This is a genomic window from Streptomyces crystallinus (genome assembly GCF_039521265.1).
Classification (GTDB): domain Bacteria; phylum Actinomycetota; class Actinomycetes; order Streptomycetales; family Streptomycetaceae; genus Streptomyces; species Streptomyces crystallinus.
This window is the reverse complement of sequence record NZ_BAAACA010000009.1, coordinates 1-56,320: the sequence shown is the minus strand read 5'-3', so window position 1 is coordinate 56,320 and position 56,320 is coordinate 1. Positions and strand designations below refer to the sequence as shown.

At 71.3% G+C, this 56,320-nt stretch carries 49 protein-coding genes; 23 read left to right on the top strand and 26 right to left on the bottom strand.

Translation table 11 applies throughout. From position 1 onward, the window contains the following. Positions 1–301 precede the first annotated feature (301 nt). Entirely contained in the window at positions 302–1,882 is a 1,581-nt protein-coding gene (locus ABD236_RS07460) for an alpha/beta hydrolase (RefSeq protein WP_344071534.1), read from the top strand. A gap of 18 nt (positions 1,883–1,900) precedes the next feature. Here ABD236_RS07460 and ABD236_RS07455 read toward each other — a convergent pair whose 3' ends face one another. Both ABD236_RS07455 and ABD236_RS07450 read right to left on the bottom strand, forming a co-directional pair. Continuing rightward, a complete protein-coding gene (locus ABD236_RS07455; protein ID WP_344071533.1) occupies positions 1,901–2,890 on the bottom strand; it encodes a PI-PLC domain-containing protein in 990 nt (329 codons plus the stop codon). Positions 2,891–3,122: 232 nt separating this feature from the next. After that, positions 3,123–7,340: a S8 family serine peptidase gene (locus ABD236_RS07450; RefSeq protein WP_344071532.1), complete on the bottom strand. Its 4,218-nt coding sequence runs from the start codon at positions 7,338–7,340 to the stop codon at positions 3,123–3,125. A gap of 91 nt (positions 7,341–7,431) precedes the next feature. On the opposite strand from ABD236_RS07450, the gene ABD236_RS07445 reads away from it, so the two are divergent. Beyond that, on the top strand, positions 7,432–8,379 hold the full coding sequence (locus tag ABD236_RS07445; RefSeq protein WP_344071531.1) for a helix-turn-helix transcriptional regulator: 948 nt from the start codon (positions 7,432–7,434) through the stop codon (positions 8,377–8,379). Between the two features lie 110 nt (positions 8,380–8,489). Further along, positions 8,490–10,088, top strand: a complete 1,599-nt coding sequence (locus tag ABD236_RS07440; RefSeq protein WP_425543833.1) for an amidase — start codon at positions 8,490–8,492, stop codon at positions 10,086–10,088. A 265-nt stretch (positions 10,089–10,353) separates the two neighbouring features. On the opposite strand, the gene ppk2 is transcribed toward ABD236_RS07440, so the two are convergent. Next, positions 10,354–11,157 (bottom strand): polyphosphate kinase 2, encoded by an 804-nt coding sequence (ppk2, locus tag ABD236_RS07435; protein WP_344071529.1) that lies wholly within the window; start codon positions 11,155–11,157, stop codon positions 10,354–10,356. Between the two features lie 55 nt (positions 11,158–11,212). On the opposite strand from ppk2, the gene ABD236_RS07430 reads away from it, so the two are divergent. From ABD236_RS07430 to ABD236_RS07420, 3 genes are all read left to right on the top strand, one after another. Further along, positions 11,213–13,594 (top strand): phosphoketolase family protein, encoded by a 2,382-nt coding sequence (locus tag ABD236_RS07430; RefSeq protein WP_344071528.1) that lies wholly within the window; start codon positions 11,213–11,215, stop codon positions 13,592–13,594. A gap of 517 nt (positions 13,595–14,111) precedes the next feature. After that, positions 14,112–14,519 carry an aggregation-promoting factor C-terminal-like domain-containing protein gene (locus ABD236_RS07425; protein WP_344071526.1) on the top strand — a complete coding sequence of 136 codons (408 nt, stop codon included), beginning with the start codon at positions 14,112–14,114 and terminating at the stop codon, positions 14,517–14,519. A gap of 229 nt (positions 14,520–14,748) precedes the next feature. Next, positions 14,749–15,228, top strand: a complete 480-nt coding sequence (locus tag ABD236_RS07420) for a hemerythrin domain-containing protein (RefSeq protein ID WP_344071524.1) — start codon at positions 14,749–14,751, stop codon at positions 15,226–15,228. A gap of 22 nt (positions 15,229–15,250) precedes the next feature. Here the strand turns inward: ABD236_RS07420 and ABD236_RS07415 are convergent, their stop codons facing one another. Then, the gene (locus ABD236_RS07415) at positions 15,251–15,706 is read right to left on the bottom strand and encodes an ASCH domain-containing protein (RefSeq protein WP_344071522.1); all 456 of its coding nucleotides are present in this window, start codon (positions 15,704–15,706) and stop codon (positions 15,251–15,253) included. An 87-nt stretch (positions 15,707–15,793) separates the two neighbouring features. Next, positions 15,794–17,026: a phospholipase D-like domain-containing protein gene (locus ABD236_RS07410; protein ID WP_344071519.1), complete on the bottom strand. Its 1,233-nt coding sequence runs from the start codon at positions 17,024–17,026 to the stop codon at positions 15,794–15,796. Positions 17,027–17,186: 160 nt separating this feature from the next. On the opposite strand from ABD236_RS07410, the gene ABD236_RS07405 reads away from it, so the two are divergent. Genes ABD236_RS07405 through ABD236_RS07395 form a run of 3 tightly spaced genes read left to right on the top strand, consistent with a single transcriptional unit; the run spans position 17,187 to position 18,299 of the window. Next, positions 17,187–17,420 carry a hypothetical protein gene (locus tag ABD236_RS07405; RefSeq protein WP_344071517.1) on the top strand — a complete coding sequence of 78 codons (234 nt, stop codon included), beginning with the start codon at positions 17,187–17,189 and terminating at the stop codon, positions 17,418–17,420. 37 nt (positions 17,421–17,457) lie between these two features. Beyond that, positions 17,458–17,988: a hypothetical protein gene (locus ABD236_RS07400; RefSeq protein ID WP_344071515.1), complete on the top strand. Its 531-nt coding sequence runs from the start codon at positions 17,458–17,460 to the stop codon at positions 17,986–17,988. Positions 17,989–18,020: 32 nt separating this feature from the next. Beyond that, positions 18,021–18,299, top strand: coding sequence for a YkvA family protein (locus tag ABD236_RS07395; RefSeq protein WP_344072238.1), 279 nt, complete (start codon positions 18,021–18,023; stop codon positions 18,297–18,299). A 22-nt stretch (positions 18,300–18,321) separates the two neighbouring features. Here ABD236_RS07395 and ABD236_RS07390 read toward each other — a convergent pair whose 3' ends face one another. After that, positions 18,322–19,056, bottom strand: coding sequence for a class I SAM-dependent DNA methyltransferase (locus tag ABD236_RS07390; RefSeq protein ID WP_344071513.1), 735 nt, complete (start codon positions 19,054–19,056; stop codon positions 18,322–18,324). Positions 19,057–19,209: 153 nt separating this feature from the next. Between ABD236_RS07390 and ABD236_RS07385 the strand changes: the two genes are divergently transcribed. The 4 genes from ABD236_RS07385 to ABD236_RS07370 all read left to right on the top strand — a co-directional run bounded on the left by ABD236_RS07385 (position 19,210) and on the right by ABD236_RS07370 (position 23,264). Beyond that, positions 19,210–20,130 (top strand): NADP-dependent oxidoreductase, encoded by a 921-nt coding sequence (locus ABD236_RS07385; protein WP_344072236.1) that lies wholly within the window; start codon positions 19,210–19,212, stop codon positions 20,128–20,130. A 171-nt stretch (positions 20,131–20,301) separates the two neighbouring features. Next, the gene (locus ABD236_RS07380) at positions 20,302–21,723 is read left to right on the top strand and encodes a right-handed parallel beta-helix repeat-containing protein (protein ID WP_344071511.1); all 1,422 of its coding nucleotides are present in this window, start codon (positions 20,302–20,304) and stop codon (positions 21,721–21,723) included. Between the two features lie 161 nt (positions 21,724–21,884). Continuing rightward, positions 21,885–22,667: an SDR family NAD(P)-dependent oxidoreductase gene (locus ABD236_RS07375; protein WP_344071508.1), complete on the top strand. Its 783-nt coding sequence runs from the start codon at positions 21,885–21,887 to the stop codon at positions 22,665–22,667. Between the two features lie 27 nt (positions 22,668–22,694). Further along, complete coding sequence (locus ABD236_RS07370; protein ID WP_344071506.1) at positions 22,695–23,264, top strand: HutD/Ves family protein; 570 nt, start codon at positions 22,695–22,697, stop codon at positions 23,262–23,264. Positions 23,265–23,271: 7 nt separating this feature from the next. On the opposite strand, the gene ABD236_RS07365 is transcribed toward ABD236_RS07370, so the two are convergent. Both ABD236_RS07365 and ABD236_RS07360 read right to left on the bottom strand, forming a co-directional pair. Then, complete coding sequence (locus ABD236_RS07365) at positions 23,272–24,711, bottom strand: purine-cytosine permease family protein (RefSeq protein ID WP_344071504.1); 1,440 nt, start codon at positions 24,709–24,711, stop codon at positions 23,272–23,274. 153 nt (positions 24,712–24,864) lie between these two features. Then, entirely contained in the window at positions 24,865–25,404 is a 540-nt protein-coding gene (locus ABD236_RS07360; protein WP_344071502.1) for a DM13 domain-containing protein, read from the bottom strand. A gap of 125 nt (positions 25,405–25,529) precedes the next feature. Between ABD236_RS07360 and ABD236_RS07355 the strand changes: the two genes are divergently transcribed. Next, positions 25,530–25,820 carry a hypothetical protein gene (locus tag ABD236_RS07355; RefSeq protein ID WP_344071500.1) on the top strand — a complete coding sequence of 97 codons (291 nt, stop codon included), beginning with the start codon at positions 25,530–25,532 and terminating at the stop codon, positions 25,818–25,820. Between the two features lie 50 nt (positions 25,821–25,870). Here ABD236_RS07355 and ABD236_RS07350 read toward each other — a convergent pair whose 3' ends face one another. Beyond that, positions 25,871–26,101 carry a helix-turn-helix domain-containing protein gene (locus ABD236_RS07350; protein WP_344072275.1) on the bottom strand — a complete coding sequence of 77 codons (231 nt, stop codon included), beginning with the start codon at positions 26,099–26,101 and terminating at the stop codon, positions 25,871–25,873. 609 nt (positions 26,102–26,710) lie between these two features. Next, positions 26,711–27,973: a nucleotide sugar dehydrogenase gene (locus tag ABD236_RS07345; protein ID WP_344071496.1), complete on the bottom strand. Its 1,263-nt coding sequence runs from the start codon at positions 27,971–27,973 to the stop codon at positions 26,711–26,713. 61 nt (positions 27,974–28,034) lie between these two features. Between ABD236_RS07345 and ABD236_RS07340 the strand changes: the two genes are divergently transcribed. Continuing rightward, positions 28,035–28,808, top strand: a complete 774-nt coding sequence (locus ABD236_RS07340) for a glycosyltransferase family 2 protein (protein WP_344071493.1) — start codon at positions 28,035–28,037, stop codon at positions 28,806–28,808. 14 nt (positions 28,809–28,822) lie between these two features. Here ABD236_RS07340 and ABD236_RS07335 read toward each other — a convergent pair whose 3' ends face one another. From ABD236_RS07335 to ABD236_RS07325, 4 genes are all read right to left on the bottom strand, one after another. Beyond that, the gene (locus ABD236_RS07335) at positions 28,823–29,872 is read right to left on the bottom strand and encodes a TauD/TfdA family dioxygenase (protein WP_344071491.1); all 1,050 of its coding nucleotides are present in this window, start codon (positions 29,870–29,872) and stop codon (positions 28,823–28,825) included. Between the two features lie 195 nt (positions 29,873–30,067). After that, entirely contained in the window at positions 30,068–30,454 is a 387-nt protein-coding gene (locus tag ABD236_RS34990; protein WP_425543847.1) for a DUF6302 family protein, read from the bottom strand. A gap of 44 nt (positions 30,455–30,498) precedes the next feature. Next, a complete protein-coding gene (locus tag ABD236_RS07330; RefSeq protein ID WP_344071489.1) occupies positions 30,499–31,005 on the bottom strand; it encodes an ATP-binding protein in 507 nt (168 codons plus the stop codon). A 514-nt stretch (positions 31,006–31,519) separates the two neighbouring features. Beyond that, complete coding sequence (locus ABD236_RS07325; protein ID WP_344071487.1) at positions 31,520–32,740, bottom strand: helix-turn-helix domain-containing protein; 1,221 nt, start codon at positions 32,738–32,740, stop codon at positions 31,520–31,522. Between the two features lie 168 nt (positions 32,741–32,908). Here ABD236_RS07325 and ABD236_RS07320 point away from each other — a divergent pair, with 168 nt between their 5' ends. Together ABD236_RS07320 and ABD236_RS07315 are read left to right on the top strand one after the other, a co-directional pair. Then, positions 32,909–33,559 (top strand): HAD-IA family hydrolase, encoded by a 651-nt coding sequence (locus ABD236_RS07320; protein ID WP_344071484.1) that lies wholly within the window; start codon positions 32,909–32,911, stop codon positions 33,557–33,559. A gap of 423 nt (positions 33,560–33,982) precedes the next feature. Continuing rightward, the gene (locus tag ABD236_RS07315) at positions 33,983–34,666 is read left to right on the top strand and encodes an aggregation-promoting factor C-terminal-like domain-containing protein (RefSeq protein WP_344071481.1); all 684 of its coding nucleotides are present in this window, start codon (positions 33,983–33,985) and stop codon (positions 34,664–34,666) included. 45 nt (positions 34,667–34,711) lie between these two features. Here ABD236_RS07315 and ABD236_RS07310 read toward each other — a convergent pair whose 3' ends face one another. Both ABD236_RS07310 and ABD236_RS07305 read right to left on the bottom strand, forming a co-directional pair. Further along, positions 34,712–35,164 (bottom strand): RpiB/LacA/LacB family sugar-phosphate isomerase, encoded by a 453-nt coding sequence (locus ABD236_RS07310; protein ID WP_344071480.1) that lies wholly within the window; start codon positions 35,162–35,164, stop codon positions 34,712–34,714. Positions 35,165–35,266: 102 nt separating this feature from the next. After that, a complete protein-coding gene (locus ABD236_RS07305; protein ID WP_344071478.1) occupies positions 35,267–36,706 on the bottom strand; it encodes a tetratricopeptide repeat protein in 1,440 nt (479 codons plus the stop codon). 352 nt (positions 36,707–37,058) lie between these two features. Here ABD236_RS07305 and ABD236_RS07300 point away from each other — a divergent pair, with 352 nt between their 5' ends. Continuing rightward, entirely contained in the window at positions 37,059–37,382 is a 324-nt protein-coding gene (locus tag ABD236_RS07300) for a 4a-hydroxytetrahydrobiopterin dehydratase (RefSeq protein WP_344071477.1), read from the top strand. 71 nt (positions 37,383–37,453) lie between these two features. On the opposite strand, the gene ABD236_RS07295 is transcribed toward ABD236_RS07300, so the two are convergent. The 4 genes from ABD236_RS07295 to ABD236_RS07275 all read right to left on the bottom strand — a co-directional run bounded on the left by ABD236_RS07295 (position 37,454) and on the right by ABD236_RS07275 (position 43,826). After that, positions 37,454–38,314, bottom strand: coding sequence for an isocitrate lyase/PEP mutase family protein (locus ABD236_RS07295; RefSeq protein WP_344071476.1), 861 nt, complete (start codon positions 38,312–38,314; stop codon positions 37,454–37,456). A 129-nt stretch (positions 38,315–38,443) separates the two neighbouring features. Beyond that, positions 38,444–39,724, bottom strand: a complete 1,281-nt coding sequence (locus ABD236_RS07290) for an MFS transporter (protein WP_344071475.1) — start codon at positions 39,722–39,724, stop codon at positions 38,444–38,446. Beyond that, positions 39,721–42,756, bottom strand: a complete 3,036-nt coding sequence (locus ABD236_RS34985) for a DUF6271 family protein (protein WP_425543831.1) — start codon at positions 42,754–42,756, stop codon at positions 39,721–39,723. The genes ABD236_RS07290 and ABD236_RS34985 overlap by 4 nt, the downstream gene beginning before the upstream one ends. Then, positions 42,738–43,826, bottom strand: a complete 1,089-nt coding sequence (locus ABD236_RS07275) for a phytanoyl-CoA dioxygenase family protein (RefSeq protein WP_344071474.1) — start codon at positions 43,824–43,826, stop codon at positions 42,738–42,740. Before ABD236_RS07275 ends, ABD236_RS34985 begins: the two co-directional genes overlap by 19 nt. A 418-nt stretch (positions 43,827–44,244) precedes the next feature. Here ABD236_RS07275 and ABD236_RS07270 point away from each other — a divergent pair, with 418 nt between their 5' ends. From ABD236_RS07270 to ABD236_RS07255, 4 genes are all read left to right on the top strand, one after another. Further along, on the top strand, positions 44,245–45,105 hold the full coding sequence (locus tag ABD236_RS07270; RefSeq protein WP_344071473.1) for a class-II aminoacyl-tRNA synthetase family protein: 861 nt from the start codon (positions 44,245–44,247) through the stop codon (positions 45,103–45,105). 116 nt (positions 45,106–45,221) lie between these two features. Then, positions 45,222–45,452 (top strand): acyl carrier protein, encoded by a 231-nt coding sequence (locus tag ABD236_RS07265; protein WP_344071472.1) that lies wholly within the window; start codon positions 45,222–45,224, stop codon positions 45,450–45,452. Then, positions 45,449–46,108, top strand: a complete 660-nt coding sequence (locus ABD236_RS07260) for a 4'-phosphopantetheinyl transferase family protein (protein WP_344071470.1) — start codon at positions 45,449–45,451, stop codon at positions 46,106–46,108. Before ABD236_RS07265 ends, ABD236_RS07260 begins: the two co-directional genes overlap by 4 nt. An 81-nt stretch (positions 46,109–46,189) precedes the next feature. Then, complete coding sequence (locus ABD236_RS07255) at positions 46,190–47,926, top strand: MFS transporter (RefSeq protein WP_344071468.1); 1,737 nt, start codon at positions 46,190–46,192, stop codon at positions 47,924–47,926. Between the two features lie 117 nt (positions 47,927–48,043). On the opposite strand, the gene eno is transcribed toward ABD236_RS07255, so the two are convergent. Beyond that, positions 48,044–49,360: a phosphopyruvate hydratase gene (gene eno / locus ABD236_RS07250; RefSeq protein WP_344071466.1), complete on the bottom strand. Its 1,317-nt coding sequence runs from the start codon at positions 49,358–49,360 to the stop codon at positions 48,044–48,046. Positions 49,361–49,538: 178 nt separating this feature from the next. Here eno and ABD236_RS07245 point away from each other — a divergent pair, with 178 nt between their 5' ends. Further along, on the top strand, positions 49,539–49,964 hold the full coding sequence (locus ABD236_RS07245) for a MarR family winged helix-turn-helix transcriptional regulator (protein WP_344071464.1): 426 nt from the start codon (positions 49,539–49,541) through the stop codon (positions 49,962–49,964). Here ABD236_RS07245 and ABD236_RS07240 read toward each other — a convergent pair. From ABD236_RS07240 to ABD236_RS07220, 5 genes are all read right to left on the bottom strand, one after another. Then, positions 49,961–51,751 (bottom strand): hypothetical protein, encoded by a 1,791-nt coding sequence (locus tag ABD236_RS07240; protein WP_344071461.1) that lies wholly within the window; start codon positions 51,749–51,751, stop codon positions 49,961–49,963. The genes ABD236_RS07245 and ABD236_RS07240 overlap by 4 nt on opposite strands. A 271-nt stretch (positions 51,752–52,022) precedes the next feature. Next, positions 52,023–53,903: an ABC transporter ATP-binding protein gene (locus tag ABD236_RS07235; protein ID WP_344071459.1), complete on the bottom strand. Its 1,881-nt coding sequence runs from the start codon at positions 53,901–53,903 to the stop codon at positions 52,023–52,025. Continuing rightward, complete coding sequence (locus ABD236_RS07230; protein ID WP_344071457.1) at positions 53,900–54,334, bottom strand: lasso peptide biosynthesis B2 protein; 435 nt, start codon at positions 54,332–54,334, stop codon at positions 53,900–53,902. The genes ABD236_RS07235 and ABD236_RS07230 overlap by 4 nt, the downstream gene beginning before the upstream one ends. Further along, complete coding sequence (locus tag ABD236_RS07225) at positions 54,331–54,585, bottom strand: lasso peptide biosynthesis PqqD family chaperone (protein ID WP_344071455.1); 255 nt, start codon at positions 54,583–54,585, stop codon at positions 54,331–54,333. The genes ABD236_RS07230 and ABD236_RS07225 overlap by 4 nt, the downstream gene beginning before the upstream one ends. A gap of 25 nt (positions 54,586–54,610) precedes the next feature. Beyond that, the coding region (locus ABD236_RS07220) for a lasso peptide isopeptide bond-forming cyclase (RefSeq protein ID WP_344071453.1) at positions 54,611–56,320 on the bottom strand (1,710 nt) is incomplete at its 5' end.

Genomic DNA, 56,320 nt, shown 5'->3' with positions numbered 1-56,320 from the left:
GGCGAGAATCGGGAGAGAAGTGCGGGTGGGCTGGTTGTCATGCTCAAGGAGCGGCTTCGTCCGCGTGGGTCCGCCTTGGGGATGACGCGGATTGGCTCTCCGGGGGGATGGGCGCGCGGCGGCGGGCTGCCACAGTAAGAGGGACTTCCCGGTGGGGTGGCATCAGGCGTTGCGATCCCTGTGATCGGCGCGCGGGACGAGCCGACGGTCCGAGCGGACGGTTCGGCCGGTCGCTTCCGCGCGTATGCCCTCGGCCACGGCGGCCGGGGCACCCGGCCAGCACGACGATCGGTAACCCTCCATGTCCTCAGCAGTGTCCTCCGCGATCCGGTACGGCGTTCTGGTCGTCGCGGCCACGGGTGTCGCGCTCTCCCTCACCGGGTGCCATATGGCCGACACGGCGAAGTCCGCCGTGGAGTCCGGCCGCCCGCCCGGTGCCACGTCCGGCCAGCCGCTGCCCGCCGCGCTGAGCGGTCAGCCGGTGGCGTGGCGGCCGTGCGCGGCGCCGACCGCGGCGCAGGGCGGGGGCGGGGCGCCCGGCAGGCAGTGGGAGTGCGCCACGGTCAGGGCGCCGCTCGACTACGCGAAGCCGGAGGGCGAGACGCTCGGCCTGGCCCTGATCCGTGGCAAGGCCGTGGAGCGCGGTGGGAGCGGGGCGCTGCTGCTCAACGTCGGCGGGCCGGGGAAGTCCGGTGTGGCCGCGCTGCCTCGGCTCGCCGCCGAGTACAGCCGGCTGCACGCCCACTACGACCTGGTCGGCTTCGACGCGCGCGGTGTGGGGGAGAGCGCGGGGGTGCGCTGTCTGAGCGACGCGGACCTCGACGACCAGGCGGCGATCGACGCCCTGGACGGGCCCGGGCCCGACGCCGGTGACAACAAGCGGTTCGCGGCGGCCTGCCGGGCGCGCTCGGGCAAGCTCCTGCCGCATATGGACACCGAGAGCGCCGCCCGCGACCTGGACCTGATCCGCCAGGTGCTGCGGGAGAAGAAGCTGACCTACTTCGGTGCGTCCCACGGCAGCAAGGTCGGCGCCGTCTACGCCCACCTCTTCCCCAAGAACGTGGGCCGCATGGTGCTGGACGCGGCGCCCGACCCGGGGCAGGACGCCCTGCGGGCCTCCGTGAGCCGGGCCGAGGGACTCCAACTGGCCCTCGAGCACTTCCTGCGGGACTGCGCCGCGTCGCGGGGTGCGCGGTGCCCGACGGGTACGGACCCGGCGGAGGGCAACCGCAAGGTCATGGCGCTGCTGGGCAAGCTCGACCAGCGGCCGCTGCCCGCCCAGCACGGCCGCACCCTCACCCGCTACCGGGCGACCCAGGGGATGGCCGCCGCCCTCAACGACCAGGCGGGCTGGAAGCAGTTGGCGGCGGGGCTCGACGAGGCGATGCACCACGGGCGGGGCGCGGTGCTGAGCTCACTGGCCGACAGCGGGGCCGAACGCGACGAGCGGGGCCGCTACAGCAACGCCGGCGCCGCCCGCCGCGCCATCACCTGCGCCGACGACAAGCACCGCTACAGCACCGCCGAGGTGCAGCGGGTGCTGCCGCGGTTCCGCCAGGCGTCCCCCGCCTTCGGTGAACCGCTGGCCTGGACGCTGGCCCAGTGCAGCCAGTGGCCGGTGCCGGGCAAGGCCGACACCACCGATGTCCGCGCCAGGGGCGCGGCGCCCATCGTCGTGATCGGCAACACCGGCGACCCGGTCACCCCGGCGGCCGGGGCGGCGGCGATGGCGCGGCAGTTGGGCGACAAGGTGGGCGTCCACCTCACCCTGCGCGGCGAGGGCCACGGCGCCTACCACACGGGCAACGCCTGCATCACGGGCGCGGTCGACTCGTACCTCATCAAGGGCACCCGCCCGCGCAACGGCCTGATCTGCGGCTGAGTTGCCCACGGGCGGCCGTCACCTGAAGAGGCGGTCACCGCTGTTGGCCATGCGGTGGGTGGAGCTGTGGCGGTTCACCCAGTCGCGGACGAGGTTGACGGCGTTGGCGCACTGCCAGCTGTCGTCGTACTCCCGCACCCCGGTGAAGGCACCATAGCCCGCGATGATGCCGTCCACGCGGGCATCGCCGAGGAGTTTGTCGACATACCACGGGTCGTTGTACGTGGTCGTCCAGGACAGCGTGGCCGCGAGCCGCCCGGCGGCACGGTCCTGGGCGCCCTTCTTCAGTTCCGCGCAGGTGTTGTAGGTGGGTTCCGTGCAGTTGCCGAAGCCCTTGGTGATGTCGCTGTCGCCGTAGTCCATGGCCCGGCGCCCGGTAGGAAAACCCGAACCGGACCGGTTGAAGGCGCCGTTGACCTGGTCGCGGGTGCCGGTCGTGGTGATGCCCTCCAGGCTGCCGAGCCTGCCTTCCAGGCTCTTCCAGCCCCGGCCGCCGACGTCGGGGGTGCTGCCGCCGTGGTACTCGTAGAAGCCGTAGAGCACCTGGATCCCGGCGCCGGTCAGCCGCTGCGCCTTGTCGCGCAGCCCGGCGACGCTGCACGCGCGGTTGGGTGCCTCGCCGCAGTAGTTCGGGTCCTTGATGTCCAGCCAGACCAGCGACAGCCGCCGCCCCGCGCCGGCGTTCGCGAGAATACGGTCGATCATGCTGTCGAAGCTGGGGCCCCGCCGGTCGTCACCGGCCGAGGAACAGTCGTGGTAGGCACGCCATTCGTTCGGGTTCCACCAGGCGCAGACGTCGACCTCGATGGCGTTGGCGCCGTGCTTGAGCGCGGCGTCCACCCCGTCCAGGGTGTCGACCCGGTGCGCGATGGCGTAGATCGCCTGCCGCTGGTCGGCCGCTGCCGCCGGGGTCGTACTGAGCGTGGTGGCACCGATGAGCCCGCACAGCGCGGCCACCAGCGCCAGTACCGTCCGCAGGCCGGAGCCGTGTCGAAGGTGAGTGGTCAAAGTGAGGATTCCCCCTTGGGTGTCCGCCGGCGTGGTCGGTGCCGGCGGGTGCGGTGCCTGGACCCTCCGAGCGTGCGGGACGCTTCGCCCAGGTCGCCAGGGAATCCCGGCACTTGGGGACGTGCGAACCCGCGGGACGGCGTGTTCGGGCAGCGGATTGTGCCCGGATGGCCTGCCTGTCCGCCGGGGCGGCGCGCCTGCTGGCGGCGCGCCGCCCCGCCCCTCACCCGGGTCAGAGCTTCAGCCGGTGCACCCCTCCCTGCACCGTGCCCGCGTACAGCCAGCCGTCGGCCGCCGCCAGGGTGGTGGCGTTGAGGTTCTGCAGGCCGGTGGAGATGTTGTGCCAGGTGCGGCCGCCGTCCGTGGAGCGCAGGACGCCTCGGCCGCCGCGCGGCAGGGCCGTCTCCCAGTAGCGGGTGGTGGCCGCGTAGAGGGTGTTGCCGACCTGCAACAGGTCGCTCACCCGCAGCGGCAGCCTGCCGGTGTCGGCGGTGCGGAAGGTCTTCCCGCCGTCCGTCGACACCCTGATCGCGTCACCGCCGGTCAGCATCTTCGGCCCGGCGAACTCGATGGTGTCCACGCGCCCGTCGGCGACCTTGGTGATGTCGTCGCCACCGTTGTCGGACCGGTAGAGCCCGTCGGGGGCGCCGAGCCAGAGCCGGTCCGGGTTCTTCGGGTCGCCCGCGACGGCGGTGAAGTACGTCCGGTCGTCGAGGAGGTTCTTCCAGGTGGCGCCGCCGTCCTCGGTGGAGAACAGGCCCCTGCCCAGCAGGTTCGTGTACGAGACGTACACGCGGTCGGGGTCGGCGGGGTGCACCGCCATGGCGAACACCGTGCCGTTGCTCTCGCCCTTCTGCTGCCAGGTGGCACCCGCGTCACCGCTGCGCTCCAGGTGGAAGTCGCCCCAGGCACCGCTGCGCACCCGCCACACGATCCGCGAGTCCTTGGCGGAGGTCTGGAGCAGCCGGGTCTCCTTGCCGATCATGCCCTCGCCGCCGGTGGTGCCCCACTCGGCTCCGGAGACCGGCAGGCGCGAGCGGTGTGTGCCCTGCGGGCCCGCCGCGAGCAGCTGGTTCCCGCTGAGGGCGAGGGAGTTGACGGTGCCGCCCTGGACGCCCAGGCGCCGGTAGTCCCTGCCGTCCGGGGTGCCCCGGTAGAGGCCGGCCCCGTCCGCCGAGACGGTCAGCGAGCCGTCGGGCCAGCGGTCGAAGTCGGAGGTGGTGGAGGCGCGGTTGGCCGCCGGGACGGTGCTCCAGTGGCGGCCGTGGTCGCGGCCGACGCGGATGTCCCTGCCGTAGCCGACGTACATGTCGCCGCCGCTGAGGGTCATGCCCGTGCCGCCGTACCCGTGGTTGTCCAGCGTGGCCCAGGTCCTGCCGCCGTCGAAGGAGCCGACGATGCCGGACCCGACCTCGTACACGGCCACGACCTCGCGGTCCGCGACGACGGTGACCGAGACCTTGCCGCCGCCGGGCTCGTACACCTTGGTGGCCTTGCCGAGGCTGCCCGACGACAGGCCGTCGCGCTTCCACACCGACGTGCCCGCCGAGAAGTAGAGGCTGTCACCGCCGATCGCCACGTCGTAGACGGCGTCGACGGGGATACCCAGCGGCTCGGTGCTCCAGGTGTCGCCGCCGTCCCGGCTGATCAGCAGGTCGGTGGCGGTGACGGCGAGGAGCGTTCGGCCCGTCTCGTCGGTGAGGAAGTCGACGAGGCGGGTGTCGGGGGTGTTGAGCGTCTGCCAGGTGCGGCCGCCGTCCTGCGTGCGCAGGATGGATCCCCTGCGGGGGATGCCGGACGCGCTGTTGGCCGCGTACCACCAGCGTTTCGCGTTGTGCGGGTCGATCACGGTGAAGGCCCGGGACGCCACGTCGGTGAGCGGCAGCCGGGTGTGCTGCTCCCAGGTCGCCCCGTTGTCCACGGTGGACCAGGGGCCGGCCTTGTCGTACTGGGTGAGGACGGCGGCGCCGGGCGCGCTCGGCGCGAGGGTGAGGTCGCCGCTCTCGGAGTTGGGGCCGACGGGCTGCCAGCGGGAGGTGCGGCTGTCCGCGGGGGTGACCTCGAAGCCGTCACGGTTGCTGGTCAGCGTCTTGCCGTCGGCGGTCCGGCCTTCGGCGGACACCAGGTGCGCGCCCTCGCCGCGGCCGGTGAGCTCGGCCTGGTAGACGTTGGCGCCGCGCAGTCTGGTGGTGACGGTGTAGGGCCTGCCGTGCGGCGGGGTGACGGTCAGGACCGGCGGCTCGGCCAGCGGCGCCGGGGTGAGGACGACGGCGGTGGAGGTGCCGTCGCTCGGGTCGGGACCGGCCTGGAGGAACAGCTTCCGGACGACCAGGAGGTACGGGACGCGCAGTGCGGACCCGTGCTCGGGAGTGACCGCCACGGTGCCGCTGATCTCGGCCTCACCGTCCGGGCGTTCGGCCCGGAGGCTCACCGTGGCCGTCGCGGCGGCCCCCGCCGGGATGCGCAGGGTGCTCGGGCTCACCCTCGCCGGGCCGCTCGCTTTCAGGCGTACGGTACGGGCGCGGGTGCCGGAGTTGGTCACGGTGAGCTTGCGGCTGCCGCCGACCGTGTGCCGGGCGAGGTCGGCGAGCCCGTAGGAGAGGGTGGCCGGGCTGGTGGTGATCCCGGTGTCCGCCGAGTCGGCGGCCGCGGCGACGTCGAGGCGGCCGGAGCCGGCGGTGCTCGTCCCGTACCCCTTGAGCTGCTTGGTGGAGCCCACCAGCTCGGAGGTGACCTTCGCCGGGGTCTCACCGGGGTGCAGCTGGCGCAGCAGGGCGGCGGCGCCCGCCGCGTGCGGCGCCGCCATCGACGTTCCCGACATGCGGTAATAGCCGGGCGCGTAAAGGGAGGTGGGGATGGTGGAGCGGATGTCGTAGCCCGGTGCGACCAGATCCGGCTTCAGGCCCCACCGCAGGTCCGGACCGCGCGAGGAGAACGAGGCGATCCGGTCGGTGACGTCCGTGCCGCTGACCGTCACCTGGACCCGGCCGCTCGCCAGCCGGCGGCCGAGCTCGGCGTACTGGGTGGAGTCGATGCCCAGCATGACCAGGGTGTCCATACGCAGTGAGTCGCCGGAGTCCTTGAGCGAGGTCTGCGCGGCGAGCGGGACCGAGCCGTCGGCGGAGGAGGCCTGGGGCAGGTCCGGCGTCGGCGCGCCCGCCGCGGCGAACACCGGTCCGCCGCCGCCGGACGGCCCGCCGATCAGGGCGACCGCACCGCGGCGCTCGGCCTCCCGGGCCATCTCGATCTCGTTCAGGTACAGGTCCCGCGGGGACTGGGCGACCAGCATGTCCACACGCACGGCCTTGCCCTTGACGTCGCCCGCCCGCTGCCAGTCCTCCTCGGTGCCCCGTCCCGCATCGACGAGATCGACCGTGAAGGGCCTGCCGGGCGGGTTCGCGGAGACCAGCCCACGGTACGCCTGGATCTTCCCGCCGCCCTTGTAGGCGGCGCTGGGTATGCGCAGCCCGCTGATGGAGGCGCCGACCGCGATGACGCCGTCGGCGGCGGCCGGGGTGCTGATGGTGCCCCTGCCCGGCCCCTCGTTGCCGGCCGAGGCGACGACGACAACGCCCGCCCTGGTCGCGGCGGTCGCGGCCGCGCCGAGCGGGTCGGTGCCGTCGCCGTAGCCGCCGAGGCTCATGTTGATGACGTCGGCGCGGTGCGGGTTGGCCGGGTCGATCGCGGCCTCGATACCGGCCACGATGTCGGAGGTGTAGCCCGCGCCCGCGTCGTCCATGACCTTGTACGCCAGGATGTCCGCGCCCGGCGCCACACCGGTCACACCGCCCCGCGTCGCGGCCTTGCCCGCGATGATGCCGGCGACGTGGGTGCCGTGGCCGTTGTCGTCCATCGGGTCGGCGTCGCGGTTGACGAAGTCGTAACCGCCGACGACTTTGTGCCCCCGGCCGAAGCCGCCGCCCAGGTCGGGATGGGTGTAGTCGACCCCGCTGTCCAGGACGGCGACGGTCACGCCCTTGCCGTCGGCGCCGCTGCCCGCCGGGTCCTTGCGGCGCCACACCTGCGGCGCGTTGATCAGCGGCACGCTCGCGTCGGTGAGCAGGCGCATCTTGGCGTCGGGAACGACGGAGACCACTCCGGGCAACCGCTTAAGCGCGGCGACCTCGGAGGCCTTCACGGTCACCGCGACCGCGTTGAGCAGCAGATTCAGGGTGCGTGGCGAACCGGCGTGCAGCCCGGCGCCGTTGGCCCGGGCGAGGAACGACTTCTGCCGATCGGCGAGCGCGGCCCGGTCCGAGCCGACCGCCCGGGCGTCGCCGGCGCGCAGCACGCCCTTTCCGGCCGCGGCGGCTTCCCCGGACAGCGTGACGATGACACGTTGCTCCGGATCCTGACGGGGGTCCGCGGTGGCGGACTGGGGCACCGCCGACAGCAGGCCACCGAGGACGGCGGCCGCGACCGCGGCGGTGAGGGATCTACGAGGGGTCATGCCGGACCAAGTAATCGGAATCCAGTGGTCCAGACAACGATTTGGCCTGGCCCATTGCTGCCCCTGGCACATACGGGCCAAGATCCTGGTCATGTCCCAGCTGACCGCCGCGGGCGTCGACCCGTTCGACGAGAGCGTCTACCGAGCGATCCTGGTTCGCCACACCGCCGCCCCGGCGGAGCTGGCCGACGACCTGTCCTGCTCTCCTGAGCGGGTGGCCCGCGCCCTGGACCGGCTGCGTGAGAACGGCCTGGTGGGGCGGCTCGCCGGAACGCGCCGCCGCTACGCGGCCATTGAGCCGGGCGCGGCCCTGGAGTCCCTGGTCCGCTCCCGCACCGCCGACCTCGACGCTGTACGGGCCGCGGCAGGCGAGCTCTCCCGCCTCTTCACCACGGCCCAGCAGGGCGGCTCCGAACAGGTCGAAGTCATCACCGGCGGCGAGGCGTTGGGCCGCTGGTTCGTCCGGCTGCAACAGGAGGCGCGCGAGGAGGTCATCACGCTGGACCGGCCGCCGTACGCGCTCACCACCTCCAACCCGGTCGAGGCGACGGCCCTCACCCGGGGCGTCCGCTACCGTGCCGTGTACGCGCCCGAGGCCCTGGAATGGCCCGGTGTGCTGGGTGACATCCGGGAGTTGGTGGCGCACGGCGAGCAGGCCCGGGTGCTGCCCGGTCTGCGCATCAAGCTGGCCATCGCGGACCGCCGCCTCGCCCTGATGCCGCTCTCCCTCGACTTCACGGCCGAGGTGCGCGCGGCCGTCATCCGCCCCTCCGCCCTCCTGGACGGGCTGATCGACTACTGGGAGCTGTGCTGGCGTACGGCAACCCCACTGGACGCGCCCGCCGAGGACCCCCTGAGCGAGGAGGACCGCCAGATGCTCACCCTGCTGGTCAGCGGGCTCAAGGACGAGGCCATCGCCCGCCAGTTGGGCTGGTCGGTACGGACGATGCGGCGCCGGATCAGCCGGCTGCACGAGGAACTGGGCGCGGCCAACCGCTTCCAGGCGGGGGTGATCGCGGCACGACGGGGGTGGATCTGAGCCCTTGGCGGGGCTCGGCGAAGTCTGCCGGAGGGCCCGGCGGAGGTCTCGACCGGGGACGGGGCCCTTGCGCCGGGCGGTGGGCGTGTAGTGCCCTGACTCCCATGAGAATGAGCAGAGTTGGCGTGTTGATGGCCGCCGTGGTCGCCGGGTCGCTGCTGGCGAGCGCTCCGGGGGTGAGTGCGCGGGGCGTCGGCGCCGGTGGCACGCCGTCGCCCGGAGCGGCCTCCCTCGAGGGAATCGACCTGGACACCGTGACGATCCCGGAATTACAGGCACGCAGAGGCCAGGGGAGCCTCACGTCACTGGCGCTGACCCGTGCCTATCTGCGGCGTATCGAGGCCGTCGACCCGAAGATCAACGCGGTGCTCTACACCGATCCGTCGGCCCTGCGGCAGGCCGCGGCCAGCGACGCGCGGCAGCGCGGCGGCCGACTGCGCGGACCGCTCGACGGCATTCCCGTCCTGCTGAAGGACAACGTGGACACCCGTGACCTGCCGACCACGGCCGGGTCGCTCGCGCTGGCCGGCGAGCCGCCAGGTCGCGACGCCGTGCTGGTCGCCCGGCTGCGGCAGGCGGGGGCGGTGATCCTCGGCAAGACCAATCTGTCGGAGTGGGCGAACTTCCGGGCGGCGAAGCCGACATCGGGGTGGTCGGCCGTGGGCGGACAGACCCACAACCCGTACGTCCTCGACCGCAATCCGTGCGGGTCCTCCGCGGGCTCGGCCGCCGCGCTCGCCGCGTCCTTGTCCCAGGTGGCGATCGGCACCGAGACCGACGGCTCCATCGTCTGCCCGGCCGGGATGAACGGCGTGGTCGGCCTCAAGCCGAGCCTGGGCCTGGTGAGCCAGCGGGGAGTGGTGCCCATCTCCGCCCAGCAGGACACCGCCGGACCCATGGCACGCAATGTCATCGACACCGCGCTGACGCTGGCGGTACTCACCGGCGACCGCGCGGCGGACCTCACCGGCCTGTCGCCCCGCGACGCCACCGGCGCACGGGCGGGCCGCCCGGACGGGCTGCGGGGCAAGCGCATCGGGCTGTGGCGGCTTCCCTCGCTCGGCTCCGACGTGGACGCCCTGATGAGCGCCACCGCGGCGAAACTGCGCGCCGCCGGTGCCGAGGTCGTCGAGGTGACGCCCCCGTACCAGGCCCGACTGGCGGAGCTCGAGTTCCCGGCGCTGCTCAGCGAGTTCCACCGGGACATCGACGCCTACCTCGCCACGCGTCGGGGGCCGCGCGACCTGGCGGCGCTGATCGCGTTCAACCGCACGCACCCGCAGGAGCGGACGTGCTTCGCGGGGCAGGAGCTCTTCGAGCAGGCCCTCGCCGCCCCGCCCACCACCGACCCGGCCTACCGGGCCATGCGCGCGGAGCTGACGGATCTGGCCCGCCGCTCGATCGACGAGACGCTGGCCGCCCACCGCCTGGACGCCATCGCCGCGCCGACGAACCCGCCGGCCTGGACGACCGACTGCGCGCGCGGGGACAACGACGTGATCCCGTCCTCCACCCCGGCGGCCGTCTCCGGCTACCCCTCCCTGTCGGTTCCCGCCGGATCCGTGGGCGAGCTGCCGGTCGGTCTGCTGCTGATGGCCGGTGACCGCCAGGACACGGGCCTGCTGTCGCTGGGCGCCGCTGTGGAGCGACGGCTGGAGGCCTGGCGCGCACCGCGCTATCTGCCGTCGGTGGGCCCCAGCGCCCACTGAGTCGGTCGGCCGCGGGCCCAACTCGGCCCGCGTGAGGTGTCCTGTCTCCCCCTGTACACGCGGAGACGGCCGGGGGGTTACTGGTGCCACGGCGCCGGCGCGGTCTGTACGGCGGCCCCCTCGGCCATCCGGTGCACGCCGTGCGTCACCACCGCGCGTCCCCGGCAGCCGTCCTTGACTGCTGACACACTCCGGGAGGAGGCGCCTCGTGCGGACAGCGGCCGTCCGGGCCCACCAGCGGCGAATGGGCGAGGCGGCCGGCTGTTCACAGGCTCGCCGCGTGGTCCGGGACGTACGTCTGAAGGCTGCGCGGCGGGCGTTCGTAGCCGGTCGAGGGCGGCCGGCGCGGCAGCCGCAGCACCTGCGGCGCCGTCTCCTCGTACGGGACGGAGGCCAGCAGGTGGGCGATCGTGTTCAGCCGGGCCCGCCGCTTGTCGTCGCTCTCCACGACGTACCAGGGCGCCTCGCCGATGTCGGTGTGGACGAGCATGTCGTCCTTGGCGCGGGAGTAGGCCTCCCACCGGGTGATCGACTCCAGGTCCATGGGGGAGAGCTTCCAGCGCCGCAGCGGGTCCTCCAGCCGGCGGCGGAAGCGGTCCTGCTGCTCGGTGTCGCTCACCGAGAACCAGTACTTGCGCAGCAGCATGCCGTCCTCGACGAGCATCCGCTCGAAGACGGGGCACTGGCGAAGGAAGCGCTGGTACTCCTCCTGCGTGCAGAAGCCCATGACGTGTTCGACTCCGGCCCGGTTGTACCAGGACCGGTCGAACAGCACGATCTCCCCGGCGGCCGGCAGGTGCTCGACATACCGCTGGAAGTACCACTGGCCGCGCTCACGGTCGGTCGGCTTGGGCAGCGCCACGATTCGTGCCACCCGGGGGTTGAGGTGCTCGGCCACCCTCTTGATCGTGCCGCCCTTGCCGGCGGCGTCCCTTCCCTCGAAGACCACCACCAGACGGGCACCCGTCGCACGCACCCACTCCTGCAGCTTCACCAACTCCGTCTGCAGACGCAGCAGTTCCCGCTCGTACACCTTGCGCGGCAGCACCGCCGCCCGACTGTCGGCCATGCCGCCTCCACCGCCCGATGAATGACCCGCCCCGACGACTTCTGGAGTCCCACCCATGTCCAAGGTCGAACACCCGGACGCCACCGTACTTTCCGACGAGGAGCTGCGCACCCTGGACGCGCACTGGCGCGCCGCCAACTACCTCGCGGCGGGCCAGATCTATCTGATGTCCAACCCGCTGCTCACCGAGCCGCTGCGGCCCGAGCACATCAAGCCCCGGCTGCTGGGCCACTGGGGCACCTCGCCCGGTCTGAACCTCGTGTACACCCACCTCAACCGGGTGATCGGGGCGCGCGGGCTCGACGCACTGTGCGTGTGGGGACCGGGGCACGGCGGGCCGTCCGTCCTCGCCAATTCCTGGCTGGAAGGCAGCTACAGCGAGACCTACCCGGACGTGCCGCGCGACGGAGAGGGGATGGCCCGCCTCTTCCGGCAGTTCTCCTTTCCCGGCGGCGTGCCCAGCCACGTCGCGCCCGAGACGCCCGGCTCCATCCACGAGGGCGGTGAACTGGGCTACTCGCTCTCCCACGCCTACGGCGCCGCCTTCGACAACCCGGACCTGCTCGTCGCCTGTGTGATCGGCGACGGCGAGGCGGAGACCGGGCCGCTGGCCACGGCCTGGCACTCCACCAAGTTCCTCGACCCCGTGCACGACGGCGCGGTGCTCCCGATCCTGCACCTCAACGGCTACAAGATCGCCAACCCGACCGTGCTCGCCCGGCTCCCCGAGGAGGAACTCGACGCGTTGCTGCGGGGATACGGGCACGAGCCGGTCCATGTGAGCGGCGACGACCCGGCCCAGGTGCACCGCGCCATGGCCCGCGCCCTCGACGGCTGCCTGGACCGGATCGCGTCGGCGCAGCGGGCCGCCCGCGAGGAAGGTGTCACCGAGCGGGTGCGCTGGCCGGTGATCGTCCTGCGTACCCCCAAGGGCTGGACCGGCCCAGCCGACGTCGACGGCGTCCCGGTCGAGGGGACCTGGCGCGCCCACCAGGTTCCGCTGGCCGGGGTGCGCGAGAACCCCGAACACCTGCGCCAGCTGGAGGGCTGGCTGCGCTCGTACCGGCCGGACGAGCTCTTCGGCCCGGACGGGCGCCCCACCGCCGACGTGCTCGCCTGTGTCCCCGAAGGCGCCAGGCGGCTGGGGGCCACCCCGCACGCCAACGGCGGACTCCTGGTCCGCGACCTGCCCATCGCCGCGCTCGACGACTTCGCCGTGCCCGTGGACAAGCCCGGCGGGACGCTGCACGAGCCCACCCGGGTGCTCGGAGACCTCCTGGCGCGGGTGATGAGGGACACCGAGGGGCGCCGCGACTTCCGTCTGGTCGGGCCCGACGAGACGGCCTCCAACCGGCTCCAGGCGGTCTTCGACGTCAGCGGCAAGGCCTGGCAGGCCCAGCGCCTCCCGGTCGACGAGCACCTCGACCACCACGGCCGGGTGCTGGAGATCCTGTCGGAACACACCTGCCAGGGCTGGCTCGAGGGCTATCTGCTCACCGGCAGGCACGGGCTGTTCTCCTGCTACGAGGCGTTCGTGCACATCGTCGACTCGATGGTCAACCAGCACATCAAGTGGCTCAAGACGTCCCGCGGGCTGCCGTGGCGCGCCCCGATCGCCTCCCTGAACTACCTGCTGACCTCGCATGTGTGGCGCCAGGACCACAACGGCTTCTCCCACCAGGATCCCGGCTTCGTCGACCACGTCCTGAACAAGAGTCCCGAGGTCGTACGGGTGTATCTGCCACCGGACGCCAACACCCTCCTCTCGGTGGCCGACCACGTCCTGCGCAGCCGCGACTACGTCAACGTCGTGGTGGCGGGCAAGCAGCCCTGCTTCGACTGGCTGCCCATGGACGCCGCCCGCGCGCACTGCGCCCGGGGGGCGGGGATCTGGGAGTGGGCGGGCACCGAGAACGGCGGCGAGCCGGACGTCGTGCTGGCCTGCGCCGGAGACGTGCCCACCCAGGAGGTGCTGGCGGCGGCCCAGCTGCTGCGCCGCCATCTGCCGGAGCTCGCCGTCCGGGTGGTCAACGTGGTCGACATGACCCGGCTGCTGCCGCACGAGGAGCACCCGCACGGGATGAGCGACTTCGAGTACGACGGTCTGTTCACCCAGGACAAGCCGGTGATCTTCGCCTATCACGGCTATCCGTGGCTGATCCACCGCCTCGCCTACCGCCGCTCGGGCCACCGGAACCTGCATGTGCGCGGCTACAAGGAGTCCGGCACCACGACCACGCCGTTCGACATGGTCGTCCGCAATGACCTGGACCGCTACCGCCTGGTCATGGACGTCGTCGACCGCGTTCCCGGCCTCGGGGTGCGCGCCGCCGCCGTACGCCAGCAGATGGCCGACGCCCGCACCCGCCACCACGCCTGGATCCGCGAGTACGGCACCGACCTGCCGGAGATCGCGGAGTGGACCTGGAACGCCTGAGCGCCTGTTCGCCGTCCCGCCGCACGCGGTCGCGCCCGGGTGCGGCGGGGCCAGCCGGTGCGCGCGCGTTGGGCGGACCGCCCGAAGAAGCACGCCCCAGCCCGCCGTTTTCCTCTGATTCCGAGGGGATAGCGACGTCCCACTAGCCTGTTAAAAGGGTACAAACCGTCACCTTTAGTGACATTCAGGGGGCTCGAAGGTGACTCGCCCCATAGGACCCACGTCACGTCCGAGCGAGGTTCGTAGGCCTCCAGACCGCCGCCACGATGGGCGCACAGGGGGCCCTACCTGCATAAAGCGCCTCCCCGTGAACCGGGGGTCGTGGGTCCCCCGCTGCGAGGCTCCCTAGTAGGAGGGGTCGTTGCCAGGCCCGGGGGACGCCGGTAGAACTGGATGAGTCGCCGAGCGGTACGGGTGTTTCTCCCCGCCGCTGACGAACCCCTCTCCCTCGCGTGAGTGGCTCACGCATGCCTCCGGCATGCCGCGACCGCCCTTGTCCCCTTTGGAAGGTTCCTCTGTGTCCAACTCCGTCATCCGCCGCATCGCCGCTTCGAAGAAGACCCTCGCGGGTGCCGTCGTCGCCCTCGGTGCCGCCGGTTCCATGCTCGCCACGGTTCCCGCCCAGGCGGCGGCCCCGACGAGCGCCAAGGCGATCGCCCAGCAGATGATCAAGGACCCGGCGCAGTTCGCGGCCTTCAACAACATCGTCTCCCGTGAGAGCGGCTGGGATCACACCGCCACGAACTCCTCCTCGGGCGCGTACGGCCTGGTCCAGGCCCTGCCGGCCTCGAAGATGGCCTCGGCCGGCGCCGACTGGAAGACCAACCCGGCCACCCAGATCAAGTGGGGTCTGGACTACATGAACTCCCGCTACGGCAGCCCCGTCGGTGCGTGGAACTTCTGGCAGGCCCACCACTGGTACTAAGCCGTCACAGACACCAGACGTACGAAGACGCTCGACCGGACTTTCCGGTCGGGCGTCTTCGCGTTGCGGCCTCCCGCCTGGGTTCAGCGACTGAGCCGGTCAGCTGTTCCTACAACCATCCGTGACCGCGTGACGACAGACGGAAGCCCCGGCATCGCGGCGCGTGATCATCCGGTTTGCCGGGTATGGACTGCGACGGAAGTGAGTGCTGTGCCACAAGGAGCTGCCCATGTCGACCGACGCGATCGTGATGCTGAGGGAAGGCCACAAGGAGCTCAGGCGGCTGATGCGCTCCTACCGGGTCGAGGGCAGTACCGAGGCCGTGGGGCCCTTTCTGCGCGCGCTGACCGTGTACGGGTACCTGGAGCGCGAGGGCATGTACCCCCGCGTGGTCGTGCTCCTGCCGGAGACCGAGCCGGACGTGCTGGGCTTCGTGGAGGAGCACCACATCGCCGATGTGCTGGCCGCGGAGCTGTACGACATGCGCCCCGACGCGGTCGCCTTCGACGCCAAGACCCGCCTGCTGATGGACATCGTCGAGCGGCACATGGACGCGGAGGAGCACCGGTGGTTCCCGCGGGTACGGGCCGCCGTCGGCCGCCGGGACCTCCAGGAGATCGGCGCCTGGCTGACCAGGCTCGCCGACCGGGCCCCGCAGCGTCCGCACCGCCCGTCCTCGCAGGTGATGTGGGACACCGTGGCCGCGTGACGGACCACGGCTGAGCGTCAGGTCAGTCAGCCGGGCGCAGGTCGGTCACGAGGCGGAAGCGCTCCAGGACCACCGGGGTCTCGTCGTCCACGGTGAACCCCGGGTCCTCCAGGGCCGCCCGCATCTCGGCGCTGTGCCAGAAGCTCTCATGGTTGGCCCGCCATCCGGCGACGCTGGTGTCGCCTTCCCCCTCGTCCACCACATGGGCGAGGTCCACCTCGGCGAGCGGCACCACACGTACACCGGTGACCTCGATGACCGCGACCGGACGGCCGTCCGAGTCGACGACCACCGCTCGGCTCCCGACGGAGGGCAGCGGGTCCCCTGCGTGCTCGTAGTCGATCACGAGTCCGGTCGTGGAGGTCTTGGAGCCATCGAGGATGGCCGCGACGAGCTGGTCCCGCAGCGGGCCGGGGAAGGCGAACTCGGCCCGGGGCAGCGAGGCGATGTCGTCGGAAGGAACGGCGCCGGTGGTCATGCCGCCACAGTAGCGAGCGCCGCCCGATCCGTCCCGCCCATTACGGGGGGCGGCTCCCGCCTCGTACGACGGGAGCCGCGGCCCGCGCTACTCGCTCTTGCAGGCGCTGACGTTGTCGCTGGTGCCGGGCACGGCCGCGGCCCGGGCCGCCTGGAAGTTGGCCTCGAACGCGCTGTAGACGGAAGGCGTGGTGATACGCAGCATCGCCTCGTCGTTGTCGCGCAGCGCCGGACCGCTCCAGTTGTGGCTGCCGGTCCACATCAGCTTCTGAACGGTACCCGCGTACATGCCGTCCACCATCACGTTCTTGGAGTGCACGATGCGGTTCGGGGTGGCGCTGTCGGCGTCGTCGTCGTGCTGGTAGCAGCGGTTGGTGATGCCGGAGACCCCGTGCAGGGCGTTCCACGTCCCGGTGTCGGTCTCACTGTAGACGAGGTCCACCAGACACCCGGCCCCGGCGAGCGCGCGCAGCTTGTCGGCCACGGCCTGACGGCTGATCTTCAGCATGGCGGCGTGGACGGTCGTGCGGTGGGCGCCCGCGGTGTCGGTCCAGCGGCAGGTGATGTTGTCCAGCGCGTTCACCACGGTGTCAGTGGTGTCATCGGTGCCCGCGCGCGGGAAGAAGTAGTACTTGTAGTCACCCGCGTTGCCGTACGTGTACGACCAGGCGCCGCGGTTCTGCGCGGGCAGCTTGTCGAAGTAGGAGAGATAGCCGCCGTACAGCTCGGTGTTCCCCACGACGGTGACCGAACTGTTCCAGTAGCGCGCGTAGTTGGACGGCGTCAGGTTCGAGGTGAGCTGCACCACGACGTTCTTCTGGGCCCCGCCGCCGACGCTGCCGGCCAGCAGGAACTTGTTGTGGTTGATGCCGGTGCCCGCCGGGCCCAGACAGGAGCTGCCGGTGGCGCACAGCTTCACGTACGAGCTCTTCGTGGTGTCCGATCCGAGAGCGTTCAGCAGAATGTCGTACGCCGCCGGGAAGTCGCGGGTGCTCGCGTCCAGGACCACCTTGACGCTGATGCCGCGATCCGTCTTGGCAGCGACCAGTTCGTTCGCGACGGTCTCGTCCCACAGGTGGTACATGGCCAGCCGCAGCGAGGTTCCGCTGTCGGCGTTGGCGACGACGGACCGGACCTGGCCGCGGATGGCCTGCTGGGCCGCGCTGTCCCCGGTCGGATCGTTGAACACCGGCCCCGTGGTGACGGTGGCGGCGCTCGCGGTGTCCACGGGCCCCACGAGCATCCCAGTGAGCACCCCCGTGGCGACGGCGAACGCGCCGACGGCGGTACGCAGTCGGCCGGGTATACGGATGAGCTGCATGTCCCTCCCCTGTGAGATCCAGAAATCCCGCGCATCCTAAGCCCTCGTCAGAGACCACCCGCCACTCGACCGCTCCGGTTCGTTTGGCGCGCGTGGCCGGGGTACCCGGGCCCGGAAAGCCGCACAGGCGGACGCCGAACCACCGACAGCGGAGGCTCATATGGCCGGCACGAAAGACACCAGCGGTCCCACCGGCACTCCGGACAAGGACTACAACCTCGTCTGGTACGTCGAAGCGTGTCTGAGCAACGCCCTGCGCCTGGAGACGTACATTCAGGACGCGGAGCGCGAGAAGGACACCGAAGTCGCGGATCTGTTCCGCCGCGCGCAGGCCGACAGCCGCAAGGGCGCGGACCTGGGCAAACAGCTTCTTCGCAACCGTCTGAAGGGCTGAGCCAGGCGCAGCCGCCGATCCCGAAGGGAGCGAGCCGATGGGCGCGCGCACGAACCGCAGCGGCACGGATCTGCTCGGTATCTATCTCAACGACCACCTCGCCGGTGCCACGCTGGGCGTACGCCGGGCGCGGTCCCTGGTCGAGGCCGACTCCGAGCGGGCTCCCGCACTCGCCGACGAGGTACGGCCCGTCGCCGACGAGATCTCCGAGGACCGGGCGGCCCTGCTGGACATCATGCGGCGACTCGACGTTCCCGTCCGCCGTTACAAGGTCGCCGCGGGGGCGCTGGCCGAAACGGTGGGCCGCTTGAAACCCAACGGGCGGCTCGTACGCCGCTCGCCGCTCACGTCCCTGGTGGAGCTGGAACTGCTGCGCCTGGGCGTCGAGGGGAAGGCGGCGCTCTGGCGCAGCCTGCGCCAAGTGGCCGACGGCGACAGACGCCTGGACGGCGCGCAGCTCGACGACCTGCTCGAACGCGCCGAGCGGCAGCTGGACACACTGGAGCAGCTGCGTCTGCGGCAGGCGGCCGAGACCTTCGAGCGCGGCGACGTCCGGCTCCCGGGGTAGGAGTGCGGACCGCCGCCCCGTGGGGCACGGGACTGACGGTCGGCCTGGTTCTCGCCGTACTCGCGCTGCTCGCCGCCGCGCTGGTGGCGGTCGTCCTGACGGTACGGCTGGTCCGGGCCCGCAAGATCCTGCGGGACGCCGGTGTCCCGCTGACGCACAAGGCCGCCTACTGGGGCGCCTTGGTGTATGTGATCAGCCCGGTGGACCTGCTGCCCGACCCCGTGTACCTGGACGACATAGGCGTACTGCTCCTGGCGCTGCGCAGCTTGCAGGCCGCGGCGGCGTCGCGGGGGAGCGCCCGGCCGGACTAGGGCCTGTCCGATGGGTCCGGCTTCAGACGGGCTTGCGCCATACCGAGATGTGCTTGGCGGAGTCCTGGGTGAAGGGCGCCCCGTCCCAGTCCGCCACCCGGCGCTCCAGCTCCAGCCCGGCGAGCCGGGCCATCAGGTCGAGCTCGGCCGGCCAGGCGTACCGGTGCCGGGAGTTGGCGCGGCGGTAGCCGTCGCCGTCGCGCGTGAAGTGGTGCGAGACGAGGATCTGCTCGACCAGGTCGAAGGTGTCGAAGCCGAGATGCTCTTCGGAGACGTCGAACGGCACCGCGACCTGGCCGGGAGGCAAAAACCGCAGCGGCGGCACGCCCAGCTCGATGACGAACCGGCCACCGGGCGCCAGATGGCGTGCCGCGTTGCGGAAACACGCGACCTGCTCGTCCTGGGTGAGCAGGTTCGTGATGGTGTTGTAGACGAGATAGACCAGGCTGAACTCGCCGGGGACGACGGTGGTGGCCATGTCCCCGATGGTCACCGGCAGGCTGTCCGCGTCGGCCTTGCGGCGCAGGACCGCCGCCATGTGCTCGGACAGTTCGATACCCGCCACCTGTACGCCGCGCTCCCGCAGCGGCACGCCCACCCGCCCGGTCCCGATGGCGAACTCCAGTGCCCGGCCGTCCCCGGCGAGCTCGGCCAGGAAGGCGAGCGTCGGTCCGAGCACGGCGGGCGAGGAGAGCTCGCTCTCCTCGGCGTCGTAGCGCTCGGCGGTCGCACGGGTCCACAGCTCACTGCTCGTCACGGTCGGCCACTGTGCCGGGTGCCGAGCGCGGCTGTCGACGCATTTGTCGCGCCCGGTGATCACATCCCCTCGTGACCCCCCGGGACCGCCGCCGTTCGGGTGTATTCGCACTTCCCGGGAATGAGGTGGGCCGATCCGCTGTTCGTGCTGGTCATGAAGGCAATTGTGCTGGAGAAGTACGGCTCTGCTGATGATCTACGCCTGACGGACGTGCCCGATCCGAAGGTGGCGCCCGGCGAGGTCCTGATCCGGGTGAAGGCGGCCGGGGTCAACCCGGTCGACTGGAAGGTGGCCGCGGGCTATCTCGACCCGATCATGGAAGTCGGGTTCCCGCTGATCCCGGGGTGGGACGTCGCGGGCGTGGTGGAAGCGGTCGGCCTGGACGTGCCCGAGTACCAGGTGGGCGACGAGGTCTTCGGCTATGTGCGCAAGGACTGGGTGCAGCAGGGCGCGTACGCGGAGCTCGTCGCCGCGCCCGTACGGTCCGTGGCGCGCAAGCCCGCCGCGCTGAGCTGGGAAGAGGCGGCCGGGGTGCCGCTGGCGGGGCTGACCGCCTACCAGTCCGTCCAGCGGGCCGGGGTGCGCGCGGGCGAGACGGTGCTGGTGCACGCGGCCTCCGGCGGTGTCGGGGCGTTCGCCGTGCAGATCCTGGTGGACCTCGGCGCCCGGGTGATCGGTACCGCGAGCGAGCGGAACCACGAGTTCCTGCGGGGGCTCGGCGCTGAGCCCGTGACGTACGGGGACGGCCTGGAGGACCGCGTACGCGAGCTCGCGCCGCAGGGCGTGGACGCGGCGCTCGACTTCGTCGGGGGCGGCGTCGTCGATCTGTCGCAGGCGCTGCTCAAGCAGCGGGAGCGGATGGTGTCCATCGCCGACCAGGCCGCTGTCGAGCAGGGCGGGCACTCGCTCTGGGTGCGCCCGGACCCCGAGGACCTCGCGGAGCTCGCCCGGCTCGCGGACGCCGGGAAGCTGAAGGTGAACGTCGAGCGCACCTTCCCGCTGGCCGAGGCGGCGGACGCCTGGCGTCTGAACCAGGAGGGCCGGACCCGAGGCAAGATCGTCCTGACCGTCTGACATCGCGTCACGCGCCTAAGCGTCGTCCCGTCGGGGTCACGTCGGCGTACCACCTCGCCCGCCGGGCCGGGGTCGGTACGCCGCCGCGACCGGGCGCGGCAAGGCGCGGACCGGTCTGCTGATAGAACTCCTGTGTCGTCCCCACCCCAGGCACCACAGGAGGTCCCACCCATGCCCAGCATGGACCCCGGCACGGCGTCGCCCCGTCTGAGCCGCCGAAGCCTGCTCGACCGCGCGGCGTTCGGCACCGCCGGACTCGCGGCCACCGGTCTGGCGTCCGCCACCGTGCTGGGTGCGCAGCCCGCCAGCGCCGCCACGCCGTCCGGCACCTGGAAGGTGTACTACGTCGACAGTTCGGCGGGGACCACGGAGGCGCCGGTCCAGGCCGCGCTGAACGCCGCCAAGAGCGCGGGCGGCGGGCACGTCGTCGTGGGCCCGGGCACCTGGACCATCGGCGCGTACCTGCGGATCGGCGCCGACACCCGGCTGACGCTCACCCCGGGCACCACGTTCCGGCGCACCGGGACCACGCAGTTCATGCTGATGAACGGCACATGGGGGGACACGGCCGGCGGCTCCGGCTACAGCGGCCCGGGGAACATCGTCGTCGAGGGCGGGGTGTGGGACGTGGCCGGCCCGCAGCCCGCCGACGACGACCAGGGCTGGATGGGGATATCCATCTGGCACGCCACCGATGTGACCATCCGCGATCTGCGCGTGGTGAACGTCTCCAACTGGCACGCCGTGGAGTTCGGCGCCGTACGCAACGGCCGCGTTGAGAACTGCCGCTTCAGCGGCTGGACCGGCACCGCCAACCGGATCTCCTGGGGAACCGAGGCCGTCCAGCTGGACAGCGCCCGGGTCGGCGGAACTGTCATCGGCGCCGAGGACGGCACCGCCTGCTCCGACATCGTCGTCCGCGACAACTACTGCGGCTCGGGCAGCACGGTCGGCGGCGTCACCTACGGCGCCTTCCCCACCCTGGTCGGCTCCCACGGCTTCGACGCCCGCAACTCCCATGAGCGCGTCCAGATCGTCAGCAACACCGTCCACGGCAGCCGCTCGTTCGCCATCCACCCCTACGCGACCAACCAGACCGTCGTCGCCGACAACACGATGGACGACTGCTTCGGCGGCATCCGCGCGACCTACGCCAACTCCGGCGGCGCGGTCGCGGGTTTCCAGGACCTGGTCGTCACCGGCAACATCATCCAGGGCGCGGGCGCCAAGGACCGTGGCATCGACGTCATGGGCGGCAGCGCGAGCAGCGGCACATCGGCCTCGCGTGTCGTCATCTCCGGCAACGTCGTGGCTGGCGCCGTCGCGGCCGGGATCCGGGCGTACTACGCCCCCGACGCGCTGATCAGCGGGAACACCGTCTCCGGCAGCAACGACAAGGGCATCCACGTGGACTCCTCGCCGGGCTGCGCGGTGACCGGCAACGTGGTGCGCAACGGCCCCAACGGCGTCACCGTGGCCTCCTCGGCCAACACCCTGGTCAACGGGAACAGCCTGCTGGGCACCACCACGCCGATCGCCGTGAGCGCGGCCGACAGCCCGGGTTGCCTGATCACGGCCAACCTGCCGGTCTGAGGCGCCGGCACACGCTTTCCGCCATCCGGTGTCGCCATCCGGTTTTGCTGTCCGGTTTCGCTGTCCGCAGGCCGGGCTTCACGGATCGTGATCTTGCTCTGTACGCTCGCGGCGAGGGCACGACGGCAGGGCCGTCGTCGACATCGAGGAGAGGGGCCGCGATGGACCGGACCGTGACGAAGCTGCCCAGCACCGGCCGGGGCGTCCTGGTCACCGGAGCCTCCCGGGGCATCGGGCGGGCCGTGGCCGCCGCCTTCGCCCGAGCCGGTGACCGGGTGGCCGTCCACTGCTCCACGGTCGGGCCGGACGCCGAGGCGACCCTGGCCGCGCTGGAGGGCGAGGGGCACGTACTGATCCCGGCGGACCTCGCGGACCCGGACAGCGTCGAGGAACTGGCGGCCCGCGCCGAGGAGGCGCTCGGCGGGGTGGACGTCCTGGTCAACAACGCCGCCGTGATGGTGGCCCACCCGCTGGCGCAGACCTCGTACGAGCAGTGGCAGCAGGCCTGGCGGCAGACCGTCGACGTCAACCTTCTCGGCCCCGCCCACCTCAGCCACCGTGTGGCGAGCCGCATGGTCGAGGCGGGCCGCGAGGGGCGGATCGTCAACATCGGTTCGCGCGGCGCCTTCCGGGGCGAGCCCGACCACCCCGCCTACGGCGCCACCAAGGCCGCCCTGCACGCCTTGGGCCAGTCCCTCGCGGTCTCGCTCGCCCCGCACGGTATCGCCGTGGCGTCCGTCGCCCCCGGCTTCGTCGCCACCGAGCGGGTCGCGGGCCGTCTGGAGGGGCCCGAGGGGGAGGGCATCCGGGCCCAGAGCCCCTTCGGGCGCGTCGCCGAGGCGGACGAGATCGCGGCCGCCGTGCTCTATCTGGCCTCCCCGCAGGCCATGTGGAGCTCGGGTACGGTCCTCGACGTCAACGGGGCCTCGTACTTGAGGACCTGACCTGCTGTCGTACGTAGGAGCCCACCCATGCACCACTTCGATGTCGAGTCACTGCCCGCGGGCCAGTGGCGCAACGGCGGCGGCACGACCAGGGAGATCGCCTCCCGGCCCTCGGGCACCGATGTCTTCGGGTGGCGTGCGAGCGTCGCCGACATCACCCGGGGCGGGCCGTTCTCGGCGTTCCCCGGGGTGGACCGGACGCTCACCCTCCTGACGGGAGACGGTGTGCGGCTGACGTGCCCCGGGGTGTTCGACCGGGTGCTGGCGCGCGCGGGGGAGCCGTTCGGCTTCTCCGGCGACCTCGACCTGGTCGCGGAATTGCCGGGAGGACCCTGCCGGGTGCTCAACCTCATGGCCCGGCGCGGGAGTTGGACGGCCCGGGTGGAGCGGGTCACAGATCCCGTCGTGCCGCGCCCGGGGCACTCCGGGGTGTTCTATGTGCTGCGCGGCACCTGGCAGGACGAGTCAGCCAGCCCTGCCCTGAGGCCGGGTCAGGGCGGGTGGTGGGACGGAGACGACGCGGCGCCGGGGGGAGCGCTCGTACCGCTCTCGCCCGACGCCGCCGCCCTGTGGGCGGATGTCGCTCCGGTGGAGTGACCCCCGGTCAGCCGGCCGCCGCCTGGACGCTGCTCTCGGTCGGGGCCGGGTGGATGGTCTCGGCCGGCGGGTTGGCGGTGCGCCGCGCCCAGACCCCGTACAGCACCGCGGTGACCGCCAGGCCGACGATCCACGAGATGTCGGCGCCGTCGAGCTTCTTGGTGAGCGCACCGGTGTACAGCTTGGTGGCCAGGAACGGGATCTGTACGGCGACGCCGACGACATAGCAGGTCAGCGCGGTGACGTTCCAGCGCCCGTAGCGGCCGTCCGGGTCGTACAGGGCCGGGATGTCGACGCGTTCGCGGGAGAGCAGGTAGTAGTCGACCAGGTTGATCGCGCTCCACGGGGTGAACACCGTCAGGAGCAGCAGCACGAAGTTCTTGAAGTTGGTGAGGAAGTCGTCGCTGGCGGCGAGCGCGATGACCATGGACACCGCGATGAAGCCGACGATGTAGGCGGCGCGTGCCGCGGCCGAGATACGTGAGCGGCGGTCGAACGCGGTGACGGTGGTCAGGATCGACATGAAGCCGCCGTAGGCGTTCAGGCAGTTGACGGTCAGCTTGCCCACCACGATCACCAGGTAGATCAGGAACGCGAGGAACGCCGGGCCGGCCAGGTCGCCGAGGAAGCCCACCTGGTCGGGCAGGAAGGCCTTGCCCGCGACGGCGGCGGTGAGCGCGCCCAGCGTCATCGCCCACTGGGATCCGATCACGGAGCCGAGGAAGGTGGACCAGAACGTCGCGCGGGCGCTGGTGTCGCGCGGCAGATAGCGCGAGTAGTCGGCGACATAGGGGCCGAAGGTGAGCTGCCAGCCCGCCCCGAGTCCCACGGCCAGCAGGAAGGTCGCCGCCTCGAACCCCTTGTCGCCGACGTGCGCGCCGACGTCGTACTGCGTGAACAGCCGCACCACCAGGTAGCCGAGGCCGAGCGCCCCGACGACGGTCGCGATGCGGCCGGCGAGGTGGATGAGGCGGTAGCCGGTGACGGCGACGACGGTGGTCAGGGCCCCGAAGACGAGGATCCCGGCGTCGGTGTCGATGTGCAGCAGTTTCGACATCGCCTGCCCGGCCAGCACGCTGCCGGTCGCGGCGAAGCCCAGGTACATGAGGATCACCAGCAGCAGCGGCAGCACGGCGCCGTACACACCGAACTGCGCGCGACTGGAGATCATCTGCGGTACGCCGAGCCGGGGTCCCTGCGCGGAGTGCAGCGCCATCACGACGCCGCCGAGGATGTTGCCGATCAGCAGCGCGGGTATCGCCCAGAGCGCGTCGGCGCCGAAGACGACCGACAGCGCGCCGTCGACGATCGCGGTGATCTGCATATTGGCGCCGAACCAGAGGGTGAACTGGCTGCGCGGCGTGCCGTGCCGCTCGCTGTCCGGGACGGGTTCGATGGTCCGCCGCTCCACCGCGAGACGGTCCCCAGGAGTGTGTGGTTCGGGCATCTCGACGACCTCTCCCCGCAGCTGATCCGGCGGAGCAGGACGGACTCCGCCGTTGACCCTGGTTGGGCTGCGCCGAATCTGGCATGGGGATCAACAAACATCAAGATCTTGAATGGCAAATTTCACAACCGGGGCTGACGGGTGGGCCGCAGCTCAGACCGTGCGCGTCAGCTGCGCGGCGCCGAAGGAGACGTCGAAGCGGTCGCACCAGATGCTGACACTGGTGTAGACGGCCAGGTCGAGGTCGGCCGGCAGGTCGTAGTTCTGGTCGCCCTTGTTGCCCTTCAGCTTGCCGAGGCTGACGTGCTTGCCGTCGTCGAAGACCCGCCAGCCCGCCGTGCCCTTCTTCACCGGGGCGTCGGTGATCAGCACCCGCAGGTCGGGGCCGTTGCTGGTGTCGAGTCCCTCCAGGCGCAACGTGCGCTTGCCACCGGGGAGCTGGAGGATGCGCACGGTCCCCTTCGTCGTGTGCTCGTGGCTGATCAGCTCGCCGGTCGCGAGGACGGACGGCCCGGGCCGCGCGCCGGCCGTGGGTGCGGCGGCGGGCAGTGCGTCGTGGACCGTCTCGTCCACCCAGAGCTTCCACGGCTGGAACCAGTACAGGCCGACGGCGAGCAGCAGTACCGCGACCCCCGACAGGGCGATCCCCAGGGGCTTTCGCAGGAAGGCAGCGAGGGCAGTGACCGCGCGCATGAATCCACCTCTCCATCCTCGTTCGAAGAGGTCGTCCCTCTCTCTTGCGTCCAGCTAAGCGGAAGCGGGGGGTGTTCGGGCCCTCGCGCTGATGACGAAAGCCTTACGGCAAGGCGGGTGCATCCGTGGACGGGCGCGTGTCCATCGTCCCCAAGGCTCGTTCACAGGTCATGAGGAAGATCACCACTGTCTCGGTCCTGACCCTGTCCGTTCTGGGGCTGGCCGGTTCGGCTCAGGCCCACGCCGTCCCCACGGCTGCCCCCGCGACGCCTTCGCAGGTGAACTCGGGGCCGCCGTTCGCGTACGCGGACTGCATCGACGCCGCCGTGAAGCAGAAGCACGAGACCCCGAGCCACGCCAAGTGGCACTGCGACCTGCTGGTGCAGAAGGGCTGGGTCAGGCCGCGCACGCACTGACCACCCGTCTTTGACGGTTCGTGCCTCTCCCGGCGTCACCGCCCCCGCACTCACCGGCCGACGTCCTCCTGGGGCAGACGGTCGGTGCGGCCGTCGGGGGCGGTGCGGGCCAGGCCCGTCCGGTAGGCGATGACGACGAGTTGCGCCCGGTCGCGGGCCTCCAGCTTCGTCATGGCGCGCTGCCCATGGGCGCGGACGGCGAAGGGGCTGAAAAACATCCGCTCGTCCGGCGACGCGTGGACGAGGAGGCACGTCAGTTCGTGGAACGGCAGCTTCCTCATCTCTATGAGGAGGGCGGGCGGACGGCGGCCGAGGCTCTGGGCGTGTGACCTTCGCCTGGACCACGTTTCACCGTGACGCTCTTCAGTCGCTCGCGGCGGACTCCTACGCAGACTTCCTGCGCCGATCCGAAGAGGCCCAACGGATGGCTGGCCAGTTCTACTGTGCCGCACGGCAGGCAGCACGTCGGGAGGTGCCGTTGCTGGCCGCAGGCAAGATGACCGCGAAGCAGGCTGCCAGGAACTTCGCGAACCGACTCGCCGCCGATCACGGACTTACGTACGTGATCTACCGCAGCGGGCGCGCGTCCCAGTGCGCGCCTGGGCGGAGGCCGCCACCCTCGCGAAGTCAGCCGTCGCCTACAACGCCGGCACCTTGAATAGGACCCGCACCGCCGGAGTTCGCGTGGTCGAAGTCTTCGACGCGTCTGATTGCGGATGGACCTCCCACCAGGACCCGGACAAGGCCAACCGGACCTTGCGCAGCATCGACGAAGCTGCGGACTGGCCGATCAGCCACCCGCGGTGCCGTCGCGGATTCGGGCCTCGCCCAGACGTGTACGAGACCGCGCTGGTCGGCACGGAGCGGGACTGAGGAATACGCACACCCTTTCACAGCGCATCGACGTTCCCGCCGGAGCTGGGTAACCGGTTCCGACAGTCCAGTACGTATGACGCGTGCGTACGGACCATTTCATAGTCGATGGTGGAGTGGTCGGTCAGCAGTACCACCGCGTCGGATGCGGCGATCTCGTCGGCAGTAGCCGTCACTCGGAGGAGGCGTGGATCGGTGAGGAGGTGGTCCGTGACGTGGGGGTCCGCACCCCATACCTCGGCGCCCAGGTCGATTAGCAGCTCGGCGACACGCGCCGAGGGCGACTCGCGGAAGTCGGAGGTGTCGGCCTTGTAGGCCAGGCCGAGGAGCAGGATTCGTGATCCCTTGATGGCCATCCGGCGGTGGTTGAGTGCCTGCGTGAGGCGGCGGACTACGTATTCGGGCATGTGACGATTCACGTCGTTGGCCAGTTCGACGAACCGGAAGGATCGGCCGAGTGCTCGTTCCACCCGCCAGGAGAGGAACGACGGGTCGATGGGCAGGCAGTGTCCGCCCACCCCGGGCCCCGGGGTGAACCGCAGGAAGCCGAACGGCTTCGTGGCGGCTGCGTCGATCACCTCCCATATGTTGATCTCCATCTCGTGGGCGATCATCGCCAGCTCGTTGATCAGCCCGATGTTGACGTGCCGGAAGGTGTTCTCCAGCAGCTTGGTCAGCTCAGCCTCCTTGCACGAAGAGACCGGGACGGTGCGCTCGACCAGCTCCCGGTAGAAGCTGTCCACTGCGCGCAACGATCGCTCGTCGATCCCGGAGATGATCTTTGGTGTGTTTTCCAGCCGCCAGACGGGGTTGCCCGGGTCGATCCGTTCAGGGCTGTACCCGAGGTGGAAGTCGACTCCGGCGAGCAGACCGGAGCCTTTTTCCAGGAGCGCGGCGAGCAGTTCCTCGGTGGTGCCCGGGTAGGTGGTGGACTCCAACACCACGGTGGCACCCGGTCGCAGGTGTGCGGCCAGCGTCTCGCCGGCCGCCTCGATGTGGGAGAGGTCCGGTACGCCGTCGCGCAGAGGAGTCGGCACGGTGATCACCGCCAGGTCGAAGGCAGCCACCGCGTCGGGGGAGGCCGAGGGGCGGTAGGCGCCGCTTACCAGGAGGGGCCGCAGCCGCTCGTTGGGGATGTCCTCGACGTGGGACTCGCCGTTGGTCAGTCTGGCGACTCTGTGCGGATCGATCTCGTACCCGACCACATGATGACCGACCTCGGCGGCCCGTACAGCCAGCGGCAGACCGACATAACCCTGGCCTATGACGACAACATGCATGGACGCTCCTCAGCTCCTGCTTCAATGGACCGTCGTTCCTGGTCTGGCGAGGAGAAGTGCTGTGCCTCTGGTGTCTGTCGTGATGCCCGTGTACAACTCGGCGTCGACCCTGGGCGCAGCCGTGCGGTCAGTGCTCACGCAGACCCACAGCGACCTGGAGCTGCTGATCACTGACGATCAGTCCTCAGACGGCTCCATGGACCTGCTACTCGAGTTCGCCAAGCAGGACGAGCGCGTTCTGCCGCAGACGGCACCTGAGCGGGGCGGAGCGGGCCGGGCCCGCAATCTGGCGATCGAGCGGGCCCGGGGGGATTACGTCGCCTTCCTCGACAGCGATGACATGTGGCTTCCGGAGAAGACCGAGAAGCAGCTCGCCTTCGCGGCCGAGGGCAGTGCACCGCTGACTTTCACCTCGTACTTCAAGATGGACGCCGACTACGCCGGCGAGAGCACCGACTGGGTGCCGAACAGCCGGGTGATCCGCGCACGGGACCACGTGGACTACCGCGCGATGCTCGTACGGGACCACATTGGCGCGCTCACCGCCATGTACGACCGCAATGCGCTCGGGACGCGGCTGATGCCGGAGATGCGGAAGCGACAGGACTACGCTCTGTGGCTGTCGATCATGCGTGACGGGGCGGACGCCCGCGGCCTAGCCGAACCGCTGGCCATCTACCGGGCCCACCAGGCCGGCTCCCTGTCCTCCAACAAGCTGTCGCTGGTCTCCTACAACTGGGAGCTGTACCGCGAACACGAGCATCTGTCGGTTCCTCGGTCGACTCGGGCGCTGGCGGGGGCGGTGTGGCAGTCGCTCCGCAACTCGCGGATCTGAGCCCCCAGAGACCTTCAGCCAGCGACCCGCGCCCGGGGGCCTAGGAAGTCCCCGGGTTCCACGCTGCGGAGGAACAGCTGCAGCAGCAGGCGACGATTCTCTGGCGCGACGCGCTCCTGCCCGTCGCCAAGCGCCCGGCGGCCGTGAACCCAGCGGTGTTGGTCCACGATCAGAAGGTCGCCGCGCTGGAGCGTGTAGGAGACTTGGCCCGCGACCATCTGGTCCGCGAGCTCCCTGGCCGCCTGGGCGTGTTCCTCGTCGAGGCCGAGATTGGGCTCAGAGAGCATCTTGGCGGTGAAGCGCACGAAACCGCTGTCCTCGGGTTTCCCGTCCAGGACCGGGAACGGTGTGAACTCCTCGCCGACTTCGCACAGGTCGAAGAATCCTCCGTAGCGGTAGGACACGTCGGCCAGCAGCGCGCGGCGCGATGACGTCAGTCGCCTCACGGCCGCGCGGGCGTCGGAGAGGATACTCGCGCCCGCTCCCAGCGGGTCGGGGCGGACGCACAGGAGCACGGTGTAGTCCGGCGGCCTGGTCGCGTTGACCAGGTCCATGTGGAATGCGTTGTAGCCCGTCCCAGTGGAGAGGCCGGGGTTGGCGTTGAGGTTCGTGCCGATTTCCTTCCACAGGGGCCACCGCTGGAAGGGCTGGAACGGGATCGCCACTTGAGTGAGAACCGCTGTGGCCAAGCGAAGGAACCGTTCCGAGAGCCCGAGCTCCTGGGCTATCCGGTCCAGCCGCACCACCGCGTAGCCGCCTGCCATCCCGTAGAGCTCGGCCAAGAGGCGTCCCATGAACTCGTTGAACAGAGGAGTCGAGTCCAACGCGGCTTGATACTGCTCAAGCGTGGAGTAGGCGAGGAAGGCCCCCTCGACGTCCCAGGCTGGCAGCGCCCGTCCGATCTTGATCAGATCGTTCGCCAGGTCCACCGGCAGATCCATGATGGTGACCTTGCCTTGGTGCTGCTCGCCAGCAGCCCTGTAGCGAGGGGTTAACGGGTCGGCAGGTGGCCCGTTTTCTACGCTGCTGGGTGCAGGCGAATCGGGGAGTCCGAGATCGGTCATATCCGCTTCTCTCCTGTTCGTTGCGGCTGCGGGAGTAGTGCAGGAAACTGGAGCGAGCCTTGGAGGGCAAGGGCCCGCGCCATCGAACGGACGGGGAACTGCCCTTAGGACAGCGCGGTCAACGTCACGGGGTCGTCGCGATTCGGACGCGTCTGCCGCAGGTGCCGGGCCCTGGGCGGAGGGGGCCGGTCAGGGCTACGGCCGTGACCTCTCCTGCGGGGTCGAGGTCCCAGCGCGTTGTTGTACGCCAGTCCATGCGCAGGGCCTCCACGATGGAGTCGGGGTAGCCTCGCCCCACTCGCCCTGGTGGCATACCGTACGGTCCTCGGCTTCCCGGACTCGTGCGTCCGGGAAGCCGGGGCACTGTGCGAGCTGCTCGCGGATCGCGAATGCCAGCCGTAGATCGGTGCAGGCCAGGTAGCCGCCCCGACGAGTGCCGCCCTCCGGGACGGCGAGCAATGACACACCGAACGCCACACCCGCGGCGACAGCCTGGCTGAGCAGCGCGGGGTCGGCGAGACGGGCCCGGTAGTTCGTGTGGTCGCATGCCGTCTCTGCCGCGCAAAGGGCTGGGCTCGGCATGCTCTGCACGTGCCGCCGGGTGCCGGCCGCGGCCCGGCCCCGCATCACCTTCGCTCCCGGGTCACCACAGGGGGAAGATCGAAGTCGCACCACACCGTCTTCGACGCGCTCGTGCCCGCCGCCGTGACACCGCAGTGGTCGCCGTACGCGCGTACCACGAGCATGCCCCGCCCGTTGCACTCCTCCGGGCCCGCCGTCAGGTCCCAGCGCGGTTGGGCCCGGGAGGCGTCGGCGACCTCCACGCGCACCGCACCAGCGCGGCGTACGATCCGTACCCCCATCGTGCCGCCTGCGTGCACCAGCGCGTTGGTGACTAGCTCACTGACCACGAGGCGAACGCGGTCGGTCAGCGCAGGAAGGCCCCAGCTGGTCAATGCGGCCGTGCAGATTTCTCGGCAGCACGCCAGCCACTGGCCGTCTTCCGGCGCCAGACCTTCCGCGCCCGTCCGCCTGAACCAGACCTCGGCTGCCGACAGGTCTGCCTCGCGCTCATGTCCGACCACGGAAAGCGGTGCCGTCGTCGTCGAACACGATAGCGACGGGGCCTTCATTGCTCCGTTCCGCTCGTCGCGGCCCCCTCCAGCGGGGTGGCTGGGGCGGCGAGGGATGCCGGGGGTTGCATCCAAAGTCGTGGGTCCGGGACACGCCGGAACAGTCCGTCGAGGATGGGCAAGGGGGTGACGGAGGCGTCGGTGAGGTTGCGCCGCCGCTCGCGTTCTTGAGCGGTCCTGGTGGTCATTGGGCTCCCCCTTCCGTGACCGGGAGGAGAGCACCGAGCCGTCCGCACAGAGTGACCGCGTCGTCAGCTGTCCGGACCAACGGAACGTCCGTTGGCTCTGCGGTCCCCTCCTGCAGGGTGAGGGGGACTGCGAAGCGGTCAGCCTTCGTCGGTGCGACCTCGGCCTTGTGAGCAAGGCGGAGGTGGCGCTTGGCGGGCGGTAATGCCGGCGTAGTGGGACTCGTCGGTCCGTGACTTGTCGTCATGACCCGTCAAACTAGGGCCACTTTGACCGACCGCCCCTGAGGAAAAATCAGGGCTGAGTAACACTCAGGGTTGTCATATGCCTACGCAGCGAGCCCGATGTGTATGGCGACGGGGCGCAGCTCGTCGCGCCACATGGGCTTCTCACGCTTCAATAGGTCGGCCACAGCTTCCCTGACCAGCGGAGAGAACACAATCTCTTCAGGAGACTGCTTCAGCAGCTTGCCGAGAATGTGGACCGTCGCGTAGTCGTCGTGCTGGATACGGTTGAGGTTCATCACTTCGATCAGGTACCGAGTCCGACGTTCGAGTGGGACTTCCGAGTTGATCTGTACGTGGTCGGCGGCGCGGAGTGCTTCATTCGTGTCGCCTTCTTCCGCCTTGAGATGGACCTCGTGCATGGCAAAGTTCGTCGGACCAAAGCAGGTGTGCCAGTGGTTGAGGTCGGTGCCGATGCGCTCAACGGCCCGCTGTGCGCCGTGGTACAGGTCCCAGGCCCTCGGTCCCTTTGCCGCGCGTACGGCGGCGACCGCGCCTTGCAGGTGCAGCGCCCCATACGCGGACCAGTGCTCAGGGCTGGAGTCGTCGTGAGGCTGGCACTGGGCGATGGTCTGCCGAGCCAGCTCGTAGCTGTCGTCCACGTCCCCGGCGGAGGTGAGGACGCAGGCCAGGTTCCAGGCGGCTGCCGCGAGGAGGGCGGGGTCGCCGGCGGTATCTGCGAGGGCCAGGCCACGGTCGGCCGCGACGCGCGCGAGAGTTGTTTCGCCGACGCGGCGCAGCCAGATCTGGTGGAGGCCGTAGAGGCTGATGAGCTGTCGCAGGATGGCACCCTCCTGGTCTGCCCCGGCGTCCCGAAGCGCGGCGTGTCCCTGACGCAACAGGGCGGGGAGTCGCTCGCCCACGTCGCGGTACCGGCCTTCGGCCTGTGTCTCGTAGACCTGCCAGGCGTCCGTTACGGACGAATCGAAGTCGTCGGCGCTGACTGAGCCGACGCGCTTTGGGAGTAGGGACGTGGGCAGGGAGAGCGTCTGCCGGATGAGCGGTACGTGCTCATGCTCGGTGCCCGCGGTGGAGATTCCGGACACGTAACCGCCCGTAAGGTCCCCCAGGCTGCACCGCAATGCCTTACTGAGCGCGATCAGGAGGGGAAGCCGGTCCAACGGCATCCGGTCATTCTCGATCTTGTAGACCCAGTTCTCTGACCTGCCAATAAGGTCCCCGAGCATCTTCTGGGAGAGGCCTCGGCGCTCACGCCACCACTTCATCCTCTGCCCGATGCTGAACAACTCTCCGTCATACGCCATGGGTTGACCATTCGCCGTAGGGACAGGGCGCTCGTGTCAAGCGTATGTCCCCACAGGTTCGCAAAGGGTGATACTGGTGGCCTCTCCCTCGGGGGGGACTCATCGGTCCCCCGGTCGCCGCGCGGCCGGGGGATCGCGTACGCGGAAGAGCAGAAAGGCAGGGAGACCGTGCCAGCCCCATATCGTGGCCTGATCCTCGACTTCGGCGGTGTACTCACTACCCGCATGAGATTGAACGGGCAGGCGTTCGAGAGGGCGGAGGGGCTGACACCCGGTGCCTACTTCGCGGCCCTGGAGGAGCATCCTGAGGGCGTCGCCATCTATGCGGCGTTGGAGGTCGGACAAGCCACTCAGGAGGACTGGAACCGCGTCATCGGCGGCCTCCTGGGCATCGACCCCACCGACCTGATGCGGCGCGCCCTGGCAAACCTGCACCCGGAGCCCCTGATCGTGGCTGCGGCGCAGCGGGCACGCGCCGCCGGCATCAAGGTGGCCATGCTCAGTAACTCGTTCGGGATCGAGCCGTACAACCCGTACGCAGACAAGGGCATGTGGACGGACTTCTTCGATGCGGTGATCTTGTCGGAACTCGAGGGGGTGCGGAAGCCGTCCTCACTCATCTACCAGCGAGCACTCGACGCCCTGGGGCTGACCGGCCCCGAGTGCGTGTTCGTGGACGACCACGCCGAGAACCTGCCGCCCGCCGAAGCTCTCGGGATACGCACCGTGCACCACACCACGGATCCCGCGGGCACCGCGAGCATCCTGGATTCGCTCCTCCTCGACAGACCCGGCACCCTTCCCTTGGAGCGCAGCTAATTGAACGGGTGAGCGTCGAGCCGGTCAGACGGGCGGTTTGCGGAGCCGAGAGTGCGCGGATTCACGCGCCTTCCACGCTTGCCTGCGGCGCCCGGCCGGACATCGCTCCCGGCCCCGTCCTTCCCTGGTGCACCTGGACCAGCCGCTCGGGTCTCCCGGTGTGGACGCACTCCCGGGCGGTCGACAAGGCGCGGCACTATAGACGGAAGACGGACATCCGTAAACCGAGTCGAAGGAACTGGAGGGTCACCAAGGTGTGAGGTTTAACACGCGGTGACGAATTGCCTTGCGGTGTCGCCTTCCAGCAGAGTCTGGGATCAGTTGGGCCGTGTTTTCCTCGGGAGCTCATGGGGGGAAAGCGGGGCCAAGGGCACGAATACGTCCGTGAGTTCGCGCGTGCGGACACTGCTGGAAGGAAAGCGTGTGAGCCGCAGCTCGGTCCGGGGTTTCGCGGTGGCGTCCGCCACCGCGGTCACCACCGTGGGTGCCATCGTTGGTATCGCCGCAGGCGGCCCGGCGGCCGCCTCGAACGACAACCTCGAAGCGACCGCGGCCGATTCGACGCTCCTCGCGGACATACCCGCCGGCCAGCAGGCCCAGGTGCAGACCGCCTCCCTGACGCAGCAGGCCGACGCGCAGTCCGCGCAGGCGAGCGCCTCGGCGAAGAAGTCCGCCGAGGAAGCCGCTCGTAGACAGGCGGCCCGGGACGCGAAGTCGAAGAAGAACGCCGCCGAGAAGGCCGCGAAGGACCACGACCTGGAGACCCAGGCCGCGAGCCGCTCGACCAGCCGAAGCCCGCTCCAGAACCAGAGCTCCTACTCGATCGCCGAGGTCCAGGCGATCGCCCGGCAGATCGTCCCGGCGGGCCAGTTCCAGTGCTTCAGCAACATCGTGAACAACGAGTCGAGCTGGAACTACCGGGCCGACAACGGCGCCGGCGCATACGGCCTGGTCCAGGCGATGCCGGGCTCGAAGATGAGCTCTGCGGGCGCCGACTGGCAGAGCAACCCGGCCACCCAGGTCAAGTGGGGCCTCAACTACATGAACCAGCGCTACGGCAGCCCGTGCGGCGCCTGGTCGTTCTGGCAGACCCACCACTCGTACTAGCTACTTGACCCGGTGGGTCAGCGGCAGCGGACGGGAGCGAGAGGCTCAGCCCTGCTCCCGCTCCTCGATGCGGCCGATGTGGGCGATGTTCCTGGTGTCCTCCGGTACGTCGCTGGCCTCGGCCCCGAACCAGGCGTCGAGGATTTCCGTGAGCAGCGGGCCCGAGACGAGCCGAAGGCTCAGGGCGAGTACGTTGGCGTCGTTCCACCGCCGGGCCCCCGCCGCAGTATAGGCGTCACCGCACAGTGCGGCGCGCACTCCCCGCACCTTGTTCGCGGCGAGGGCGGCACCGGTGCCGGTCCAGCAGCACACGACGGCCTGCTCCGCCCGCCCCGAGGCCACGTCCTGGGCCGCCGCCTGCGAGGCGAAGGCCCAGTCCGTCCGGTCGCCCGCCTTGAGCGTGCCGTGGGGCAGGACGTGATGGCCGCGCCGCTCCAGCTCCCGCACCAGCAGGTGCGTGACCGGTTCGTCGGTGTCGGAAGAGACGGAGATGTTCACGGTCTCGGCCTTTCAGCGGGTACGGGGGGAGGAGGGCAACGGCGGAGCTGCGTGCCTGGCCCACGTTACGTGGAGCGCGCCCGGCAAGGGCGCGGGTGCGGCTCAGTAGGCGGATGGGTTCTCTTTGTGGAGCACCGCCTCCCGTGCCTGGCGGGCCAGTTCCGCCACGGCCTCTCGTCCCTGGCCCGAGTCCGGTGCCATGACGGTGCCGATGCTGCCCTTGTCCCCCCAGGTGCAGGCGGAGACCTGTCCGCCGGTGAGTGCCCGGTAGAGCACGCACCGCATGGCGCCGCCGAGGGGGCCGGGATCGGCTTTCCAGGCCCGGATCGTGGTCATCCCGGCCGCGTCGAGGCCGCTCTGGATCGACTCGATGTCCTTGGGCGCCATCTCGTGGAAGTCGCCGACCGCGCCGAACAGTGCGGCGCCCAGCTCCGGCCGCTTCCCGTGTCCTCTCGTTCCGTACACGAAGGTGTACGTCGTGGCGCTGCCGTCCCCCAGGGACTGGCGCAGGTTGTCCTCCAGGATCCGCTGGATCGGTGTGCCCTCCAGCCGGTCGTAGCCCCGCAGACGGTCCGGTGCCGCGACGGTGTAGTGCGGGTAGGAGACGTACTGCCGGTAGCTCCAGACGCTCGACCCCACCACGGCGGCCAGGACCGCCGCGAGAGCCAGGCCCGCTGCCACCGTCTCTCGGCGCGAGCGCGGCGGGACCGGCGGCAGGATGGGGAAGTCGGGTACACCTTCCGTTTCTGCGGCAGTTGCGGGCGGCCGGGTGTCGCTGCGGCGTCGGGCTCGGCGCAGCAGACCCTGGAGCAGCCCGGCCGGGACGACGCCCACGAGCGCCAGGACCCGCAGCCGGCCGTCCCAGTGGAACGCGGGGACGGCCATGAGCAGCCCGACACACCAGACCGCGTGGATCAGCAGCGTGGACAGCGGGAACCGCACCATCCAGCGCAGCGGCGCCCGGCCAGGGCGGGCGAGCGCTTCCAGCGTCTCGGCGAGTGTGGCCGGACGGGCGTCGTCGGGCCGGGCCTGTGCGTGCGCGCGAGCCCGCGCGGCGGCCGCGCGGGGATCGCCCATCGCGCCGAGCACCAGCCGTACGTCGTGTGCCTGCGTCCGGCCCGGCGAAGGCAGCTGGACGTTTGACGCGCCTTTGCCCGCGGCGATCTGCTCGATGTGCAGGGCCTGCCGGGAACCCGGGGCCAGCTCCCGTAGCCGTGCGGCGAGCTCGGGGCCGCGTCGGTGGCGGGCCGGACGCTCCAGATAGTCGCTGCGCAGACAGAGCTCCGCGTAGGCCGCGAGCAGGTCCAGGTCGTCCGGGAAGGCCTGGAGACCCTTCTGATAGACGGCCTCAGCCCGGTCGTCGTGATCGTCGTCGTCCTCGGCGACATGCGCCTGACCCAGCACCAGAAACAGCGGGGCATCGGGGCCGTCCGCCTCCAGCGCCTCCTCGGCCGTCCGCCGTGCCCCGGCGAGTCGCCCGGCCCGCACAAGGACCTGTGCCGACGCGTGCGCCGACACTGCTTCTTCGTTCTCGACCTGCATGTTTTCCCACCCCTGGTACACATGCCGAACCAGGGTTCGGTCCGGCACGCAACTATCACCTCCGCTCCTGGACCCGTCAAACCGTATGTGTGGGCACCTACTTCCCCGTGGGGCTTTTCCGTGGAGGACCTTGACGTACGGGGCGGGCTCTGCGTCTCTGCCAGTGGCCAGACACCAGCAGCAGTGCCGTGCGCCGCACCAAGCACATCGATCAGCCGCTCTGCTTCGTCTGACCCGCCGGGTGCGCGGCCGGTCTTCCGTCGGTCGGGCACCGCTGCGCGGCATATGGCACGATGCCCCGGTCGGCCGGGCCCCGGCAGGGTCCCGGCACCCGTGAGCGAGGGGAGCGCAGATGGCCGGGAGTAGGCCCGAGCCCTTGTCGGAAGCGGCGATTCAGGCCGCCCTGGAGCATGTGCCCGGCTGGCGCCGGACGGGTGACCAGATCGCCCGGACCTTCGCGATCCGCTATCACGGGGCGGTCGCGCTGATCGTCCATGTCGCGGACGTGGAGCGGCTGATCGGCCACCACGCGGACGTCGATCTGCGCTGGGGCACGGTGCGGTTCGCCATCACCACCCGCGACGCCGGCCATCGGCTCACGGCGGCGGACTTCAACCTCGCCGCCCGTATCGACTCCATCGCCGCCGCGCACGAGGCGGAGCCGCTCGACGACTGAGGGGGCGGCGCGGTCATCGCGTGTCGCGGTCGGCGGGGACGGTCATCCGGCCCGGTGCGTCGGCCGCCGCTTCAGCCGCCGAACCGGTCGTCGAGGTCGGTGTGGAAGTCGGCTCCGACGAGCCGGGAGAACTCCGTATAGCTGTGCTGCGGGGGGCCTCCGGCGGGAGTGCCCGCGCTGCGGAGGTGGGAGAGGGCGTCGGCGACGGCCCGGGTGGCGGTGAACAGAGCCGTCACGGCGTAGAACGCGAGGCAGAAGCCGAGCTCCTGGAGATCCGCAGCGGTCAGTCGGGTTGTCTCGTTGCCGTCGACGATGGACACCGCCTTGGGGCCCGGGACCGCCGCGGCCACCGCCTCCAGGTCGCGGATCTCCTTGATGCCGTCGACGAAGACCAGGTCGGCCCCCGCGTCCTGGTAGAGGCGGGCTCGCCGCACGGCCTCGGTGAGCCCCTGCGCGGGGAGGGCGTCGGTGCGGCCGATGATCAGCATGTCGGCCGAACCACGCGCCCGCAGGGCGCACTTGAGCCGCTTGACACCGCTCTGCGCGTCCACCAGCCGTACGCCGCTCGTCTGGCCGCACCGCTTGGGCATGGCCTGGTCCTCCAGGTGGATCGCCGCCGCCCCGGCCTGCATGAATTCCCGCACGGTACGGTCGATGTTGCTCGGGCCGCCGTAGCCGGTGTCGGCATCCGCGACCACCGGGATCGACACCGCGCGGGTCATGTTGCGCGCGTGCTCGGTCATCTCGGTCTGGCTGAGCAGACCGATGTCCGGCATCCCCAGACGGCTGGCCGTCGCGCCGAAGCCGGTCATGTACACCGCAGGGAAGCCGGCCGCCTCCACCAGGCGAGCGGTCATCGAGTCGGGCGCTCCGGGGGCCATAACGATCTCCCGGCCCTCCAGCAGGGTCTTCAAGGTCGTGCCAGCAGCCAACGGAAACCCTCCAGCCGGATGTGGATCGCGGTGCCACGAGGAGAGAACGACTCAGGTCGCGGCGGTGAGGTAACGGTAGCTTCCCGCCGCCAACGCCCTTCGGCCGGAGGCCGGTCGGCCCGCCGATACTTACACCGGCGCCCCCTCAGCGACTCGCACCGGAGCGCGGCCCAGTCCACGGATCGCGGGGACGCAGAGCATGGCCCCGATGCAGAGGACGGACACGGCCGAGGAGAACAGCAGCACCGTGTCCGCGCCGTACGCCGAGGCCGCCGGGCCGGACAGCGCCCGGCCCAGGGGGATGACCATGATGGAGCCGGCCACGTCGTACGCGGAGACGCGGCTCAGCACGGCCAGCGGGATGTGGGACTGGATGCTCGTCGCCCACATCACGCCCCAGAAGGCGAAGCCGCAGCCCGCCAGGACCCCGGTGACGACGGTGAGCGCGAACGACCAGCCGAGCGCCGGCGCCAGCGGGTTGAGCGCGAAGAAGAACATGGCACAGGCGCCCGCCACGAGCGGCCGGGGCGGCCGGACCCGCATCCCGAGGAGCCCGCCGAGCACCGTGCCCGCCCCGTCCGCCGAGGCGATCCAGCCGTAGCCGGAGGCACCGTGCTGTTCGGTGAGCAGCGCCGCGCCCAGCGGCAGCGCCGGGCCGAACACGAACAGGCCGTACACCGACCACAGGGCGATCACCCCCCACAGCCACGAGCGGGCGCGGAACTCCTGCCAGCCGGTGGCGAGCCGGGTCCAGATGGGGTCGCCGCTGTCGTCGCGGACGGTGGCGAGGCGGCGCAGCGGCGCCAGGCCGAGGGCGCTCAGGGCGTACGCGGCCGCGATGACCACGTACGAACCGGAGACCTCCCAGTACGCGACGAGGAAGCCCGCCAGGCCCGGGCCGATCAGTGCGCTCATCGCCTCCGAGACGCGCAGCAGGGCGTTGGCCCGCTGGATGTCCTCGGCGACCTGCGGGACGATGCTCGCGAGCCCGGGCTGGAACATGGCCGTCGCCGCACCGCTGACCGCCATCAGCAGCATGATGTGCCAGAGCCGCACTCCGGAGCCGGAGCCGTGGAGCAGGACGGCCATGGCGAGCATGGCCAGCATCCGCACCACATCGGCGCCGACCATCATCACCTGGGGGGTGAACCGGTCCGCGAGCACCCCGCCGAACAGGACGAGCAGGGCGATCGGCGCCATCCAGGCGGCGAGGGCGTAGCCGACGCCACCGGCACCGTAACCCGCGCCGAGGACGGCGGTGGTGAGCGAGACCATCAGCATGCCGTCGGCGAGGAGCGAGGTGCTGCGGGCCATGAAGAAGAGGCGGAACCGCGAGGAGAGCCAGGGGCTGGGGAAGGTGTCGCCGTCCGGCGGGGCCGTCGCCGCTTCCGTCGTGTCGTGGGTCGTCATGTCGTTCCGGCCGCTTCCCGGCCGGTTCCTTCCGTGAGGACGGGCTGCTGGAGCCATGCGTCGGCGTGGTCCGCCCGGTGCGGCGCGTGCGCGACGACGACGTACCGGCGCGGCGCCAGTACGCCCGGGTTCCCCGGCAGGGCGGCCATCAGGGCGTGGTGCGCGCGGGTCGGGGTGAGCGGTTCCGGGCCGGCGGGGAGGTAGGCGGTGAGGGTGCCGGAGGTGTCGACGGCGACGTGGACGGGCCGGCCGTCGAGCGCTCGGCTCAGCGTGCGGGCCACGGCGGCGGGGGAGACCCAGCAGCCGTCCACCCGGGTCCAGTCGGAGCCGCGTTCGACGGGAAGGACGCCGGTCACCTCGGTGAGCGAGGCGAGGGGCACGTCCTGTTCGGCGGCGGCCTCCAGGAGCAGGACGAGTCCGGTGGCCAGCTCCTCGGCCCGGTCCTTGGGGAACAGGACCGGATCGGTCCAGGTGGCGAGACGCAGCACCGGGGCCGTCTCGTGGACGAAGGTGAGGACACGGCTGGGCAGTGTCTGCGCCTGGCCCCAGGTGAGTTCGAGGTCCGGGGCGCGGTCGTCCGGCGGCGCGGCACCGGCGAGGGTCGCGGGCAGTGCGCTGATGTCGTTGAAGACGACGTCGCGGGCGAAGTGGCTGCCGCGCTCCCGGGTCACTCGGCCGATCATGTCCCACAGCCGTAGCGCGTCGAACTGGCTGTGCCGGTACGCCTTGAGCGCCGCGCCCCATGCCTTGCTCAGCAGCACGTCGAAGGACGGCACCTGGGTGTCGAGCAGGAGCAGTGCGTCCTGCGAGACGGCGGCGACGGAACGTGCGAGGCGGCCCTGGAAGCGGTTGGACGTCGGTACCGCCGTGACGCAGACCGGCTGTCCGGCCCGGTGGGCGACGAGGGCGCACCACGCGGAGAGCAGGACGGTCGAAGGCATGGCTCCGGTGCGTTCGGCGACACGGGCCAGGGCGCGGGCGCCGCGCGCCGACCGGAGGGTGAGGCCCGGCGCCAGGCATTCGGTGCCCTCGGCGCCCGGCTCGGCGAACATGGCCTGGGGTCCGCTCCCGATGATCCGCTCCCAGTGCTTCAGCGAGGCGTCCGTCTTGCGGATCCCGGCGGGGCTGGCCTCCTCGGCGGCGAGCGCCAGCGGGGTGAGGGCGGTGACGTCCGGCAGTTCCTCGCCCGACACCAGGGCCAGCCACTCCTCCCGGAGCACGGCCAGGGCCCCGCCGTCGGTGGCGGCGTGGCTGGCGGCGAGCGCGACGCGGACCGGTGCCCCGCGCCGGGTGACCAGGGTGATGCGCAGGGGGAAGTCCCGCTCCAGGACGAAGGCGTGGCGACGGGATGTGAGGGCCAGCTCCTCGGCGTAGCGGGCGTCGTCGGGGGGGAGTTCGTCGTGGTCGGCGAGGGTGACGGTGAAGGTCCGCTCCGCCGCCACGAGTTGTTCGCGGGGGACGGTGACGTGGACTGCCGTCTCGCCGTCCCTCCCGGAGGATCCGGCCGGGAAGGTGGTGCGCAGTGCCTCGTGCCGTACGGCGAGGGCCCGCAGGCCGTCGAGGGCGGCCTCGGTGGTGGTCCCGGCCGGGACCGGCCATACGTCATGGATGTTCATCTGGTCGGGCTCGTCGCGCAGGATGCAGCGGATCATATTGGCCTGGCCCATGGTCACCGGGCCCCGCCGGTTCCCACCGTCGGCGCGGGCGTGCAGGACGGCCTGGGTGAGCGCGCCCCGCAGCGGGGTGCGCCGGGCGTGTTCGGTCAGCGCGGCCCAGGCGTCCGTCAGGTCGGCGAAGTCCTCCATGTCACGTGCCGGTTCGGTGAGGAGCCGGTCGCGGTGGGCGGCGAAGTGGTCTGCGGCCTCGGCGTAGCGGCCGCCGAGGGTGCGGTAGCAGCGGTCGAGGAGGTCGAGGCGGGGGGCGGAGGAGCCGGGGTCGAGCGCCGCGCTCCGCCGGGCGAAGGAGGCGACGGCGAAGGCGTCCGCGAACCCCTCGGAGTCCAGGATCTCCTCCCCGAGGGACGCCAGGTGGGCGTACAGGCCCTCCCAATGGGGCGTGGACATGAGGTATTTGGCGAAGCGCCACTGGTAGGCGAGGAAGCCGGAGTCCGAACGGCGCTCCTCGGTGTGGAAGTTCACGATGTGCCGGTTGTGCAGGACGCCGGGCAGCCGGGCGCCTTCGACGAGGTGCAGCAGGAAGTAGTCGCTGCCGATGGTCTCGATGGCGGGTGGCAGTGGCACCCGTGCGTACACCGTGCGGTCGAGTGCGATGTTGCACATGTCCACGCGGGTGGGGCTGACGTGGGTGAGGGTCGTACGGTCGGTGGTGAAAGGGGTCGTCCCGGCGCCACGGAAGGCCTGCGCGATCAGGTTGCGGCGCCAGATCCCGGGGTGGGCCTCGGGCACCGACAGGCCGACGACCTGCTCGTAGACCTCGGGGTCGAGCCGGTGGATCTCCTCGACGTCCACCGACATCGCGCCGGTGAAGGAGCCGCCGACCAGGACCACCCGCCGGTGGGCGCTCGCCGGGTCGAGCCTGCAGCGGGTGACGTGTCCGGCCGCCTCGGTGGCGGGGAGTCCGAGCGTGGTGAGCTCGTGGTGCAGGGGGAAGACCGGAGTGCCGGCCAGGGAGGGGTAGTGGCTGTCGGAGTCGCGGCGGTGCACGGACGAGCAGCCGAAGGCTTCGGCCAGGAGGAAGGCGCGGTTGGTGCAGGCGCCGTAGGAGACGGCGGACGGCAGCATCAGGTGCAGGAGCTGGCCCGGCTCGGGCAGGGCGGCGCGGGCGATCACCTCGCGCAGGAAGCGCCGCTGCTCGGTCTCGTCGAGGTGGTGTACGAGGACGCCGGGGGCAGGGGGCAGTGCCGCGACGGCCGCGCGGTGCTCGGCGAGGGCGGCGGGGTCGGAGGAGTCGAGGATGAGCAGGCGCACCTCGACGCCGAAGTGGCGGGCGCCGTAGGCGGCCTCCTCGGCGACCGCGGCGATGGTCCGCGGGCAGGCGCGGTTGGTGGGGAGGGTCAGGCAGACGCGGCGCACGTCGGCTCCCCGCTCTGCTGCTCGACGGGTGCCTCGTGCCAGGAACCGAGCCCGAGCAGACGGCTGCCGAGGTCGGTGAGCTCGGCCGTGGGATAGCGCTTGGACTCGTGCAGCACGGGGTCGCCGACCAGGGAGCGGTTCCAGCGCGGGGTGCGCATATGGCGCCAGGACTCGACGCGAGAGCGCCGAAGCCGCTCGTGCTCCTCCAGCGCGGGCATCATCGACAGGTACTGCACGGCCCGTACCCCGTTCTCGGAGAGGTTGCGCGCGACGCCATGGGCGAGCAGGCCGTTCCAGATGAGCAGGTCGCCGGGGTGCAGGTCGGGCCGTACGACGGGGAACTCGGCCCGGTCCAGGTCGGGCCGGAGCGGGTCGCGGCCCTCGGGCTGGGCGGTCTTCCACTCCTCGAAGCGCCGGAACAGCTCGGGGCAGCACTGGAAGCCGCCGGTCTCCGGACGGGTGTCGTTGAGCGCGATGATGCCCTGGACGCGCTGCGGCGGGACGCCGGCGGTGGTGTCGATGTCCCAGTGCAGTTCGATGTCGAAGCCACGCTCGGTGGCCTCGATCAGGGCCCGGTCGCGGTTGCCCCGGTTGGGCGGGTTGAGGTTGAGCCGGTCCAGGGTGACCCACAGTTCCTCGCAGTCCCAGACGTCCACGAAGGCGTCGTAGACGCGCTGGGCCTGGCGGCTGTCCCAGAGCAGCTGGTGGTGGTACGCCTCGACGAAGCCGTAGATGTGCAGCTGCCGGTCCAGTTGGCTGCGGAACGGCCGGTCCTCGTACCAGGCGTCCGGCCGGTCCGGGCTGAGGCCTTGGAAGTCCCAGGTGAAGTCGAGCAGTTGACGTGCCGCCTGCGCCGGGATCGCCTCGCGCACGATGACGTAACCATAGGTCTGCCAGTGCGCGAAGTCCTCCTCGGACAGCACGCGCAGCGGCCGGGACTTCTTGAGTTCCCGCAGGGTGGTACGGGCCAGATAGGACTCGCCGTCCGCGCTGAAGTAGGGCCGCCGGGAGGCGGCGCGGTGGAGGAAGTCACGGGGGAGCGGGCGGGTGCCGGGGGCGGGTGGCGTCAAGGGGTCCCTCCAGGCGGGATACGCGGACGGTGACGGGTGGCGCGCGCTGCTCCGGGGCGGTGTGGGCACACCCCGGATGAGCAGGATTGGTGTAGACCATCGGCGATGTCAAGTGACCGGCCGGTAGGGGCGTGTCGGTTGCCCGCCAGGGCCAACTGCCGCCCGGAAGACGGAATTGAGTGCCCGTAAGTTCCACCAGATTGGTCTAGACATTCAGGGGCGGCTGGCTTAACGTCGGCCTTGCGCGGCCACGGAACCCAGCCGGTCTCCGCGCCGCGCCCCGGTCGACGGCGACCGCGGGCGGGGAGAACCGGGCCGTCCTGACGACGTCGGGGGCCCACCTCCTCCAGTCGGGCCCGACCAGCCCGTCCCGCCGCGCCCTTGACCGAATCCGCCATGCCGAGAGGGGACGGTTTCCTTGAGCACACCCAGCACCACGGTCCTGCCCGACGGCCTTCTGAAGAGCCCCGGTGCCGGACTGGTCACGCTGGATCCGGTCCACACCGCCCTGCTGCGCGGGCTCGACGAGCTGCTCACCGGCCTCGCCACGGCGGTGGCCGCACCCGAGACGGTGGGCCCGCCGCTGCTGCCCGCCGCCGGGCTGACCCGCCTCGACTACTTCCGCAACTTCCCTCATCTCGGCGTGTCCGCAGGCCGGTTCACCTCGGACGCCCTCGACGGCCTCGCGGTCGGCGAGTCGCCGGAGAGCCTGCCGCTGGAGCCGACCGGATATCTGCTGCCCTCCGCCACCTGCTACGGGCTGCTCCTCTCCCTCGAGGGGCGTGACGTGGGCGAGGACGGACTGCGGCTCTCGGCGAGCGGCCGCTGCTTCCGCAACGAGACCCACTACGACGGGCTCCGCCGCCTGTGGGGCTTCCATATGCGCGAGGTGCTCTACCTCGGCACCCGGCAGGGCGCCTACGAACACCTCGCGCGGGGTGAGGAGTTCATCCAGGAGGCCGCCGGGCGGCTCGGCCTGGAGCTGACCCGGGCCACCGCCGACGACCCCTTCTACGACAAGGGCGGCTCCCGGGCCCGGCTCATGGCGCTCGACCCCGTCAAACACGAGTTCAGCGCCCCCGACGGCACGGCCATCGCCTCCGTCAACCGGCACCGCAACTTCTTCGGCGAACGGCTCGGCATCCGCGCGGGCTCCCACGGCCCGGCCTACAGCGCCTGCGTCGCCTTCGGCCTCGAACGCTGGGTGCACGCGCTGATCCTCACCCACGGCACTCCGGCGCGGGCGCTGGACCGCCTGCGTGCGGCGGTTCCGGCCTGACGTCCTCGCGCGCGGACACCGGACGACGGCCCGCACGCGACCGGACCGCCTGCCCTTTCCCGTACAACGCGACCCGTGCAACACAACCCGTACAACGCAAGGAGCACCACCGCACCATGGACCGTGTCACTTCCTGGCTCCGTGAGAAGAACCCCGGTCTCGAGGGGCCGATCGACACCGACGAGGACCTGATCGAGGCCCGGCTGATCGACTCGATGGACTTCCTGGAGTTCATCGACCTCCTGGAGGAGATCTCCGGCAGTTCCATCGATCTGGACGACGTCACCATCGACGACTTCCGCACGCTGAACCGGGTCCAGGAGCGCTTCCTGAGCGCCACCGGGTGACCGCGACGCCCACCCCGGTGACCGCCACGGTGGCGACCACCGCAGAGGTCCTCGCCCACCCGGATCTGGCCGAGGACCTGCTCGCCCCGTGGGAACTCCGGCGCCTCGCACGCGTCCGGCTGCCGCGCCGCCGTGACGACGTGCTGGCGGCGCGTCTGCTGCTGCGGCTGTGCGTGGCACGTGTGACCGACAGTGCGCCGGGCGCGGTCGAGTTGGCGCAGTACTGCGCGCAGTGCGGCGGAGCCGAGCACGGCCGCCCGTATCTGCCCGGGCTCCCGCACATCGGAGTCAGCCTCAGCCACGCCGACGGTGTGGTCGCGGCCGCGGCCGGAGCGGGCGCGCTCGGCATCGACGTGGAGCCCCGCGACCGCCGCCCCGCACCCCTGCCGGTGGTCCGCCGGCTGTTCCCGGACGAGGACCCGTGCGACGGCGGGGCCCTGCTGCGGGCCTGGGTGCGGCGCGAGGCACTCTTCAAGGCCGGGCGCCGGGACCCCGCCCACCTCATCGAGTGGACGGACCGCGGGCGCGGAGCGGTGGCGGCCCTGGCGAGCACCGGACCGGCGACGACCATGGACTGGGCAATCAGAAGGTCAAGCGTTCCCCATCAAGGTCAAGATTCACGCGTGTACGGGAATTGCGGGAGCCCACCGGAATAGTCGCCTGGGGAAACGGGTTTGTTCACACGTACCCAGCCCAGGTGCCGCCGCCGACCTCGTCCCGCCCCCGGAGGCCCCGTAATGCCCCAGCCGACGACCGACCAGCAGGCCGCCCAGCGCGGTATACGCGGTGTCGTCCCCGTACTCGCTTTCGCCGGTATCACCGTCGCGGTGATGCAGACGCTGCTCGTGCCCGTCATCAAGGACCTGCCGGAGCTGCTCAGCACCTCTGCCTCGAACGCCACCTGGGTCATGACCTCGACGCTGCTCGCCGGCGCCGTCGCCACCCCGATCATGGGCCGGCTCGGGGACTTGTACGGCAAGCGCCGCATGCTCCTGACCAGCCTCGCCATCATGGTGGTCGGCTCGCTGATCGCCGGCTTCACCAGCGAACTCCTCGTCATGATCGTCGGGCGTGCCCTCCAGGGCTTCGCCATGGGCGCCATCCCGCTCGGCATCGGCCTGATGCGCGACGAGCTGCCCCGCGAGAAGCTCGGCTCGGCGATGGCCCTGATGAGCTCCTCCATAGGCGTCGGCGGAGGACTCGCGCTGCCGCTCGCGGCCCTGGTCGCCCAGCACACCGACTGGCACACCCTGTTCTTCGGCTCCGCCGGCCTCGGCACGCTGGCCATCGCGCTCACTCTCGTCTTCGTACCGGAGAGCAAGGTCAAGGCGGAGGGCACCTTCGACGTGTTCGGCGCGCTCGGTCTCTCCGCGGGCCTGATCCTCCTCCTGCTCCCGATCACCAAGGGCAGCGACTGGGGCTGGAGTTCGACCACCACGCTCGGTCTGCTCGGCGCGGCGGTCCTGGTCCTCGTGCTGTGGGGTGTGATGGAACTGCGCGTCAAGGCGCCGCTGGTGAACCTGCGCACCACCGCGCGGCGCGAGGTGCTGCTCACCAACCTCGCCTCGATGATGGTCGGCGTCGCCTTCTACGCCATCTCGCTGGTGCTCCCGCAGCTGCTCCAGCTGCCGTCGGCCACCGGGTACGGCCTCGGCCAGTCGATGGTCGTGGCGGGTCTGTGCGTGGCGCCGCTCGGTCTGACGATGATGCTGACCGCTCCGGTCTACGCCCGCCTCTCGGCCAAGTACGGCCCGAAGACCACCCTCATCCTCGGCATGCTCATCATCGCGGTCGGTTACGGGGCGGGGCTCGGTCTGATGAGCGCGGCCTGGCAGACCATCGTCGTCTCGGTCGTCGTCGGCGCGGGCATCGGCCTCGCCTACTCCTCGCTTCCCGCGCTCATCGTCGGCGCGGTCGACCCGTCCGAGACGGGCGCGGCCAACGGCCTCAACACCCTGATGCGCTCGATCGGCACATCGGTGTCCAGTGCCGTCATCGGCATGGTGCTGGCCAACACCTCGAAGGACTTCGGACCCGTCGCGCTCCCGACCATGCACGGCTTCCGCGTCTCGTTCCTGATCGCGACGGCCGCGGTGGCCGGCGGGCTGGTGTTCGCCGTGTTCCTGCCCAAGGGCCGCCCCGCCGCCAAGCCGCAGCTCCGGGCGAGCAGCGAGGAGGACGCGGCGCTGGAGCGGGCCACGGAGGCGCTGGCCGCCTTCCACGGCCGGGTCGTCGGCGCGACCGGCGTACCCGTCGCGCACGCCCACGTCACCCTGATCGACGGCCACGGCCGCGAGGCGGGCTCGGCCCGCACCGACGAGAGCGGCCGCTACGCGGTGCCGGTGCCGCAGGGCGGCGCGTACGTCCTGACCGCGACGGCCACCGGCCACGCGCCCCTGGAGTCGTCGGCCACCCACCACGGCGGGGCGGGCCCGGTGACGGTGGATCTGTCGCTGGCCACGGCTGTGCTGTGAGCCGGGCCGGGCGGCAGAGCCCGAGAAGCTAGCCACGCATGCGGGCCCCCGGTCGACCTGGGGCCCGCTTGCGTTTTGTCCCTGCCCTTGTCCCTACCCGCTGTCCCTACCCCTCGCTCACGCGCGGCGCAGTGCCGAGCGGCCCGCGAAGCGCGCCGAGTCGCCCAGTTCCTCCTCGATGCGGATCAGCTGGTTGTACTTGGCCGTGCGGTCGGAGCGGGAGAGCGAACCGGTCTTGATCTGGCCGCAGCCGGTCGCCACCGCCAGGTCCGCGATGGTGGTGTCCTCCGTCTCGCCCGAGCGGTGCGACATGACGGCCGTCCAGCCCGCCCGGTGGGCGGTGGCCACCGTGCCCAGTGCCTCGGTCAGGGTGCCGATCTGGTTGACCTTGACCAGGACCGAGTTGCCGACGCCGGTACGGATGCCCTCGCGCAGCAGCGTCTCGTTGGTGCAGAACACATCGTCGCCGGTGAGCTGGCAGCGGTCGCCGACGCGGGCGGTCAGCTCGCGCCAGCCGTCCAGGTCGTTCTCCGCCATCGGGTCCTCGATGGAGACGATCGGGTAGGCGTCGATCAGCTTGGCCAGGTAGTCGGCGTTCTCGGAGGGGGTCCGGCGCACGCCCTCGCCCTTGTAGTCGTACACCCCGTCGCGGAAGAACTCCGACGACGCCGGGTCCATGATCAGACCGATGTCCGTGCCGGGGCGGTAGCCCGTGCGCTCGATGGCGGCCATGACGAAGTCGAGCGCCTCCTCGGCGGTACGCAGCGCGGGGGCGAAGCCGCCCTCGTCGCCGACGCCCGTGGAGTGCCCGGCCGCCAGCAGGTCGCGGCGCAGGGTGTGGAAGACCTCGCTGCCCATACGGACCGCTTCGGCGAAGGTGTCCGCGCCCACCGGCGCGATCATGAACTCCTGGAAGTCCAGCGGATTGTCGGCGTGGGCGCCGCCGTTGACGATGTTCATCATCGGCAGCGGCAGGAGATGGGCCTCGGCGCCGCCGAGGTAGCGGTAGAGAGGCAGGCGGTGGGCCGCCGCGGCGGCCTTGGCGGTGGCGAGGGAGACGCCGAGGATCGCGTTGGCGCCGAGCCGGGACTTCGTGGCGGTGCCGTCCAGGCCGACCAGCAGGGCGTCGAGACCCGCCTGGTCCGCCGCGTCCCGGCCCCGTACGGACGCCGCTATCTCTCCGTTGACGTGCGCCACCGCGCGGTCGACGCCCTTGCCGTGCCAGCGCGCGGCGTCACCGTCGCGCAGTTCCACGGCTTCCCGGGCGCCGGTGGAGGCGCCGGAGGGGACGGCCGCGCGCCCCAGGGACCCGTCCGTCAGGACGACGTCGACCTCGACCGTGGGGTTGCCCCGGCTGTCGATGATCCGGCGGGCGGCGACGTTCTCGATGGTGGCGTCGGTGTTCTTGGTGGGTTCGACTGCCTGTGCGGACATGGGGAGGTCCTTCCCGTTGTCGTGTGCGCCGTGGCCCCGGCTGCGACAACGCTGGCGCTGAGCCCGACAGCGCAGACCATACAGCAATGCTGCACAGTTTCGCTGTTCAGTATTGCTGTGTAGCATTGCTGTACAGGTCGGGTGCGCAGCTTTGCTGAGCAACGGGGTAAAATGCGCTATGCCCTCCTCGGAAGCCGCCGCCATCGCCGCCGAACTGCGTACCGCGATGGGCAAGCTCACCCGGCGCGTCACACACGAGGACCGCATCCCGCTGGGCCAGGTCGCCGTGCTCGGCGCGCTGGATCGCCACGGCGCCATGACCACCAGCGACCTCGCCACCGACCAGCGCGTACGCCCCCAGTCGATGGCTCGCGCGGTGGGGCTGCTGATGGAGCAGGACCTGATCACCCGCCGGGCCCACCCCACGGACGGCCGCAAGTCCCTGGTCGAGCTGTCGGACGCGGGCCGCGCCGCGCTCGAAGCGGAGCGCGGGCGGCGCGTGGGCTGGCTGGCGCAGGCCATCGAGGCGGAACTCACCGACGAGGAGCGGGCGTTGCTGGCGCGGAGTGCGGGGTTGCTGGAGCGGCTGGCCACGCGTTACTAGGGACTGGCCACCAACGCGGCAGCGGGACCTCCGATCCGTGTCCAGCTCCCAGGGTCCTGTGTGGTCCCCTGGAAGACCGCGCCGCGGTCGGGGGACAACCGGAACACATGGTGGGCGGTCATGGTGAATTCGGCTCCCGCCTCGCTGGCAGGGGTCCAGGATTCCGGGGTGTCGGTGTAGCGCAGGAGCCTGCCGTGATCGGAGCTGATGGCGAAGACCTGGTTCGGGCTCGCGTGGAGTGACATCGCGGACCCGCCGACGCGGAACCATGCGGAACTCGCGCCCCCGTTCCACTGGAACACCTCACTCCGGTCGGGGGTGAGGCCGTACAGATGGCGGTCGGTCACCGCGAAGTCCGCACCGGCGTTGCCCACATAGGGCCAGAAGCCGGTGGCACTGTCGTAGCGGTAGATACGGCCGTCGCCCGGGTGGGTGGCGAAGAGGCCCGCGCCGCCCCCGTACAGGTGGCTGGCCGGGCCGCCGACGGTGGTCCATGTGGTTCCGGTCCCGTTCCACCGCTGGACCGCGCTGTGGTCCGGGGCTATGCGGTAGAGCTGGTCACCGCTGATGGCGAACTCCGCGGCGGGCTCGCTGACCGGGGCCCACTTCCCCGGTGCGCCCAGATAGCCGAGCAGCCGTTTGCTGTCGGCGTCCACGGCGAACAACCCCGCCTTCCCGGCGAGAATCCGGTCGGCGGGTCCACCTATCCGGCTCCAGGCGTCCCCGTCCCCCCGCCACTGCCGGACGCTGCGGTGATCAGGGGCGATGGCGTAGAGAGTGCCAGAGGGAGCGGCCGGTACGGTCTGATCGCCGGTCGATGCTGGGGCCTCCTGCTTCTGCGGGAGGCTCGCGGAAGCGGGGCCGCGCTCGTGCCGGCCCTCCTCCGGCGTCGGCGGCTGCGCGGCGGACGGGGAAACAGGCGGCGAGGCGGGTGGAGTCACGGGCTCCGGCGACCGCGCCACGGAGGGCGGCGGGGCCTGCGACGAAGGTGTGGGCCCGCCCTGTGGCCGCGCCACGGAGTCGGAGGTGCCGGGCTCATCGGACCAGTCGCTGGTCGCCGGTGCGCCAAGGCGAACCCCCAGAAGTACGCCGACGGCCACCAGAAGCAGCGCGACGGCCAGGGCGGGGCCTGCCTTCACGCGCCGCCGCCGTACAGATGACGGGGCTGTTCCGCCTGGAGGCAACGCGAGGATGCGTCGCCGCGAGTGAGGGACGGGTTTCGGAGGCTCCATCCGCAGAACGACCACACCGTTGGAGTGGGGTGTGTCCGCCGCGTCGAGTACTTCGCCACGTACAAAGGAGGCGGTGTCGGAGGCCGCGTCCAGTCGGACGATACGGGCCGGGAGGACCTCTGGGACGGCGGCCTCGGGCGAGCGGGCGACTTCATGCGGCGGCTCGGACACGTCCGCTCCGGTTCGCACGAGCGCGGTGGGGGCGTGGTGCCGGCGCAGCCAAGACCCGGCACCGGTTCTGTTTTCCGGGGTCCGCCGCGCGCTGTTCACGGCTGCCTCCGTGGCCGCTCTGTGCAGGTCACCGGCCAGGGCCAGCAGCTCGGAGCGAGCATGGGGATCCACCGGCAGGTCCTGGACGAGGAGTTCCAGCCAGTGCCACGGGATGACCTTCTCCGCCGAGCGGTACTCGCTCCATGTGGTCTTGCCGAGCCGGTACCTCTGAGCGAGTGCCCTGACCGAACGCCCGGCCGTGATGTCACGCACGAACCGGGCCAGGGCATTGGCCTCCGCCGTGTCGCCCTTCAGCCGTCCCTGGGGCCGTCCAGCCTTGCGCATACCTGCCCTCTCCTCTGCCCGCCGGGCCGTTCGACGGCCCCTCGGGCGGCCGGGTGCCACGGGGTGAGCCCGCGGCAAGCGAACTGATGGGCGAATCAGATCAGCACCCGGCCCGCGCTGTCCCCGCTCTTCCGGCGAAACGGCGAAGAACGGCCTCAAGGAGACCGGCACATGGGCTTGTTCCTGCCGTACGCCGGCCATGCGTACGCCCTCGCCGACCCTCGTCGGGCAACGAGGACGTCGGCGAGGGCGAGGTGCCCGGTACAGGCGGTTAAGGTCGAGGCGGCAGTGTGCGACACCCCGAGCATTGGCCGCGCGACATGCCGTCGCGCGCGACCGGAGGCAGGCCGACCCCACCTGTGAGCATCTGCCCGGCGGCCAGCCTGCGGTAGGCTGGGCTGGCCGTGAGGAGTTCCGTGTGGCGGCCGCACGCGGTCACCCGGCCGTCCTCCAGGACGACGATCCGGTCCGCGTGTTGGACCGTGGACAGCCGGTGCGCGATGACCAGCAGGGCGCACTCCTGGGCGGCCTCCCGCATCACCGCGGTGAGTGCCGCCTCGTTGATCGCGTCGAGGTGTGACGTCGGTTCGTCGAGGAGCAGCAGGGAAGGGCGGGCGAGCAACGCGCGGGCCAGGGCCACGCGTTGGCGTTCCCCCGCCGAGAGGGTCGCGCCGCGCTCGCCGAGTACGCCGGACAGACCGCCGGGCAGGCGCCGTACGACGTCCTCCAGTTGGGCGAGTTCGACGACGCGGCGCACCTCGCTCTCGTCGGCGTGCGGTACGGCGTACGTGATGTTGTCGCGCAGGGAACCATGGACGACATGGGTGTTCTGGTCGACCACGGCGATACGCGCCCGGCAGTGGTCACGGCTCAGCTCCGCCGTGGAACGGCCGTCGAACAGGAGGGTTCCCGCATCCGGTTCGTAGAACCGTGCCACCAGCGCGAAGAGCGTGCTCTTGCCCGCCCCCGAGCGGCCGACCAGCGCGACCTGCCGGCCGTGCGGAACGCTGAACGACACGCCGCGCAGCACGGGCCGGTCCGGTTGGTAGCCGAAGTGGACGTCTCGTAGGTCCAGGGCCGCTGCCGGGGGCCGCGGCGGTGCCGGGCTCGCGAGCTGGGGCGCGCACCGAAGGGGCGAGGCGGCCGTGTCCGTCGCCGTGTGGCTCGGCTCCGTCGCAAGGCCCTGCGCCTCCGCCACCCGCTGGTAGGCACCCATCCCACGCTGGATCAGGCCCACCGCCCGGAAGACCGAGGACAAGGGCAGGACCAGGTAGGAGGCGTAGAGCAGGAAGGCGACCAGGTCGCCGAGCGAGCCGGCGTGGCCGTTGACCCGCAGGCCGCCGATGACCAGGACCAGCAGAAAGGAGCCCTGGACGGCCAGTTCGACGGCAGGGCTCATCACCGAGGCCAGCTGAGCGGTCCGTACCCCGGCCCTGTACGCCTGGTCGACGCGCTCGCCGATCCGTGCCGCCTCGCGCTCCTCCGCCCGGTGCACCCGGACCATCGGCAGGGCGCCCAGGGCCCGCTCCAGCTCGGCGGCGATGGCGCCGACCGAGTTCTGCATGTGTTCGGACGCGGCTCTGATGCCTTTGAGCAGGGACGCGACGACCACTGCGGCGCCGGCCACCGTCATGGTGACCAGGAGCAGCAGCAGCGGGTCCAGCCACATCATGAGGGCGATCGCGCCCGTGGCCGCGACGGCTCCCGTACCCAGGTCGACCAGTGCCTGCGACACCACTTCCCGCAGCAGGGTGGTGTCGGCCGTGACGCGGGAGATGAGGTCGCCGGTGCGGTGTCGGTCGTACTCCCTCATCTCCAGCCGGAGCAGATGGCGGACCAGGCCGTGCCGCAGTCGGCACACGATGCCCTCGCCCATCCGCTCCAGCAGGAACCGGCCCAGGGCTCCGGTGATCGCTTCGAGGATGAACAGGACGCCCAGGAGCGTCAGCGTCGACCAGAACGCGCGGTCGGCGCCGCTCGCGTCCACGATGCGCTTGGCGACGAGTGGCTGGGCCAGCCCCAGGGCGGAGCCCACCAGGGTCATCGCCGTGGCGACGGCCATGGCGCCCCGGTGTCCGGCGGTGAGCCGGAACATGGTGGCGATCGCGCCCCGGGTCGTACGGTCGCAAGGCTGTCCCTGGGGGAGGGTCATCGGGTGGGCCGGCTCACCGGGGCGATCGCGATCAGCCGGGTGAAGTAGTCGTCGGGCACTCCTTCGTCGACCGGGCGGCCCTCGGCCTCGATCCAGGCATGGGCGGTGAACGGCGGTACCACACGTGCGCCCGTGCACCAGGTGGGCCAGCTGCCGCCGAGTCGGCACAGCAGCGCGGCGCCCAGCGAGCGGGGCAGACAGCCGCGCGGACCGGCGCAGCGCAGGCTCACCGCGCACATCGCGTCGCGGGCGTTCTTCGCCTGGGCCGCCGACGCGGGCGCGGCGCCTCGGCGCACCAGTTTCAGGACGGCGCGGACACGCCGTGGCGGCAGCAGGCAGAGCGCGAGGGCGGGAAGCAGGACCAGCCGCGCGCCGGCCTTGCGGAGGAAGGGCACGTCGGCGGGGCGCTCCAGCGCGCTGGGTGTGGTCATGCGGCGAGTCCCGACACGCGGAGTTCGGCGATCAGCTGGGTGACGTCCTGCTGGGCCCGCTCGCGGTCGATGTCGAACTCGGCGACGACCGCGTCCGTGGCCGCGGCCTCGTCCTTCCCGGCGAGCAGCACCTCGACGATCAGCGTGGCGGTGGGGTTCAACTCCCAGTACTGGCCGCTGCGTTCATCGAGCAGGACGGTTCCGTAGTCGGTCTGCGCGGTGGAGATGTCGGCGGCGAACCGCAGTGCCATGGTCTGTCTACCTTTCGCTCAGGGGTCAGAGAGAGGTGGTGGCCCCGGCCTTCGCGGCGTGCGGCAGACCGCGCAGCCACACCTCGGCGGCGATCGTGGAGTAGAGGATGGCCTGCCGCAGTCCGGGCGTGGCGGGGCGCTGGGCGAGATCGCGCAGCGCGTCGCCGTCCACCAGGCCGAGGCGTTCAAGGCGGGAGTCCTCCCACAGCGCCAGGAGATCGGCCTGGTGCTCGCGCAGCCCGTTGGAGGCGTCCATGGAGGCCGCCGCCTTGTTGCTGCGCCGCAGACACACCTGCGGGACGACGTCCCGCATCGCCGCGGCCAGCAGGGGTTTGTACTGCCAGGGCGACACGCGGTCACTGGGCCGGACCGAGAGGAACGCCTCGATGACCCGGTCGTCCAGGAACGGTGACGCCATCGGGACCCCGGCCCTGGCCGCCATGGCGTCCCACTGGCGGATGATGCGGGTGCAGGAGCGGATCTGTTCCAGGTCGGCGTGCAGTCCGCGGTCGCGGTGCAGGGGCCGCGCGTCCTGGGCGGCGTCGCGCAGCGCCCGCGCGGCCAGTCGCTCCCCTTCGGGTGTCACCCAGTCGAACAGGCGTGGTTCCCCGCCCCAGCCGAGTGCGCCGCTGACGGTGGTGGGCAGGGGACCGCGCAGCCGTCCGGCGGAGTCCGCCAGCCACTCGCCGTACGGCCGGGAGTCGCTCAGGGCGCGGGACATGCCGCCGAGCGGCCACTGCCACAGGGCGCGGAAGCCGCGGAGCTGGCGCACGGCGAACAGCGGACGGGTGCGCAGCAGGCGGTGGTAGTACGCCTCGGAGCACCAGGCCACATGGTCGCCGCCGATGCCCGTCAGATGCAGACGGCTGCCCCGCTCGGCCATGGCGGGCAGATGGTGCAGTACCCGGGAGCGGTCCATGACGCCGATGGTCGGCTCGTCGAGCAGGTCGTCGATGGTGAGCAGGTCGGTGTAGACGAGTGGGGAGGCGTCGGCGGCCCAGACGACGTGTTCGACGTCCGGCATGAAGTGGGCCGCTTGCCGGGCCCAGTGCAGATCGGTGTCGGCGGGGTCGCGTCCGGGCCAGGTGCTGGCCACGACGTGGGCGGGCGAGCGGTCGGCGAGGAAGCAGATGGACGTGGAGTCCAGCCCTCCCGACAGATCGCAGCTGACCGTGCCGCCCTGCTGGGTACGGGCCTGGACGGCGTCGGCGAGCGCGTCGCGCGCCAGGGCCGCGCCGGCGGCGAGCGCCCGCACCGGCTCGGGCAGGGTCCACCAGCGCGAGTGGCGGGTCGACCGGCCGTCCGCCGCGACGACCAGGGCGTCCTGCGGGGACACCGCGCTCACGCCCTTCCACAGCGGTGCCTCCTGCAGGGGATGGGGGACCGGCCAGAGCAGCCTCACCGCCACCTGCTCCACGTCCGGTTCCCGGCCGAGGGCGGTGGCGAGGATGTCGGCCCGGGTGGCGGCGACGCGTACACCGCCGATCTCCGCGTGGAAGACGAGCCGCAGTCCGGAGGCGGTGCCCTGGACGCGGAGGCGGCCGTCGAGCGCGGCCACCAGGTGGAAGCTGCCGGCGGTGGAGCGGGCGAGGGCGTCGAGCTGGGTCAGGTCGCGCAACTGGGCGGCGTGGCGGCGCAGTCGGGGGACGTCGAGGGGGCAGCAACCGACCTCCGGCGAGGCCACCGCCTCGTCGCCGAGCAGGCGCCGCAGGGTGCGGTCGACGGCCCGCAGCCG

What these genes read in the sequence shown, in the direction of transcription:
- ABD236_RS07460 (WP_344071534.1), top strand. Translation starts at nt 302, where the DNA reads ATGTCCTCAGCAGTGTCCTCCGCGATCCGGTACGGCGTTCTGGTCGTC.
- ABD236_RS07450 (WP_344071532.1), bottom strand. Translation starts at nt 7,340, where the DNA reads ATGACCCCTCGTAGATCCCTCACCGCCGCGGTCGCGGCCGCCGTCCTC.
- ABD236_RS07445 (WP_344071531.1), top strand. Translation starts at nt 7,432, where the DNA reads ATGTCCCAGCTGACCGCCGCGGGCGTCGACCCGTTCGACGAGAGCGTC.
- ABD236_RS07440 (WP_425543833.1), top strand. Translation starts at nt 8,490, where the DNA reads ATGAGCAGAGTTGGCGTGTTGATGGCCGCCGTGGTCGCCGGGTCGCTG.
- ppk2 (WP_344071529.1), bottom strand. Translation starts at nt 11,157, where the DNA reads ATGGCCGACAGTCGGGCGGCGGTGCTGCCGCGCAAGGTGTACGAGCGG.
- ABD236_RS07430 (WP_344071528.1), top strand. Translation starts at nt 11,213, where the DNA reads ATGTCCAAGGTCGAACACCCGGACGCCACCGTACTTTCCGACGAGGAG.
- ABD236_RS07420 (WP_344071524.1), top strand. Translation starts at nt 14,749, where the DNA reads ATGTCGACCGACGCGATCGTGATGCTGAGGGAAGGCCACAAGGAGCTC.
- ABD236_RS07415 (WP_344071522.1), bottom strand. Translation starts at nt 15,706, where the DNA reads ATGACCACCGGCGCCGTTCCTTCCGACGACATCGCCTCGCTGCCCCGG.
- ABD236_RS07410 (WP_344071519.1), bottom strand. Translation starts at nt 17,026, where the DNA reads ATGCAGCTCATCCGTATACCCGGCCGACTGCGTACCGCCGTCGGCGCG.
- ABD236_RS07405 (WP_344071517.1), top strand. Translation starts at nt 17,187, where the DNA reads ATGGCCGGCACGAAAGACACCAGCGGTCCCACCGGCACTCCGGACAAG.
- ABD236_RS07400 (WP_344071515.1), top strand. Translation starts at nt 17,458, where the DNA reads ATGGGCGCGCGCACGAACCGCAGCGGCACGGATCTGCTCGGTATCTAT.
- ABD236_RS07385 (WP_344072236.1), top strand. Translation starts at nt 19,210, where the DNA reads ATGAAGGCAATTGTGCTGGAGAAGTACGGCTCTGCTGATGATCTACGC.
- ABD236_RS07380 (WP_344071511.1), top strand. Translation starts at nt 20,302, where the DNA reads ATGCCCAGCATGGACCCCGGCACGGCGTCGCCCCGTCTGAGCCGCCGA.
- ABD236_RS07375 (WP_344071508.1), top strand. Translation starts at nt 21,885, where the DNA reads ATGGACCGGACCGTGACGAAGCTGCCCAGCACCGGCCGGGGCGTCCTG.
- ABD236_RS07370 (WP_344071506.1), top strand. Translation starts at nt 22,695, where the DNA reads ATGCACCACTTCGATGTCGAGTCACTGCCCGCGGGCCAGTGGCGCAAC.
- ABD236_RS07365 (WP_344071504.1), bottom strand. Translation starts at nt 24,711, where the DNA reads ATGCCCGAACCACACACTCCTGGGGACCGTCTCGCGGTGGAGCGGCGG.
- ABD236_RS07360 (WP_344071502.1), bottom strand. Translation starts at nt 25,404, where the DNA reads ATGCGCGCGGTCACTGCCCTCGCTGCCTTCCTGCGAAAGCCCCTGGGG.
- ABD236_RS07350 (WP_344072275.1), bottom strand. Translation starts at nt 26,101, where the DNA reads ATGAGGAAGCTGCCGTTCCACGAACTGACGTGCCTCCTCGTCCACGCG.
- ABD236_RS07345 (WP_344071496.1), bottom strand. Translation starts at nt 27,973, where the DNA reads ATGCATGTTGTCGTCATAGGCCAGGGTTATGTCGGTCTGCCGCTGGCT.
- ABD236_RS07335 (WP_344071491.1), bottom strand. Translation starts at nt 29,872, where the DNA reads ATGACCGATCTCGGACTCCCCGATTCGCCTGCACCCAGCAGCGTAGAA.
- ABD236_RS34990 (WP_425543847.1), bottom strand. Translation starts at nt 30,454, where the DNA reads ATGCCGAGCCCAGCCCTTTGCGCGGCAGAGACGGCATGCGACCACACG.
- ABD236_RS07330 (WP_344071489.1), bottom strand. Translation starts at nt 31,005, where the DNA reads ATGAAGGCCCCGTCGCTATCGTGTTCGACGACGACGGCACCGCTTTCC.
- ABD236_RS07325 (WP_344071487.1), bottom strand. Translation starts at nt 32,740, where the DNA reads ATGGCGTATGACGGAGAGTTGTTCAGCATCGGGCAGAGGATGAAGTGG.
- ABD236_RS07305 (WP_344071478.1), bottom strand. Translation starts at nt 36,706, where the DNA reads ATGCAGGTCGAGAACGAAGAAGCAGTGTCGGCGCACGCGTCGGCACAG.
- ABD236_RS07300 (WP_344071477.1), top strand. Translation starts at nt 37,059, where the DNA reads ATGGCCGGGAGTAGGCCCGAGCCCTTGTCGGAAGCGGCGATTCAGGCC.
- ABD236_RS07290 (WP_344071475.1), bottom strand. Translation starts at nt 39,724, where the DNA reads ATGACGACCCACGACACGACGGAAGCGGCGACGGCCCCGCCGGACGGC.
- ABD236_RS07265 (WP_344071472.1), top strand. Translation starts at nt 45,222, where the DNA reads ATGGACCGTGTCACTTCCTGGCTCCGTGAGAAGAACCCCGGTCTCGAG.
- ABD236_RS07255 (WP_344071468.1), top strand. Translation starts at nt 46,190, where the DNA reads ATGCCCCAGCCGACGACCGACCAGCAGGCCGCCCAGCGCGGTATACGC.
- eno (WP_344071466.1), bottom strand. Translation starts at nt 49,360, where the DNA reads ATGTCCGCACAGGCAGTCGAACCCACCAAGAACACCGACGCCACCATC.
- ABD236_RS07245 (WP_344071464.1), top strand. Translation starts at nt 49,539, where the DNA reads ATGCCCTCCTCGGAAGCCGCCGCCATCGCCGCCGAACTGCGTACCGCG.
- ABD236_RS07240 (WP_344071461.1), bottom strand. Translation starts at nt 51,751, where the DNA reads ATGCGCAAGGCTGGACGGCCCCAGGGACGGCTGAAGGGCGACACGGCG.
- ABD236_RS07235 (WP_344071459.1), bottom strand. Translation starts at nt 53,903, where the DNA reads ATGACCCTCCCCCAGGGACAGCCTTGCGACCGTACGACCCGGGGCGCG.
- ABD236_RS07230 (WP_344071457.1), bottom strand. Translation starts at nt 54,334, where the DNA reads ATGACCACACCCAGCGCGCTGGAGCGCCCCGCCGACGTGCCCTTCCTC.
- ABD236_RS07225 (WP_344071455.1), bottom strand. Translation starts at nt 54,585, where the DNA reads ATGGCACTGCGGTTCGCCGCCGACATCTCCACCGCGCAGACCGACTAC.